The organism is Pantoea sp. sgz302252 (assembly GCF_042610525.1).
Taxonomy (GTDB): Bacteria; Pseudomonadota; Gammaproteobacteria; order Enterobacterales; family Enterobacteriaceae; genus Erwinia.
Map to the genome: position 1 here is coordinate 457618 of NZ_JBHDVM010000001.1, position 57671 is coordinate 515288.

At 50.1% G+C, this 57671-nt stretch carries 54 protein-coding genes (2 of these 54 only partly in view); 42 read left to right on the top strand and 12 right to left on the bottom strand.

Going from position 1 to position 57671, the window contains the following annotated elements; all coding sequences use genetic code 11:
- The 27 genes from ACETPC_RS02115 to ACETPC_RS02245 all read left to right on the top strand — a co-directional run.
- Window positions 1-283, top strand: partial view of a helix-turn-helix domain-containing protein gene (locus ACETPC_RS02115; protein WP_380178177.1) — the 3' end only. The gene continues 467 nt to the left of window position 1, outside the view; 283 of the gene's 750 nt are visible here — the last part of the coding sequence; its start codon lies beyond the left edge, outside the window; the stop codon is at window positions 281-283.
- Window positions 284-1924 (top strand): type III secretion system outer membrane ring subunit SctC, encoded by a 1641-nt coding sequence (gene sctC, locus ACETPC_RS02120; protein ID WP_380178178.1) that lies wholly within the window; start codon window positions 284-286, stop codon window positions 1922-1924. It begins immediately after the preceding gene.
- Window positions 1915-3042: a type III secretion system gatekeeper subunit SctW gene (sctW, locus tag ACETPC_RS02125; protein ID WP_380178180.1), complete on the top strand. Its 1128-nt coding sequence runs from the start codon at window positions 1915-1917 to the stop codon at window positions 3040-3042. The genes sctC and sctW overlap by 10 nt, the downstream gene beginning before the upstream one ends.
- A gap of 25 nt (window positions 3043-3067) precedes the next feature.
- Window positions 3068-5113, top strand: coding sequence for an EscV/YscV/HrcV family type III secretion system export apparatus protein (locus ACETPC_RS02130; protein ID WP_380178841.1), 2046 nt, complete (start codon window positions 3068-3070; stop codon window positions 5111-5113).
- Between the two features lie 14 nt (window positions 5114-5127).
- Window positions 5128-5529, top strand: coding sequence for an SPI-1 type III secretion system chaperone SpaK (gene spaK / locus ACETPC_RS02135; RefSeq protein WP_380178181.1), 402 nt, complete (start codon window positions 5128-5130; stop codon window positions 5527-5529).
- 2 nt (window positions 5530-5531) lie between these two features.
- The gene (sctN, locus tag ACETPC_RS02140) at window positions 5532-6815 is read left to right on the top strand and encodes a type III secretion system ATPase SctN (protein ID WP_380178183.1); all 1284 of its coding nucleotides are present in this window, start codon (window positions 5532-5534) and stop codon (window positions 6813-6815) included.
- Window positions 6805-7248, top strand: a complete 444-nt coding sequence (locus ACETPC_RS02145) for a hypothetical protein (protein ID WP_380178185.1) — start codon at window positions 6805-6807, stop codon at window positions 7246-7248. Before sctN ends, ACETPC_RS02145 begins: the two co-directional genes overlap by 11 nt.
- A gap of 89 nt (window positions 7249-7337) precedes the next feature.
- A complete protein-coding gene (locus ACETPC_RS02150; RefSeq protein ID WP_380178187.1) occupies window positions 7338-8306 on the top strand; it encodes a hypothetical protein in 969 nt (322 codons plus the stop codon).
- A complete protein-coding gene (locus ACETPC_RS02155; RefSeq protein ID WP_380178188.1) occupies window positions 8306-9238 on the top strand; it encodes a FliM/FliN family flagellar motor switch protein in 933 nt (310 codons plus the stop codon). Before ACETPC_RS02150 ends, ACETPC_RS02155 begins: the two co-directional genes overlap by 1 nt.
- Window positions 9225-9887 carry an EscR/YscR/HrcR family type III secretion system export apparatus protein gene (locus tag ACETPC_RS02160; RefSeq protein WP_380178189.1) on the top strand — a complete coding sequence of 221 codons (663 nt, stop codon included), beginning with the start codon at window positions 9225-9227 and terminating at the stop codon, window positions 9885-9887. The genes ACETPC_RS02155 and ACETPC_RS02160 overlap by 14 nt, the downstream gene beginning before the upstream one ends.
- A 15-nt stretch (window positions 9888-9902) precedes the next feature.
- Window positions 9903-10160 carry an EscS/YscS/HrcS family type III secretion system export apparatus protein gene (locus ACETPC_RS02165; RefSeq protein ID WP_380178190.1) on the top strand — a complete coding sequence of 86 codons (258 nt, stop codon included), beginning with the start codon at window positions 9903-9905 and terminating at the stop codon, window positions 10158-10160.
- 1 nt (window position 10161) lies between these two features.
- Window positions 10162-10935: a type III secretion system export apparatus subunit SctT gene (gene sctT / locus ACETPC_RS02170; RefSeq protein WP_380178191.1), complete on the top strand. Its 774-nt coding sequence runs from the start codon at window positions 10162-10164 to the stop codon at window positions 10933-10935.
- A gap of 28 nt (window positions 10936-10963) precedes the next feature.
- Entirely contained in the window at window positions 10964-12010 is a 1047-nt protein-coding gene (locus ACETPC_RS02175; RefSeq protein ID WP_380178192.1) for an EscU/YscU/HrcU family type III secretion system export apparatus switch protein, read from the top strand.
- A 105-nt stretch (window positions 12011-12115) separates the two neighbouring features.
- A complete protein-coding gene (locus ACETPC_RS02180; RefSeq protein WP_380178193.1) occupies window positions 12116-12631 on the top strand; it encodes a SycD/LcrH family type III secretion system chaperone in 516 nt (171 codons plus the stop codon).
- 14 nt (window positions 12632-12645) lie between these two features.
- Window positions 12646-14559 carry a type III secretion system translocon subunit SctE gene (gene sctE, locus ACETPC_RS02185; protein WP_380178194.1) on the top strand — a complete coding sequence of 638 codons (1914 nt, stop codon included), beginning with the start codon at window positions 12646-12648 and terminating at the stop codon, window positions 14557-14559.
- A gap of 13 nt (window positions 14560-14572) precedes the next feature.
- Window positions 14573-15859 (top strand): hypothetical protein, encoded by a 1287-nt coding sequence (locus ACETPC_RS02190; RefSeq protein WP_380178195.1) that lies wholly within the window; start codon window positions 14573-14575, stop codon window positions 15857-15859.
- Window positions 15860-15911: 52 nt separating this feature from the next.
- Entirely contained in the window at window positions 15912-17123 is a 1212-nt protein-coding gene (locus ACETPC_RS02195; RefSeq protein WP_380178196.1) for an IpaD/SipD/SspD family type III secretion system needle tip protein, read from the top strand.
- Window positions 17124-17136: 13 nt separating this feature from the next.
- A complete protein-coding gene (locus ACETPC_RS02200) occupies window positions 17137-20505 on the top strand; it encodes a hypothetical protein (RefSeq protein WP_380178197.1) in 3369 nt (1122 codons plus the stop codon).
- A 222-nt stretch (window positions 20506-20727) separates the two neighbouring features.
- Complete coding sequence (locus ACETPC_RS02205; protein ID WP_380178198.1) at window positions 20728-21012, top strand: acyl carrier protein; 285 nt, start codon at window positions 20728-20730, stop codon at window positions 21010-21012.
- Window positions 21013-21153: 141 nt separating this feature from the next.
- On the top strand, window positions 21154-22365 hold the full coding sequence (locus ACETPC_RS02210; RefSeq protein WP_380178199.1) for a PrgH/EprH family type III secretion apparatus protein: 1212 nt from the start codon (window positions 21154-21156) through the stop codon (window positions 22363-22365).
- Window position 22366: 1 nt separating this feature from the next.
- Window positions 22367-22639, top strand: a complete 273-nt coding sequence (sctF, locus tag ACETPC_RS02215) for a type III secretion system needle filament subunit SctF (RefSeq protein WP_380178200.1) — start codon at window positions 22367-22369, stop codon at window positions 22637-22639.
- 22 nt (window positions 22640-22661) lie between these two features.
- Complete coding sequence (gene sctI, locus ACETPC_RS02220) at window positions 22662-22964, top strand: type III secretion system inner rod subunit SctI (RefSeq protein WP_380178201.1); 303 nt, start codon at window positions 22662-22664, stop codon at window positions 22962-22964.
- A 1-nt stretch (window position 22965) separates the two neighbouring features.
- Window positions 22966-23775: a type III secretion system inner membrane ring lipoprotein SctJ gene (sctJ, locus tag ACETPC_RS02225; protein ID WP_380178203.1), complete on the top strand. Its 810-nt coding sequence runs from the start codon at window positions 22966-22968 to the stop codon at window positions 23773-23775.
- 2 nt (window positions 23776-23777) lie between these two features.
- Window positions 23778-24311, top strand: coding sequence for a hypothetical protein (locus ACETPC_RS02230; protein WP_380178205.1), 534 nt, complete (start codon window positions 23778-23780; stop codon window positions 24309-24311).
- Window positions 24292-25014: a hypothetical protein gene (locus tag ACETPC_RS02235; protein ID WP_380178206.1), complete on the top strand. Its 723-nt coding sequence runs from the start codon at window positions 24292-24294 to the stop codon at window positions 25012-25014. The genes ACETPC_RS02230 and ACETPC_RS02235 overlap by 20 nt, the downstream gene beginning before the upstream one ends.
- Window positions 25001-25201 carry a hypothetical protein gene (locus tag ACETPC_RS02240; RefSeq protein WP_380178207.1) on the top strand — a complete coding sequence of 67 codons (201 nt, stop codon included), beginning with the start codon at window positions 25001-25003 and terminating at the stop codon, window positions 25199-25201. Before ACETPC_RS02235 ends, ACETPC_RS02240 begins: the two co-directional genes overlap by 14 nt.
- The gene (locus tag ACETPC_RS02245; RefSeq protein ID WP_380178209.1) at window positions 25188-25739 is read left to right on the top strand and encodes a hypothetical protein; all 552 of its coding nucleotides are present in this window, start codon (window positions 25188-25190) and stop codon (window positions 25737-25739) included. The genes ACETPC_RS02240 and ACETPC_RS02245 overlap by 14 nt, the downstream gene beginning before the upstream one ends.
- A gap of 87 nt (window positions 25740-25826) precedes the next feature.
- On the opposite strand, the gene ACETPC_RS02250 is transcribed toward ACETPC_RS02245, so the two are convergent.
- Window positions 25827-26006: a DUF2158 domain-containing protein gene (locus ACETPC_RS02250; protein ID WP_380178210.1), complete on the bottom strand. Its 180-nt coding sequence runs from the start codon at window positions 26004-26006 to the stop codon at window positions 25827-25829.
- A gap of 116 nt (window positions 26007-26122) precedes the next feature.
- Here ACETPC_RS02250 and ACETPC_RS02255 point away from each other — a divergent pair, with 116 nt between their 5' ends.
- A complete protein-coding gene (locus tag ACETPC_RS02255) occupies window positions 26123-26551 on the top strand; it encodes an OsmC family protein (RefSeq protein WP_380178212.1) in 429 nt (142 codons plus the stop codon).
- Window positions 26552-26641: 90 nt separating this feature from the next.
- Here ACETPC_RS02255 and ACETPC_RS02260 read toward each other — a convergent pair whose 3' ends face one another.
- On the bottom strand, window positions 26642-27550 hold the full coding sequence (locus ACETPC_RS02260) for a LysR family transcriptional regulator (RefSeq protein WP_380178214.1): 909 nt from the start codon (window positions 27548-27550) through the stop codon (window positions 26642-26644).
- A gap of 154 nt (window positions 27551-27704) precedes the next feature.
- On the opposite strand from ACETPC_RS02260, the gene ACETPC_RS02265 reads away from it, so the two are divergent.
- Complete coding sequence (locus ACETPC_RS02265) at window positions 27705-29132, top strand: M20 family metallopeptidase (RefSeq protein WP_380178215.1); 1428 nt, start codon at window positions 27705-27707, stop codon at window positions 29130-29132.
- Window positions 29129-30403 carry an MFS transporter gene (locus ACETPC_RS02270; protein WP_380178217.1) on the top strand — a complete coding sequence of 425 codons (1275 nt, stop codon included), beginning with the start codon at window positions 29129-29131 and terminating at the stop codon, window positions 30401-30403. The genes ACETPC_RS02265 and ACETPC_RS02270 overlap by 4 nt, the downstream gene beginning before the upstream one ends.
- 40 nt (window positions 30404-30443) lie before the next feature.
- Here ACETPC_RS02270 and aldA read toward each other — a convergent pair whose 3' ends face one another.
- Window positions 30444-31880 carry an aldehyde dehydrogenase gene (aldA, locus tag ACETPC_RS02275; RefSeq protein ID WP_380178218.1) on the bottom strand — a complete coding sequence of 479 codons (1437 nt, stop codon included), beginning with the start codon at window positions 31878-31880 and terminating at the stop codon, window positions 30444-30446.
- 325 nt (window positions 31881-32205) lie between these two features.
- On the opposite strand from aldA, the gene rhaT reads away from it, so the two are divergent.
- Window positions 32206-33240: an L-rhamnose/proton symporter RhaT gene (gene rhaT / locus ACETPC_RS02280; protein ID WP_380178220.1), complete on the top strand. Its 1035-nt coding sequence runs from the start codon at window positions 32206-32208 to the stop codon at window positions 33238-33240.
- A 10-nt stretch (window positions 33241-33250) separates the two neighbouring features.
- On the opposite strand, the gene rhaR is transcribed toward rhaT, so the two are convergent.
- Both rhaR and rhaS read right to left on the bottom strand, forming a co-directional pair.
- The gene (gene rhaR, locus ACETPC_RS02285; RefSeq protein ID WP_380178221.1) at window positions 33251-34102 is read right to left on the bottom strand and encodes an HTH-type transcriptional activator RhaR; all 852 of its coding nucleotides are present in this window, start codon (window positions 34100-34102) and stop codon (window positions 33251-33253) included.
- Between the two features lie 8 nt (window positions 34103-34110).
- Window positions 34111-34938, bottom strand: a complete 828-nt coding sequence (gene rhaS / locus ACETPC_RS02290; RefSeq protein ID WP_380178222.1) for an HTH-type transcriptional activator RhaS — start codon at window positions 34936-34938, stop codon at window positions 34111-34113.
- Between the two features lie 299 nt (window positions 34939-35237).
- Between rhaS and rhaB the strand changes: the two genes are divergently transcribed.
- From rhaB to ACETPC_RS02315, 5 genes are all read left to right on the top strand, one after another.
- The gene (rhaB, locus tag ACETPC_RS02295; RefSeq protein WP_380178223.1) at window positions 35238-36710 is read left to right on the top strand and encodes a rhamnulokinase; all 1473 of its coding nucleotides are present in this window, start codon (window positions 35238-35240) and stop codon (window positions 36708-36710) included.
- Window positions 36707-37963 (top strand): L-rhamnose isomerase, encoded by a 1257-nt coding sequence (locus tag ACETPC_RS02300; protein ID WP_380178224.1) that lies wholly within the window; start codon window positions 36707-36709, stop codon window positions 37961-37963. Before rhaB ends, ACETPC_RS02300 begins: the two co-directional genes overlap by 4 nt.
- A 9-nt stretch (window positions 37964-37972) precedes the next feature.
- Window positions 37973-38815, top strand: coding sequence for a rhamnulose-1-phosphate aldolase (gene rhaD / locus ACETPC_RS02305; RefSeq protein WP_380178225.1), 843 nt, complete (start codon window positions 37973-37975; stop codon window positions 38813-38815).
- Complete coding sequence (gene rhaM, locus ACETPC_RS02310; RefSeq protein WP_380178226.1) at window positions 38805-39119, top strand: L-rhamnose mutarotase; 315 nt, start codon at window positions 38805-38807, stop codon at window positions 39117-39119. The genes rhaD and rhaM overlap by 11 nt, the downstream gene beginning before the upstream one ends.
- A 267-nt stretch (window positions 39120-39386) precedes the next feature.
- Window positions 39387-40196 (top strand): hypothetical protein, encoded by an 810-nt coding sequence (locus tag ACETPC_RS02315; RefSeq protein ID WP_380178227.1) that lies wholly within the window; start codon window positions 39387-39389, stop codon window positions 40194-40196.
- Window positions 40197-40492: 296 nt separating this feature from the next.
- Here ACETPC_RS02315 and ACETPC_RS02320 read toward each other — a convergent pair whose 3' ends face one another.
- Together ACETPC_RS02320 and ACETPC_RS02325 are read right to left on the bottom strand one after the other, a co-directional pair.
- A complete protein-coding gene (locus ACETPC_RS02320; protein ID WP_380178228.1) occupies window positions 40493-41674 on the bottom strand; it encodes a sugar transporter in 1182 nt (393 codons plus the stop codon).
- A gap of 285 nt (window positions 41675-41959) precedes the next feature.
- Entirely contained in the window at window positions 41960-43375 is a 1416-nt protein-coding gene (locus tag ACETPC_RS02325; protein WP_380178229.1) for an MFS transporter, read from the bottom strand.
- Window positions 43376-43490: 115 nt separating this feature from the next.
- On the opposite strand from ACETPC_RS02325, the gene ACETPC_RS02330 reads away from it, so the two are divergent.
- Window positions 43491-44345: a helix-turn-helix transcriptional regulator gene (locus ACETPC_RS02330; RefSeq protein ID WP_380178231.1), complete on the top strand. Its 855-nt coding sequence runs from the start codon at window positions 43491-43493 to the stop codon at window positions 44343-44345.
- On the opposite strand, the gene ACETPC_RS02335 is transcribed toward ACETPC_RS02330, so the two are convergent.
- Entirely contained in the window at window positions 44342-44899 is a 558-nt protein-coding gene (locus tag ACETPC_RS02335; protein WP_380178232.1) for a flavin reductase family protein, read from the bottom strand. The genes ACETPC_RS02330 and ACETPC_RS02335 overlap by 4 nt on opposite strands.
- A gap of 137 nt (window positions 44900-45036) precedes the next feature.
- Here ACETPC_RS02335 and ACETPC_RS02340 point away from each other — a divergent pair, with 137 nt between their 5' ends.
- The 4 genes from ACETPC_RS02340 to ACETPC_RS02355 all read left to right on the top strand — a co-directional run bounded on the left by ACETPC_RS02340 (window position 45037) and on the right by ACETPC_RS02355 (window position 48363).
- Complete coding sequence (locus ACETPC_RS02340; protein ID WP_380178233.1) at window positions 45037-45906, top strand: NAD(P)-dependent oxidoreductase; 870 nt, start codon at window positions 45037-45039, stop codon at window positions 45904-45906.
- 204 nt (window positions 45907-46110) lie between these two features.
- Window positions 46111-46593 (top strand): RrF2 family transcriptional regulator, encoded by a 483-nt coding sequence (locus ACETPC_RS02345; RefSeq protein WP_380178234.1) that lies wholly within the window; start codon window positions 46111-46113, stop codon window positions 46591-46593.
- Window positions 46594-46845: 252 nt separating this feature from the next.
- Window positions 46846-47181, top strand: coding sequence for a helix-turn-helix domain-containing protein (locus ACETPC_RS02350; protein WP_380178236.1), 336 nt, complete (start codon window positions 46846-46848; stop codon window positions 47179-47181).
- A gap of 162 nt (window positions 47182-47343) precedes the next feature.
- On the top strand, window positions 47344-48363 hold the full coding sequence (locus tag ACETPC_RS02355; protein WP_380178237.1) for an AI-2E family transporter: 1020 nt from the start codon (window positions 47344-47346) through the stop codon (window positions 48361-48363).
- A gap of 114 nt (window positions 48364-48477) precedes the next feature.
- On the opposite strand, the gene ACETPC_RS02360 is transcribed toward ACETPC_RS02355, so the two are convergent.
- The 4 genes from ACETPC_RS02360 to ACETPC_RS02375 all read right to left on the bottom strand — a co-directional run bounded on the left by ACETPC_RS02360 (window position 48478) and on the right by ACETPC_RS02375 (window position 56831).
- Entirely contained in the window at window positions 48478-49581 is a 1104-nt protein-coding gene (locus ACETPC_RS02360) for an NleF caspase inhibitor (protein WP_380178239.1), read from the bottom strand.
- A 403-nt stretch (window positions 49582-49984) separates the two neighbouring features.
- Window positions 49985-52363 carry a virulence factor SrfC family protein gene (locus ACETPC_RS02365; protein WP_380178240.1) on the bottom strand — a complete coding sequence of 793 codons (2379 nt, stop codon included), beginning with the start codon at window positions 52361-52363 and terminating at the stop codon, window positions 49985-49987.
- Window positions 52360-55341, bottom strand: a complete 2982-nt coding sequence (locus ACETPC_RS02370) for a virulence factor SrfB (protein WP_380178842.1) — start codon at window positions 55339-55341, stop codon at window positions 52360-52362. Before ACETPC_RS02370 ends, ACETPC_RS02365 begins: the two co-directional genes overlap by 4 nt.
- Window positions 55341-56831 carry an SrfA family protein gene (locus ACETPC_RS02375; protein ID WP_380178241.1) on the bottom strand — a complete coding sequence of 497 codons (1491 nt, stop codon included), beginning with the start codon at window positions 56829-56831 and terminating at the stop codon, window positions 55341-55343. Before ACETPC_RS02375 ends, ACETPC_RS02370 begins: the two co-directional genes overlap by 1 nt.
- 279 nt (window positions 56832-57110) lie before the next feature.
- Between ACETPC_RS02375 and ACETPC_RS02380 the strand changes: the two genes are divergently transcribed.
- Window positions 57111-57671: the beginning of a PAS domain S-box protein gene (locus tag ACETPC_RS02380; protein WP_380178844.1), read on the top strand. 756 nt of this gene lie beyond the right edge of the window; 561 of the gene's 1317 nt are visible here — the first part of the coding sequence; it begins with the start codon at window positions 57111-57113; the stop codon falls past the right edge of the window.

The following is a 57671-nucleotide window of genomic DNA, read 5'->3' on the forward strand; positions in this document are numbered from 1 at the left end:
TAATTCAGGACGGCGTCTACAGGAGTTGTGCCAACAATATGGTCTTTCATCCTCGCATTTCAGGCGTCTGACGCGTAAAGCCCTGGGGAACAGCGCCAAAAAAGAACTGCGTGAATGGCGCCTGGCCAGAGCCTTATTAGAAATGTATAACGAAGAAAACAATCTTACGACCGTGGCAATGAACCATGGTTATTCTTCGTTATCACACTTTTCTAATGAGGTGAAAGAGGTAATAGGTGTGACGCCTAAAAGGCTTAAAAAGCAACAGGAATGGTCAGAGTAGATGAAGAAAAATAATTTGAAAAAGGCGTTCTGGTTAGGGATAAGTCTTTTGGTCTACCTGCCAGCGCCGGCTATTTACGCATTCAATACTGTTAGTGGTTACGTGGCTAATAATGAAGGCGTTAAAGGCGTCTTTGATGCACTTTCCTCCACAATGTCAAAACCTGTCATTTTAAGTAAAGAGGCAGCGCGTAAAAAAATCACTGGCGAGTTTGATCTGTCGGATTCACAGCAAGCATTACAGGCGATAACCCGCCAGCTGGGACTGATTTGGTATATGGATGGACAGGCCTACTATATTTACGATGCCTCCGAGATGCGCAGTTCGATAGTGGTATTGAAAAACACCTCTTTTGAGGTGGTTAAAAACTTTCTGATCAAATCTGGTCTTTATGACGCGCGCTATCCCGTACGGGCAGACAGCAAGAGCGCTACTTTTTATGTATCCGGACCACCGATTTATGTAGAACTGGTTTTAAAAACGGCACATAACCTTGACGTCAAAAGCGATGGCTACGACGGCCGGGAAAATATTGCCGTTATACCGCTGAATAATACTTTTGTGGACGATCGGGTTTATCAGTATCGTAACGAAACTATTACTATCCCCGGTTTATCAACCGTGGTGAATCAGGTCATCAATGGTAAAAGCCGCCGAGGCACCGTACAGCCTGCGCCAGCTGTCGCTCAGGAAGGCACAGCGCCCACTATGCCCGATTTTCCACAAACGCTGGATAGCGCCAAACCAGACAGAGCCCCGCAGACTCAGACAGTAAGCAACGGCATGAGCATCATTGGCGACCCGGGATCGAACAGTCTGCTGGTACGCGGCAGCGCTGAACAAGTCGCTTATGTTCGCGATTTGGTCGCCGCGCTGGACAAACCCAGGCGCCATATTGAGCTTTCCGTCTGGATTGTGGACTTCAGGAAGGAAGCGTTTGACAACCTCGGCGTTCAATGGACGGGAAGCCTCAATGCCGGCAACCTTGGCCTTTCGCTAAACGGCGGCACCAGCACCATTGACGGCGCCAGCTTTATGGTAACGGCGCTGGCGTTAAGCGAAAAAAATCAGGCGAATATTGTCTCTCGCCCGATGATCCTGACCCAGGAAAATATCCCTGCCATTTTTGATAATAATCGTACATTTTATGCCCGGCTTATTGGCGAGCGTACTGCGCAGCTGCAAAACATCACTTATGGCACGTCAATTAGCGTCATTCCGCGTTTTACGGACAATCAGGAAATAGAAATGATGCTGAACGTGGAGGATGGCAATCAGAGCGAGACGACCAGAACAGCGGAGGCCGATTTACCTGAAGTCGGCAGAACTAATATCAGTACTATTGCGCGGGTGCCCAGAGGCAAAAGCCTGCTTATTGGCGGCTACACCCGTGATGAAGAGAGCAAGGTAGAGGGCAAAATTCCGGGCCTTGGCGATTTACCCTGGGTGGGAGGGCTTTTTCGCTACCAGCGCGATCGCACCAATAACCTGGTGCGCGTTTTCCTGATCCAACCGCGAGAGATTGATGCGCCTCTCAATCCTGATGCTAATGAGCTTATCAGTGACATGAAAAAGGATTTATCCAGCGGCGAAGTACAAAACTGGATGCAGAACTATTTGGACAGTCAAAAATGGCAATAAATATTAACTCAGGCAGCAACTTCTTTGCTCACCGTCATACAAAGTCGCTCGGCGAAAAGCAGCGTCGTAACGAAGAATTGCAGCGGCAGGAAAATTACGACAGCAACAGCGGGCAGATAACCGAAGACGAATCTCCGGCGGCCATGCTGCAGCGGTTTGCGCAGGCGACGGATGAGATGTCGGCACTGATGTCACAGTTCAATAATCGCCGGGCTTTTGAACGGAAGAACTCGCAGTCTGCCGAAACAGTTTTCGAGAGAGTGCTTGAAGAAGAGATTGAGCCAAAATTTGATAAACTAGTCACCATCCTGAAAAGCAGCGAAGGTGCTAATATCGAAAACGCATTAAAACAGGCATTTACACTGTTCCCTGATGAGAGCGATTTGGCAATGGTGCTGCGTGAGAAACTCAGGCAACGCAATCTTGAAGGTATCGTGCGTCAGCGGCTGCAGAAACTTTTGGCGCACCTCGAGCAAGAGGCTAACCCTAAGCGGCTAAAAGCAGGCATCAACGTAGCTTTAAAAGCGCGAATGTTTGCCAAAGCCCTGATGCTCAGCCCGGCGCTGATGAGAGAAAGCTATCGGGAATATATTCAAAGCAACGATCACCAAACAGAAATTTATCAAAATTGGGTGAAAACCTATGGGGCGGAAAAGCGCGCTATAGTCATTAATTTTATGGAAGAAGCGTTGATCTGCGATATTGAGGCCAGCGATCCAAGCTGTAGCAATATTGAGTTTGGTTACCTGCTTGGCCGTTTAGGGCAGATTAAACGTATTCGAAGCAGTGATATTGTATTCATCGAGAATTTACAAAAACAAAAAGAATTTAGCCTTTTGAACGCCGATGAAAGAACCTTGCTCATCTTCTTTTTTGGTATATTAATAGATCCTGATTCGCTTGAAGAGTTTATAAGTTCATGCTTTGGTGAGTCGATGACGAACTTGAAAAAAACAGAGCAGGCAAAAATATTGCAGGTTCTTTATATGCATGTAAAAGAGTTGCCGGCAGAAATTTTTTATGAAGAGGAATATCGGGACATTTTAATAGAAAGCTTTCTGACTTTTAACGATAAAGCTCTGCTTGCAGAAAATATCGAAAGACGGTTAGGTGATTAACTGGTTCAGGATACAGCCTTTACAAATGAATAAATTTCTACGGCTTTTAAAACAGCACCCGGAACTCTTTATACTGGTATTGATAGTAGTTATTATTTCAATGCTGGTAATACCTTTGCCAACCTATCTGGTGGATTTCCTGATTGGGTTGAATATCGTACTTTCAATACTGGTTTTTTTATCTACCTTTTACATTGACCGGATACTGAGTTTTTCGACGTTTCCTTCAGTATTGCTGATTACCACATTGTTTCGTTTGGCGCTGTCGGTCAGTACCAGCCGACTAATTCTGAACGAGGCGGATGCTGGCGATATTATTGCCACTTTTGGTCAGTTTGTTATCGGCGATAATCTGGTTGTCGGCTTTGTTATCTTTGCTATCGTGACCATAGTGCAGTTTATGGTCATCACTAAAGGTGCAGAGCGAGTAGCTGAAGTTGCTGCGCGCTTCTCACTTGATGGTATGCCAGGCAAACAAATGAGTATCGATGCGGATCTTCGCGCGGGTACCATTGATGCGGAAGGCGCGAGCGCCCGACGTAGCGTTGTGGAACGGGAAAGCCAGCTTTATGGATCCTTTGATGGTGCAATGAAATTCATCAAGGGTGATGCTATTGCGGGCATCATCGTCATCTTTATTAACTTTATCGGCGGCATAAGCGTTGGCGTTTCCCAACATGGCATGGATATGTCCAGTGCGCTTTCCACCTATACTATGTTAACCATCGGTGATGGTCTGGTCGCTCAGATCCCCGCGTTACTGATCGCTATCGGCGCTGGTTTTATCGTAACGCGTGTGAACGGCGATGGCGATAACATGGGGCTTTCTATAGTCTCACAGTTATTTAATAACTCATCGGTTTTGGTGATAGGCGCCATTATTGCTCTGGGTATTGGTAGTCTGCCTGGTTTTCCTACTTTTGTGTTTATAATATTGGCATTCTGCCTGGCCGGGTTATTTTATCTGAGGATGCGCAAACAAAAGATTGCAGAAAAAAACAATGGATCCACCGGCGCTGCTGATTACAATGCTGATAACGCCGATCCTGCAGAAAGTTCGCTAAGTCTGATCACCGATATGGATAGCGTGATGACTGAAACTATCCCTATCATGCTTTTGGTCAATAAATCGCAACTGGAGATGTTCGAAAGTAACCGGCTAACAGAGCGTTACAGTAGCCAATTTTTTATAGACTACGGCATAAATATCCCTGAGATAAAGTTAAAAGCTTCCGACAATGTGGAGAAAGATTCAATAACTTTATTTATCAATGAAATAAAGGTTGAGCAGTTTCAGGTAAAACTGGGTTGTTTTCGTGTCATCAATAGCGCTGATGAGTTAGAAAAGCTTGACGTAACGCTCTATAACGTGGGCAATACGGTATGGGTAGAGCAGGAACAGGTTAAAAACCTCAGCGAGCTTGGCTATCAGCTAAGAAACGGCATCGATGAGGTTTATCACATACTTGCGGCAATACTGGTAAGATATGTAAATGAGTACTTTGGTATTCAGGAAACAAAAAACATGCTGGATAAGCTGGAAACTAAATACCCTGACTTAATGAAAGAGGTGCTACGCCACGCTACCGTTCAGCGTATATCAGAGGTCTTACAAAGGCTGCTGAGTGAAAGGATTTCAGTAAGAAACATGAAGTTAATTATGGAGTCCCTGGCGCTTTGGGCTCCGCGAGAAAAAGACGTAATTATGTTGGTAGAGCATATTCGCGGCGCTATGGCGCGTTACATTTGTCATAAATTCGCCGTCGGTAATTCACTGCGGGTAATTATGCTATCGGGTGAAGTCGAAGAGTTGATAAGAAGCTCCATCAGGACAACATCTGCAGGCACCTTTATGAATTTGGAACCTGCAAAAGCAGAAGAACTTACTGACAGAATGACATTGGTATTTGAAAAGCTGAATTCACCTTTTCGTGATGTGGTGGTGCTGTCATCAGTAGATATCCGTCGGTTCCTGAAAAAATTTCTGGAAGTTAACTTCAGAGAGCTTGAAGTGATCTCCTTCGCTGAAATTACAGATAATGTATCTGTAAATGTAATTAAAACTATTTAAAAAGGTTGCTACCTATGTATATAGATCTGGTATCGCTTGTTCGCGACGCATTACGTGAAAGTGGTTGTGACGAATCTCTGATCAGCGATATAGATGCGCATTCAACCATCTCACTGGATTTTGAAGATTATCCCAGCATATTTATCAGCAGTATCGACGACGGTATCTGGCTATGGTCTCGCCTGTGTGAAGATAATGGCAATATATTACAGGTATATGCAGCGCCGCTGCTGGAAAAAATTATGCAGGGCTGTGCTTTTTCACTTACCGGCCAGCTTCAGCTGGCGTCTAATGAAAACTACCTGGAGCTAAGAGGGATAGTGCAGCCAGCTTCGCTTGAGAATGGCGCGCGTTTTGCTGAAGCGCTTGATGAGTTTTTTGTTTTGCAAGGATCTTTTCTGGAGGTCATTCGTTAATTATGAACGGCCTGTTACGACAGCTGGCGCACCCGGAATCCCTTTCCGGGCCAATCATAGAAGCGATATTGCCTGAAGTAAAAGTTGGCGAAATCTGTGATATCCAGCAAAGCTGGGATCGGCCGGAAACAGTAGCGCGTGCCCAGGTGTTGGGCTTTAAAGGTGCCAGCACTATTTTGAGCCTTATTGGCTCCGCGCAGGGCCTTTCCAGAGAAGTTGTGATCAAGCCTACCGGCGCAGGCCTTTCCGTTTCGGTTAGCGATGAAATGCTGGGCAGCGTAGTCGATGCCACTGGAAAAATAGTTGAGCGCCTTGTCGAAACCCGGCCGGGCATTTTCCAAAGGCGCGACATTAACGCGCTGCCACCCTCTTATCAGGAGCGAGCCAGCATCAGGCAGCCTTTTTTAACCGGCATACGGGCGATAGACGGCTTGATGACCTGTGGCAGAGGGCAGCGTATTGGTATCTTCGCCGCGGCTGGTTGCGGCAAAACGACCATTATGCACATGCTGATTGAACTGGCGGAGGCGGATGTCTTTGTTATTGCGCTGGTAGGTGAGCGCGGCCGTGAGGTGACTGAATTTACCGATGCGCTAAGGCAGTCGGCACACCGGGATAAATGCGTGCTGGTTTATGCTACTTCCGATTACTCATCGCTGGATCGCTGTAATGCCGCGCTGGTGGCAACCACAATTGCTGAGTATTTTCGCGATAGCGGTAAAAACGTCGTGCTGTTTATGGACTCAATGACACGTTATGCGCGCGCGCTACGCGATGTGGCGCTGGCGGCGGGCGAGCCGCCAGCACGTAGAGGCTATCCTGCTTCGGTTTTTGATTCCCTGCCCAGACTGCTTGAACGTCCAGGGAATACCAGCAGGGGCAGTATTACTGCCTGGTACACGATCCTGCTCGAAAGTGACGATGAGCCCGATCCGATGGCGGATGAAATACGTTCAATTCTGGATGGACATATCTATCTGTCGCGCAAGCTGGCGGCAAGAAACCATTATCCGGCCATTGATATTTTAAACAGCGTAAGTCGTGTAGCCAGTCAGGTTGCGCCTGAATCACATCTGGCGCTGGCAGGAAAAATACGTCAGGTTCTGGCTAAAATCGAAGAGTTACAGCTTTTCGTCGACCTTGGGGAATATCGGAAAGGTGAAAACGCCGAAAACGACAGGGCAATGGCGAAGAAAGAAGCGCTGCTGCGCTGGCTATGCCAGCAGTCATCGGACTATACCTCCTATGAGGAATTGATCGCAGAGATGAAGAAGCTTGCAGCGTAAAATAAAATCCTTAATTGCTAAAACCGAGTTAAATATTGACCTGAACGAGCAGCTATTTTTTAAGAATGAAAAGTCCCGGAAAAAAATCATTAATGAAATAGAAGCTTTCAGGCAGGAAATATCTGCGCTGGCAATGATGATCGAAGGGCTCTATCTTTCTGGCGTAGTTGACAAATCCACTATTCATATTGCACGCAGAAGGCAGGCGGTCTTCAGAAGGAAGATTGCTAATATAGAGGTGCAAATCGGACAGAAAAAATTACTGCTGGAACAAAACGAAAAGGAAAAGGAAGCGTTAGTTCAAAAGAAAAAAGATTTGCGAAAGAAAATAGATAAATATGATTATATCGTAAAATATTTGCGACAAAAAAAACGGTTTAAAGAGTTGTCCATTGAAGAAGCTGATACCGAGGAAAAACTATCGTGGAAATAACAAATAAAAGCGCTAACGGTACTTTGCTGCAGAATAACCGGGAAGAGGTTGCCGATATCGAAAAATTGTTTAAAAACAAAGCCGGCCATTTGAAAAAAGAGCAGGCAGAACAGCCTGAAATGCTTCCTCTCAGCATGCTTCCTTACCAGAAAGAAGAACCTGAAGCAGAGATTACTTCTGGCTCACTATTAGCGGTTTTAATGCCAAACCAGCTTAAGGTCAGGTTTGATCTCAACGGACAGGAAGAGACTAACGTTGAATCAGCCAGCAACAGCGAAAATATTCTGTCGCTTTCCCGCAGTAAAAAGCTGTTAGCAGCTGCGGAAGGTAGCGTGCCGGAGAGTCGAAACAAAGACGGCGTAAAATCGATAAACGATAAAGGCGTTCAGGGTAAAGAAATTTATAGTGTGCTGGAGAGTTGGGGCCAGGACGGCCTGATAGCAGGAAAGGATAAAGGCGCTAAAAATCTTGTCTCTGTTAGTGCCACTGCTAAAAACGCAGCGGATAGTGTCAGCTTACCTGAAGCAAAAGAGTGGGTCGGGTTAACCTCCAGCATTGAAGCTGAGAACCCGGGATCTAATGAGAAGGCAAGTAGTGTGCTGAATCATGCCCAGCACCAGCAAGAAAACGATCGCGCCCGGAAAAGAGCAGAAAATAACCAGCAAAATAAAACCATGGAAACAGCAGCACCTTTAATGGCTTCGGTAACCTCCGCTACTGCTGCCAGCGAAGCAATGACAGGCACGAAAGCGGAAATTAACAGGGTTTCTACACATTATCCGCAGGCGGTTGACAGCCAGCAGAATACGCAGGTCACTAACGAAAATAAGCTGACCTACGCTTTTTCTGATTGGGGCAAAGGATTACAGGTCGAGGTGCAGCTAAGCGATAACAAATTGCCGCACCGGCTGACGCCGTCAGACGGATTGGTTCAGCAACGTTTAGCTGATTATGAGGGCGGAAACAGACAAAAACAGCCTGAATGGGTTTTTTCCGGGCAGGAAGATGAATCGGACAACAAGCGCAGGCCGATGATGCAGGATGAGGAAGAAGCTTAATGCGGCAACACTTGCGCCACTACAGCAAAACAACGGTGGCCTGGCGCCAGCAGACCAGGGTATGGCGGGAACAGGGCTACGCTATTACGGAAGGAAGCTTACCAGAAAAAGAGCTGTTCTTTTTCTGTACAGATTCGGGCTGGCAAGGTGGGATTGAACTTCAGGATTGGATTGACAGAACCTTGCCGCAGTGTGGCGCTCTGGCCAGCGCGGCCTGGAAAGAAGGGGAATTGGAACAATTATTTGTTGCCTGCGCCAGGCCGCTCGACGCTCTGCCGGAGGAGTTGGCCTATACCTCTGTAAGCAAAATTACAACCGGCAGTACGGAAGACAGAACACTTTCGATTGCAATCGCGACGCCGCAGGGACGGGTATGGCTAGTGAGGCCGCCCCAAAAAAATCTTATCCAGCCTGCGGGACAAGTTAATGTTTGTAATTTGCCGCTGATGCTGCGGCTGGTTATTGGTTACAGCACGATATCCTGCAAATTATTAAATAAAGTGGCAACTGGCGATATCTTATTTGTTAATAGACAGATAAATAAGCTCATTTGCGAAAATACCGTTTTAGGCTCGTTTTACAGAACAGAAGAAGGATTTATGTACGAAGACTTTGATGAAGAAGGCTTGATGGACGATGAGTATCCTGTGCAGGAGTTAGAGCCTGAAGAACAAACGCCGCGCCTGATGCACCGTGATAAAATAAAATTAAACCTGGAATTTGTTTTACAGCAGGAACGGCTAACGCTCGAAAAGGTAGAATCACTTTTTGAGGGGCAGATATTACCCTGCAGGCCAGAGGCTGAAAAAAATATGATAATTACTGTAAACGGTGTGGCAATAGCAAGAGGCGAACTGGTATGGATCGAAGATCGTCCCGGCGTAGAAATTATTGAACTCTATCCAGAGGCAAAAAAAGATGCAGGGCAATGACATATCGCTTATAGCTATACTTTCATTTGCATCTTTATTGCCCTTTTTGATTGCGTGCGGTACTTGTTACATTAAGTTTTCTATCGTATTTGTTATGGTACGTAATGCATTAGGCCTGCAGCAGATCCCTTCAAACATGACGCTAAACGGTATTGCCCTGGCGCTTTCATTTTTTGTAATGATGCCAGTCGTCACTCATGGCTATGATGAATATAAAAGGAATGAAGCTACGATCACTGATGCTAAATCTCTGGCTTATTTTATGGAGAACAGTCTTGATAGCTATCGCGGTTACCTGGAAAAATATTCTGATCCAGAGCTTACACAGTTCTTTGAGCGGGTACAGCACCAGCGGGATAATGAACAGGAACAGCAGTTTAATGAGGAAGAGAAAATATCTATTCTGTCTTTGCTGCCTGCCTATGCACTCAGTGAGATAAAAAGCGCCTTTAAAATAGGATTCTTTCTTTATCTGCCCTTTATTGTTGTGGATCTGTTGATTTCTTGTATTCTGCTTTCGCTGGGTATGATGATGATGAGTCCGGTAATTATTTCAGTTCCAGTTAAATTAGTGCTTTTTGTCGTACTGGATGGCTGGACGCTGTTATCCAAAGGGCTGATATTGCAATACATCGATCTGGCATCCTGATCCGCTGAGGACAAAATGGAAAACATCGCCTTTGCTGGAAATAAAGCGCTTTATCTGATTTTAAGCCTGTCTGCGCTGCCCATCATAGTCGCTACAATAGTAGGACTTCTGGTTGGCTTATTCCAGACTATAACGCAGCTTCAGGAGCAAACTTTGCCTTTCGGTCTGAAACTGCTGAGCGTAATTTTATGCCTTTTTATGATTGCAGGCTGGTATGGGGATATCCTGCTGAATTTCTCGCGGGAACTCCTTGCCATGGCGCTGGCACGATAATATGCAGACGGCTCTTTTTTTTGACCTTCATAGCTGGCTTTATGGCATGGCAATGGCCTCAGCACGGCTGATGCCTGCTTTTGTGCTGCTTCCCTTTTTCAATACCAGTACGCTCACTGGCGCCATTCGTTTGCCGGTGGCTATGTTTATTGGCGGGGCGCTCTGGCCCTATGCTAAAGCGCCATTTAGCGAATTCAACGATGGCTTCTTACTGCTGCTATTGGGTAAAGAGTTAGTGCTGGGCCTGATTATTGCCTGTTTTTTATGTCTACCATGCTGGGTACTGCACGCTGCAGGTAGCTTTATCGATAACCAGCGCGGCGCAACGCTCAGCAGTATGCTTGATCCAGTGTCGGGCGTTGACTCGTCCGAGCTGGCCAATTTTTTCAACCTCTTTGCTGCAGTCATCGTGTTGCAAAGCGGCGGGTTGTTGCTGCTGCTACAGGTGTTCGAAAGAAGTTATCAATTGTGGGAACCTTATCAGATGACTTTACCTGCGCTGCCTCAGATCACAGGCTTTCTTTCCATACTGGTAGGGAAAAGCATTGTTCTGGCCAGCCCGCTAATTATTATGTTTTTGCTCAGTGAAGTATTGCTAGGCCTGCTTGCACGCTACTCACCACAGCTAAACGCTTTTTCGCTGGCGATGACGGTTAAAAGCGCGCTTGGCTTTCTACTGCTGCTGCTTTATTTCAACCCGGTGTTTCTGGATAGAGTATTAACGCTGCGCTTGCTGCCGCAGGCCATGATGCAATGGGGCTTAACCACTTTCTAATGAAGATTCTCTAAGAGAGGTTCAATGAATGTCAGGCAGTAAAACGGAAAAGCCTACGCCCAAAAAAAAGCGTGATGCGGCGCAAAAAGGGCAATCTTTTAAAAGTAAAGATTTGATTATATCCTGCCTGATATTGGCCGGAGTTTACTATTTGCTTAACCTGTCCAGTTTGACAGAAATGATGGAAACATGGAAAAAGGTTATTGAATCAGATTTTCAGGTTGATATACATAAATATACATTAGGTATTATATGGCAAGGCCTTAAAATTTTTCTTCCTTTTTTATTGATTTGCGTTTTAGCCTCGGTTCTCCCCACGCTTCTGCAAACAGGTTTTGTTATAGCCAGTAAAGCGCTGAAATTGAATTTTGGTGCGATCAACCCGGCGAACGGCCTAAAAAAGCTGTTTAGTCTACGTACCTTGAAAGAAATCGTTAAGTCGATTTTGCTGCTTGCGAGTTTTTATATGGCGGCAAAGCTATTTTGGGATAAAGAGAAAAACGTTGTGTTTTCACAACTGAACGCCGAACCGGTCCAACTATTTTCGGTATGGGGAGAATTGTTTGGCACGCTAATCTTTATCTGCCTGAGCTGCATGTTAATAGTTATCATTTTAGATGCGCTTGCAGAGTATTTTATCCATATTAAAGACCTGAAAATGGATAAGCAGGAAGTGAAACGTGAATATAAAGAACAGGAAGGCAACCCGGAAATCAAGTCCAAACGTAAAGAATTGCATATGGAATTGCTTTCTGAGCAGGATAAATCTGATATTGAAAAGTCTAAAGCTATTATTGCCAACCCTACCCATATCGCTGTTGGTCTTTTCCTCAATCCTCAGATTGTGCCAATCCCTTTCATCTCTGTCCTTGAGAAAAATCAGCGAGCTTTAGCAGTACGTGCCTATGCGGAGAAAGTTGGCGTGCCGGTTATTCAAAACGTCAAACTGGCCAGAAGGATATATCGTACTCACCAGCGCTATTCGTTTGTCAGCATGGAAGAGCTCGATAATGTTATGGAAATATTAATTTGGCTGGAGCAGGTAGAAAACGCATGGAAAAATGAAATTCATTGACTTTTCATGCGAGTTGCGCTTATGCGCGTTATTTATGAGTATTAAGAAAAAAATCATGTTTGAATACAGTCATCAGAGATACGGTGACGCTACCAGGAGAACAGAATGAACTCAGAATCAGGTGATTTCACTGCAGGTAACATAGAAATGTTAATGATGGCAACCACGGAGCATGGGGCTACTCTTAAAGAAATTCACGGTATTTCTGATATGGCCATGGAAAATATTTACGCTCATGCCTATCAATTTTACAATGAAGGGAGACTGGATGAGGCTGAAAAATTTTTCCGTTTCCTTTGCTTATATGATTTAAAAAATGCTGATTATTTTATTGGTCTGGGCGCTGTACAACAGTTGAAAAAAAATTATGAGAAAGCCTGTGAATTCTATTCATTGGCCTATTTGATAGCTGAGGATAACTTTAATCCGCTCTATTATATTGGCCAATGCCAGTTGCTAATGGGTAACTATGTGAAAGCATTAAAATCTTTCAATATTTTAGCCGAGCGTTGTACGGATGAAAATTTAGTTGCTAAAGCAAAAGTTTATATTGCAAGCATACGAAGTCAGAAGGATAAGAGTGGAAGTGTTCCTGAAGAAAAAATTGCAGATAATGATTAATAGAGGGGAGTTAAATGACTACAATTACACAAGTTCCTGTATCGGCCTCAGCTATTACGCTAACTAAGGAAGAATTCTCTGAAACCGCCAGGAGTAAAACAAAAATATCAGTTTCAGCAGCTCAGGCTATTAATGCTGCCGTCCAGGAAAAAATAGGTGAGGACCTGGCTTTAATAGCCGGGAATAATGATGAGAAAAACAATTTCTCATCTGAGAATGCGCCTGCAATCCGCCAGCCAACAACGTCTTTAACCAGTAAAGCTAACGTTCTGAAGTTAATGGCGCAATATCAATCTCTGACTAATGAGCTTGACTCACATGAGTTGAAAAACAGGCTTTCCGGTTACATTGCTGCCAAACAAGCCAAATCCAATCAAATGGAAAAATTATCGGATGAATATTTAGCACTAAGTGATGAATTAGATGTTCTTGAGAAAGAACTGCAAAAAAGTAGCGGTATGCTCGATGATGCCGCGAAAAAAGTTGACTCTGCAAAAACTAAACTCGAAGCGGCACAGAAAAGTCTTGACAGTTTGTTAAAAAAACTGGGCGTGGACTCAGCAAATGATCCAGCAGTTGTTGATAATCAAGAGGTGCTGTCGGCCGTACAGAAAATTAAAATTGCCGAAGTAGAGTTAAAAAATGCAAATGCGTTCTTTCAGTTAGTTAAAGAAAGTCATACACAGCTGTTGCAAAAAACAGATGTAGTTATGCAGTCTTACTTGAATAAAATCGATGAAATGGAAAAAGCCTCAGACCAAAATACTATTAATAATCTAAAAACAAACTCAGATAACATGAAAGAAGCCCTTACCCGTATGGCAATGATGATCCAGTTAATAACGGAATTCATTAATTTAATTGACGAGGCTTCGGAAGCAAAACTTAAAAAAGATCTGGAAATCAATCGCAAACAGCTGGAAGCGCGCCAGGCTGAGATGAAAAGGAAAGCAGATGAACAAGAAGAAAAAATACGTAAGGCTGAACAGTTACAAAAAATTTTGGGCTGTCTTGGGACTATAGTGGGCTGGACTCTGGTTACTATTGGCGCTGTGACCACAGTTTTTGGTGGCATTGGTACACCATTAGCGGTATTAGGCATTACCCTACTGTCGCTGGACATCATCACTGAAGCCATTACGGGAGAAAGTCTTACCGGCATGGCAGTGAACTGGCTCATGGAGAATGTTATTTTACCTATTGCAAAAATAGTTGATAAAATCCGGGATAAAGTCATGGAGATGCTAGGGATAAACAAGTTGCTTGAAGTGATAGGCAAGGCCGTAGGGTTCGATTTATTAGGTCTTGTGAAAAATGTTATGTCTGCTGTAACAACTATTGCTATTTATGTTGGTATGGCGATAATTGCAAAAAGTTTGATAAAAACTCTGATAAAAAAACTTATAAATAAGTTAATACAGGCTATTGTCAAAACTGTGACTTCAATGGTTAGTAAAATAGCTAATAAAATAGCTAATTCATTTATTAAAGCAATAAGTAAAGGTAGGCGTGCAATATCTAAAGCCGCTAATGAAGTTATAGATAAAATTAAACAACTAGCTGAAAAAATAAATAAATTTATTTTTAATCATAATAATAAAAAAACACCAGAAATGATCAGGCAGCTACAGGAAATTACTACTAAGCGACTGCAGCAGGTAACGGGGGCTCTGGGCTTTTCGAATGCGGTAGTAAGTACTTCATTAAATATTGCTATAGCGGATATAAGATTGCAGGCAAATAAAAGCATGGCGGACTTTTACCTTGCACAAACAGATTATGAGATATTGAAGAAAATGCTTACCTCAATCATTAATAAGTTTCAGAACGATCGCGAAGATATAAATTTAATTAACAAAATGCTAAACAATTCGATTGAAAGTTCTGCACGTGTTTCAAAGTTCATTGCGCATAATATTCGCGCTTAATAAGGAGAGAAAAATGCAAATTAATATTGAATACAATAAGCAGCAACCGGCATACACATTAGAAAACCAGACCGAACTTTTAAAAAATGGCAATATAGCATCAGAAAATATTGATGCAAAAACGTTTTCTTCTTTTAGCGTTATCAGCGATTCCATTAATGGTTTTGCTGAGAAAAATGGATCCTCCCTGGCTTCTTCTGTACCGGCTTTGACGCTGCCCGGCACCGTACCTGATAGCGCTCAGCTAAAAGTACTCTGCAAAGAAATGGATAAATTTAATCAGTCAACGCAGATAAACGAGGTGCAGGCAGCTTTAAATGCATCAGAAAAGGATCAGATAGCCCATTTGATACAGCAGATGCAGTCTCCAAAAAAATCGGACGCGTTCTCTGCTACTGAGATCAGTGTTATTGCAGGCTACAATAGTATTTTAGCGGACAACAGTTCTGCTGTTGCTGGCACTAAGCAGGTTATTGCGTCTGAGGCGTCGGACAACGATAATTTCGCTCGCGAGGCCGCTTACGATGGCGTTGTTTCAGGAACAAATAAAAGTCACGTCTTCAATCCGCAGATTTTGGCTAACTCCAGAATGCAATCAATAAACGATAATTTTGATAAGCTGCTGCAAGCTCAACAGAAAAATAAAGCTGCAAATATACAACTAAAAGCTAAATCAAGTGAAATAGCTTATGAACACGGTAAATCTTCCGCCGCAGCCCAGGTTAAAGCGGGCGTTGATGGCAGGAATCAGGCGATCACTGGGGGCGCAACCAGCATTGGGCTTTCAGCCATGGGCGGAGTCATGCAATACCGTGGTGCCAGTAAAACAATTAAAGCGCAAACTGTGCATAGCACTCAGGCTAACAAACTTACGCAACAAGCCAACAAATTTGAAGCTCAGGCAGCAGCGACCCTCAATAGCGACCCGCTTACCGGTCAGAATGATGCAAAAATCCTGAAACAAACGGCTCTGCTTAAACAAAGCGAGGCGGCGAAACAGTCGCTGGAGGCCAATCGGGTGAGCATGCTGGGAAATCGTCAACAGGCAAATGGCAATCTGGTTGCTAATATCGCAGGCAGCATGGGCCAATTGACTTCTGCTCAGTATCAGGTCAGCCAGGCTGAGCATCAGAGCGAATCACAGTTACGAATGACCGATCAGCAGATCATCAATGCGCGTGCCGAAGCTGAAGAACGCCAGGCACAAAACAACGATCAAATGATCCGGGAGATCATGCAGCAGATGGCGCAGGTTGCGGAAAGATCAAGTTCCAATTTCAATAGTTTAATTCGAGTCTGATGAAGAGTAAAACCCTCTTTACACTGTGAAGAGGGTTTTTAAAGGAAAAAACATGCCTATTATGACCGACATTTCTGCAAGATTAGTAAATCAAATTGGCTCCTGTAATATAGCACAAAATATCGTTGCTACTGATGAGGATAATCATATTCCAGAAGAGACACTATTGAAAACATCGTCAAATTCAGCTGCTGTTTATTTTCAGCGGGTGAATAACGATAATAAATTAAAAGAATATCTCAAAGCTAAGAATTTCGCCGCTTTTAGCGAAGAGGTGCAAAGCACAGGCGCCAGGAGTAAACTGGTTGCGCATAATTGTAAAGTTACTTACGACGAAATTAGCGAGTCGACTGTAATCGACAGCCTGTCTGGTAATGACGCTGATGCGGAAACAACATTTTTTGCTAAACAATCTGAAGCCCTGAGCATCTCTGATACACAAAACGCAGTAACAGATTCTGACGTTTTGCTTTCGCAAAATTTAGCCCTGGTCGACAGCCAGCCCGACACAGAAATCAAGGCACAGTTAGAGTCTGTAGTTGAGCAATACAAAGACCTGAAACTTGAAAATCTGCAGAGTGAGGAGATAGACCAGGTTATTACATTATCGACAGATACGTCAACCGCTTCCAGTAAGGAAATAAGCGAAGCTGTGGCAAAAGCTATTGGCGTTATGTCTGAAGAATATTTGAATGTTTTTCAGGATGCAGTGGAAAAAAACCTTGCTTTTTACAAGGATTTTACTGACTTTATCGCTAAATTAAGCAGTTATGTAGGGGCCGATGAGGATAAAACCACCTTCAATAAATCAGCCTTTCTCAAGGAATTACGGGCTCTTATGCTCGTTTATCCTCTTAACACAGTGGTACCAGCTACTACCTTATACCCACCTGTAGCAGATGATACGGTCAAAGGAACATCGAAAGAAGACTGCGTTGCCTGGGCAAAAATGATGGGTTTAAATCCGGATTCGGATAACATTATCAGAGAGCTTGATGACGGTACTTATGTCGTTACGATAGATGTCTCACCTCTGTGGGCAATAGAAAATTCTGCGAATAGTGCCAGTACGTCGATGAATAGTGCAATGTGGGCTTCATTTCAGGCGGGCCTTGACATTCAAAAAGACACTATTCAAACCGCAATGCAAACACTTACCCAAAGGTATTCAAATGCTAACTCAACTTTCGATAATTTGGTAAAGGTATTGAGTAGCGTTATAAACTCACTACTTGATTGCGATAAGTCTTTTTTTAATATCTGATGGAGGGGTGTAGATGACATGTTCCATTAACAGCGGTAATATTAACAGGCTGGGCGCATTTAATGAAACTAATAATATAATAAAAAATTCTCTTGGGAAAAAACTGAGTGATGCTAAAAATGTAGATAATCTATTAAGGATTCGTGGCAATCAAACACAACACGCAAATTTATTAGTACATAATATTTTATCCAAACTACAGTCAGCACGCTCGGTAAATTGCTCATCTACATTTCCAGAAAACCTAAATACGCCTGTACAAACTTGTTCTGGAGCGGAGTCTGCGGTCAGTACTGAAATAAAGGCAGAAACAGGAGTCAGGACCGAGGCCGGCGCTGAAAAGCCCAGTTCTTCGGCTTTAGCGCAGCTATCTACAGCATTACGGGAGTGTCCGTCTCACATTGAATTCAACGAAAAATTAAGACAAGCAGCGATAGCCGATTTAGCTGCTGATGTTAGCGCAACAAAATCAGTAAACAACCTGGCCTGTTCTGATAAAATGTTAGAAGAATTTATCACGCAGATTGAAAGTTCTGATAACGATGAAATTGCCCAAAAAAACGTTGATGATTTCTTGATTATGCGTTATTTAATAAAAAATGAAGGGCTGGATGGATATCAAATCAAGGAACTAAATAAAGTTACAAAAGAATTTATTGTTTTTATTCGAGAAAACGGACTGGGTGAATATTCAGCCGCTGCGGGTTCTATGGGTAAAGATGGCGATAAGGAAAGTAAGCTCAAAAAATTTAACGGGATCTGCAATAAACTCGCTGCAATAAATGAAGAAAAAAAGGGCTTTACGCTTAATAATAATATTGCGCAGGAAATCGATACGACGCTGACAAAGCACATCCCTTCTAAAAACGATCGGGAAGCTGTTACGAAAAATGAAGATAATTTCTTTCGTGCTTCTTACCGTGATCACTCTAATATGCGGCGAACTATTCTGCGAGACAATTCAACCGGCCTGTTCGATCAAAAACGAACTTTATTTAATCATGAGTCTTTGGTTTTAGACCTGTTAAAAAAACCGATGGATAAAATCGCTGACACCGATAATAAGGATAGGCAGAAACCTGCCGCGGCAGAACAGACGCCCAAAGTTAATGCTGGCGAAGCGCAGCCCGGTATTTATGCACCCTTTGTTTATATTGATAACAGTATTCATTACCATTATGGTGCCCAGCCTGCTATGGCTAACAGCGGAGAAAAGGCGTCAGACCAAAAGGATAAGCTCCTCAATCAGTTTGCTGATGCCCAGACTACAACAAATGTACTCCCCAAAGGAGAAATTAATCAAGATCAGGACTTGATTAGCGGTTTGGATGAAACGGATGATGTCGGTGGTAGCTACGATGAGCAGCCGAAAGTATACGCTTTTGCTGATAATACAGGCGATAAACTAGCCTTAAAACAGGCCGAAGGCGGAACCACAGAAGAACTGCAGGAAACTCTCTCAGAACATCTTAACAACGAGACACCCGTTTCGGATAGCGTTAGTTTTTCTGTCCAGCCTAAGGGAAATCCAACTCAGCCTCTCTCTGTCAGCGAACCACAGGAGGTTCATCAGGCTGTAGAATTGCAAACCGCCAGCGATGAAATAAGACAAGAGGGCGGCGTCCAAAATGACCAACAACCAGAAAAGGTGCCAGATCGCCACATTAACTCACCATTAGCTGACAGCCCACAGAATACCCCGAAACGTAGTAAAGTAATGATGGGGAATAGCGCTGGCACGCAGACTAGTGGTTCGCAAATCGTTCGTGAACGAAATAATAAATCAGGCCAAAATACTGGCGAAGTTCAAACAAATGAAAGCGCGCCATCCGATGAAAATCAGGGCCTGGACCGCTGGGGGCGTCGAACCTATCTCCAGCAGCAAAGCGAGAGCGAAAAGGCAAATGGCCGCTCGGGCTATCAGCGTAGCCGCCAGGCTACCCCAAATGTTGTTAGCACGAATGGTGTGGCAGGCGATATCGCCGGGCGATTTAACAACAGTACTGGCCTGGCGACACAGCGAACCAGCGAGCCTTCCGCAAACGGCGAGACGCCTGTTAATTTGGCACAAAATGTCCGGCAGAGCGATGAGCTGATGAAGAGCAACAGCGTCGCTTTACAGACAGCTGATCCACATGGGAAACAGGGTGACGCTAACACAGTATATAGCCGTTTTATCGATAAAAAGCAGTCTGGTGGAAGCGCTACGCAAAAAACAAAATCAGGTATAGCGCGCCTGGGAAATTCTGATGATAGCTGGCAGCCGGACGAAAAGGCGCCGCAGACGGAACCCCAGTTTTACTTACGTAAAACCCTGGAAGCACAGGTTATGCGAAATCCGGCAGTGGCAGATGGCGATGAATTTGCAGGTCGGGACAGCATTATGCCGGTTCGATCTTCGCAGCTACAAAATTCAGCGTCCGTCTACCAACAGCCTGTGCAAAAACGCGGTGACATGCTGAACGACAGGCGTACTGATGAAGTGCAGACGAATACAAGCGCGGCACCGAAGGACAATCAGGGTCTGGACCGCTGGGGGCGTCGAACCTATCTTCAACAGCAAAGCGAGAGCGAAAAGGCAACTGGCCGCTCGGGCTATCAGCGTAGTCGCCAGGCTACCCCAAATGTTGTTAGCACGAATGGTGTGGCAGGCGATATCGCCGGGCGATTTAACCACAATATTGGCCTGGCGACACAGCGAACCATCGAGCCTTCCGCAAACGGCGAGAGGCCTGTTAATTTGGCACAAAATGTCGGCCATAACAATGAAGTAGCGCCTTCTACAGCGCAGAACAGAATCACGCCGGTTCGATCTCCGCAACTGCAAAATTCAGTATCCGCCGTTCAACAACCTGTGCAAAAACGCGGTGGCATGCTGAACGACAGGCGTATCGGTGAAGTGCAGACGGCTACAGGCGCGGAAAATAAGGGCCTTGACACCAGGGGGCGCCGAACCTATCTCCAGCAGCAAAGCGAAAGCGAAAAGGCAACTGGCCGCTCGGGTTATCGGCGTAATCGCCAGGCTTCTCCAAATGTTGTTAGCGCGAATGGTGTGGCAGGCGATATTACCAGGCGATTCACCAACAGCCGCAGTCTGGCACCTCTTAAAGCCAGTGAAGCTTCTACAAATGGAGAGGCACATACTGACAGCAGTTTGGTCACCAGAAGTTGGACTGGTGAAAGCGCAGAGCTAAAAACAACATCAGAGAAGGAGCGCCCGGAAAATCGTAATGATATCCACCATCCGGAACAAGAAATGCAGCGGTCTGAACCTCAGTTTTACCGGCGTAAAATCTCTAAGGCGCAAGTCATGCAAAACCCGGCCATTGCAGAAAGTGATGACTTTGCAGGCCAGGGTAAACCCATGCTGGTTCAGTCTTAACTGCGGCAAAATTCGGCGTCTGCTGGACAGCGGCATACGTGAAAACGCATTAACCTGTTAAAGGAGATTTCATGGGTAAAGTCCGGCCGGACGAAAATTATTAAAGCCGATATAAGTTCAAACGACTAAGGCGTATGCAGGAACAACGCATGCTATTCCTGCATATTGTAAGTTAACAATATGGTAGCTTAACAGCTACAAATATCATGGGCTCCAGAAAAGATGCTTATAAGAAAAACTAATGAAATAATTGCAGAGGTTTTGGCTTATCCGATAAATGACCTTAATCCTGAACAACACCTTTGCTATGATCTTTTGGCAGACTCACTGGCATTAATGGACTTGATGATTAATCTGGAAGAGTCATTCGGGTTTAAGATGGAACAAGGTCAGTTTGACAACATTCATTATGTGAAAGATATTTATCAGCTTGTTACCCGGTTCGGACATTATCCATTAGGCCCGGACACCAATAATTCGGACTCGGGCTGCATAAGTAAACAGTAGCAACATCAATAAGTTATCATTTATTTTATCTGTTTCAGCTAAGCGATTATATTCCAGTCATGATCCCCTGACGGCAAATCATATATATTGTTTAGTATTAAACCTATCTTCTTCCTGACATTATAATGGTAAAGATACAAAATGAGTGTAGGCCAGGGGCACAACGCTGAACATAAAGAGATTATCGTCAGGTTACTTAATGGCTCGCTAAGAGGCTGTGAGTTTAGACTTCCGGCGGGACGTACGCTTTTTTTAGTTGTGGATGACACGACTATTTGCCAGCAGCAGCAGGGGGATTTATTACCCGACAATACTGTCTATATTCCAGGCGGCGGCGCTTCTTCAAATTTTGAAGTCCTTGTCCCTGAGAACGCAGACGAAACGGTGATACTGCGCCGGCTGGCTGATGGAAAAAGTCAGGATACCGCAATAGCGTCTGATAACGTTATTATGGTTGATAAAGTCAGCTTTGCCTGGCGTGGCATCGAAGAAACCTTTAGCGACCATATTCTTTACGGCACTAACGAGCCGCAAATTGAAGAAAATGAATCCTTGCCTGCTAAAGCCTCATCGTCGGGCGGTAAATGGATTAAGGTACTAGTGGCAGGCTGCTTATTGATCAGCACCGCCTCCATAAGTTATTACTGGCTCACCGACACTCAGCGCCAGGTAAGCGATATCTCTACCTTGTTGAATGCAGATAATTCAAATTATCAAATCATAATGGGTAAGGATCGTCAGCTCTATGTTTATGCCCGTGATTACAGAATGGCTGACTGGGCCGAGCAAACTTTGATAAAGAATTCGGCCTCGCATAAAGCCAAAATCGTTACGCGTCAAAGCGAGCAGCAACGCGTAACCGAATGGCTGCACCGGGAGTGGCCGCAAGTTCGCTTTCATCGTGTCAGGCTGGATCAGCCACAGTATCCGGTAATAGAGCTAAGCGCAGAAAGAAGCCGGCTGCCGGCAGAACAAAAAAAGCGGTTAAAAACGGCGCTCAGTCAAATTTTACCCTGCGCAAGCGATATCTCATTGACGACATTATCTGACCGGGAGGTAAAAGCACTGGCGGAGCAGGGACTCAAAAAGATCGCTATCAGCTATGTTGAAACCGTTAACGCCGACAGCGTGACATTTTCTCTACAGGGGGCGATAGATGATGCGGAGTTGGTGAGAATAAAAGATTTTATAAACTATTATCATCAAATTTGGGGAGGCGATTATATACGCTTTGCACTGAATATCAAAGATGACTGGCTAAAAGGCCGCTCTTATAAATATGGCCCTGACGGTTATATTAAGTCTTCAGGCGGTCATTGGTATTTCCCTGGTAAAATTAATAAGGAGTTATAATATGAGCATTAATAACATTTCTACTCTTGCTGATACAAGTGCATGGGATGGATTTTTAACACATGAATCAGGGCGTTTTGATGCGGGGGTAGTCTCACTGAATGCCGAACTGGAAGAAGCATTAACGGCGCTGGCAAACGATCCCTCTAATCCAGAGCTGCTGGCGAAATATCAGTCACGCCTCTCGGAATATACACTTTACCGTACTGCGCAATCTAACGTAGTGAAAGTTTATAAAGATACTTCTTCTACGATAGCTTCTAACCTGCGTTGATATTAATTAAGCGAGAAGGGCTATGTCGATGTTAATTGATCCACTCGATGCTACGGATTATTCTGGCTCATCTTTATCATTACCAGAGCATTCTGTTGTTTCTCTGGAAGACAGAATGCTGCAGGCCTATGCGGAATCATATATGACGACGCAGGCGGAGCAAATCGATGTGATTGATGCGTTGCAGAAAAGAAGAACCACATCCGATCCGGCTGAGCTTTTCAAACTGCAACAGCGCACGTCTGATTACTCGCTATATGTAACAACGCTTAGTATTCTGGCAAAGAAAGGTGTCAGTACGGTTGAAACTTTGCTGCGTTCATAAAATGAAAAAAATAAATTTAATCATTATCCTGTCAGCATTATTGCTGACAGGATGTAAACAACAGGAGCTGCTTCAGGGCCTGGACCAGGTTCAGGCCAATGAAGTTATAGCCCTTTTACAACGCAACAATATTCATGCGAGCAAACAAAAGCAGGCCAAGGAGGGCTTCAGCATCTCAGTTGCGCCTGAAGATTTCGCGGCTTCGGTAGATTTAATGAATTCTCACGGTCTGCCGCGCAAGCCGGAAATGCAGATCGCGCAAATGTTCCCTGCGGATTCGCTGGTTTCTTCTCCCCGGGCTGAAAAAGCCAGGCTCTATTCCGCGATTGAACAGCGGCTGGGCCAGTCGCTGCTGGCGGTTAATGGCGTCGCGACGGCAAAAGTACATATCAGTTATGATGCGGATGGTGGGGACGGTAAACCGACCAGCCACAAAACACATTTGTCAGCGTTATTAAGTTACGATAGCCGGGTGAAAAACAAAGAGCTGCTGATCGGCGATGTAAAAAAATTCCTGAAAAATAGTTTCAGCAATGTCGAATACGAAAATATTTCCGTAGTACTGACGCCAATGGATAGCGTACAGCGTGCCGGGCCGGTAGCGTTAAAAAAATCGGCGCCTTCATATGAGCTGATCCTCTCTGTCTTTTCTGGCATTGCCTGTCTGCTACTCCTGGTATTTTTGTGCCTGAGGAAAAGTCATCCGCAGCTGGCAGACAGACTAAAAAACTACAGTAAAAGTAAGAAAAGCAGTAACGCCGATGAAATTCTGCCTCATCATTCGCCAGAAAAAGCGGTAAATGGAGAGTAGCTATGCTGAACAGATGTCGACAAATTGTTTTCAATCCTCTGTCATGGATTCATCCCGGGCGTCTGACGTTACCAGAAAATTTTAGATCGCCACGTTGCCAGAGTCTTCTTAATGATTTTTTGCTGCGGCAGTATCAACTGCCTACCGAGGCTATCAATCTCAATAATGCGCAGGAGAAATTTCTGGTAGAAAACTGGGCAGTGCTTGCTCGTGCCGCGTTTATGGTTGCCTGTCAGCGTCAACGGCTGCGGCTAGCGCGCACCGGATTATTTGCCCGGCTGGACAGGGCGACGCGGCAGTTTGCGCTGGCGGAATTAACGCCAGCCCACGACGATTCCGTTCAGCTGGACTTTGCCGAACTTTGGCACAATGCCTGCGGAGAACTAAACGTTTTCGCGGCAGGCTGTTCGGAGACTATCAAAAAAAGAGTGGTTCTTTTATGTCCAGAAGCGGCTACAGGCGCCCTCATGCCTGAATTGGCTGATAATGAATTCCTGTTAAGAATGGCGGTGCAAAATGCAAGACGCGCCGCATGAAAATCTTTTTCCGATTGCGGAGAACGTTTTGTTAAGCCGCAGTCAGCGGGAAAAAAAAGCCGAATTTGATAACCTTATCGCTCAGGCGAAAAAAAAAGCTAAAAACATTATTGCTCAGAGTCAAAAAAAAGCGGAAGAGATAGAGCGACAGGCTTCTATCGCCGGTTATGAAAGAGGGGTACTAATAGCGGCTGAGGCAGTTTGTCAATATATTGCATCAGCCGATCGGCAGGCGAAAGAGCTTAGCGGCGCCCTGAAAGAGAAAATGGAAAACTTCCTTTCTGAATTCTTCGCTGATGAAAATACGCTGTTAACTATTTTGGATAGATGGGTGGCTGAGTCAGTGCAGGATGAAACAGCCACCGTACAAATACTGATGCCTGAATCCTGTCGGCCATTTCATCGAAAAATAGTGGATTTAATCGGTGAAAAACGCGCCAACAACGCCGTGGTCGTTTACCATAGCGAGACGGAATTTGTGTTTAAATGTAAGGACAGGATAGCCTCTTTCGATCCCAAAATGTTAATCGCTAAACAAACAGAGAGGCTGCTCGGCTTCGACAAAATTCTTGATGATTGCAAAGTTCTCTCGGCAGAACTGCTTAACGAACTTAGCGAAATCATTAACGGTTACTCGCAACAAATCGAAAAGGCATTCATTAATAACAAAAAAGTAGAGGCAAATAGCCATGACGGTAATTAATTCCCTGAGCCAGATGCAAAGCGATACGTTGAACAATGAAGATCAGACGGTTGTTTCGCTTGATGATAAAGCCAACTCCGTGGCCGACAGCAATGGCAAACTGGCTTATATGATGATGTATGAACAGTGGAAAACCGATATTTTACTTTCTGACGGACTAAATGAGGATGAAAATGCTGAGTGGTAAGGCACTGCGGCTTTTACTGCCCGGCATCGCCTTATTGCTGCTAAGCGGCTGTCAGTCGGGGCAGGGCACGCAGCCAAAAGAGAATAACAGCCAGGCTATCATATTCGGCAGCTGTGGGTTCACCGTGGCCGATTCTCCGGCAACCGCGCCGCCCGAAGTCTACAGGTTGATGACGCACTGCATTCAAAGCGGCGATCTTAACAGCGCCGCTTATCTCTTTGCTCTTGCAGGTAGCCGTACCACTTATGACGCCAGACGGACAGGTACGCAATACGCTCTGTCGATGCATAATAAAATTTTAAAAGACACGCTGAAGCAATTGGATGGGGCGCAAAAGAATAAATTCTGGCAGCTTGTGCAGCAAAATATGGCGGATAGCAGTAAGAAAAACTACCTTTGTGGCCGTCTGAAAGCGCTGGAACAACCTTCTTACGCACCGAACTATATGCGCGTCGATCCCGCTTTACCCTTGCCGATAAAAGAGTCAGACCGGGCAGACTGGCAGAAAGCGGTAAGCCAATATAATCAGTGTTCCTGACCAGGCGCTCTGTGCCTTAGGCTAAGCGTAACGGGCCTGATAAGGCCCGAGGCTACTTTGCCAGCTTTATGCATTTTGGCATGGCGCTCAGCAGACGCCGAAATCGCCATCCTCATGATAGAGATTTACCGAGCTGGCGGTGATTTCTATCTCTTTTTGCTCTTTATCATCCACGCGTGCGCAGTAGAGCCACTCGCCTTTTACCTGTAATACGACCATCTTTGGCCCGCCGGTTTTACTTTGAACGATATCGTTAACCTTGAACATATTTACCTCCTGAACAGTGATATTGCTTACCGACTGACCGCTTGCCGCCTGATGGGCAGCAGGCTGTTAAATAAAGACTATACTAAGATTTCAAAACGTAAAACAGGAGGGTATAAATGACTATTCATAAGAAAGGTCAGGCACACTGGGAAGGCGATATCAAGAAAGGCAAAGGCACCATCAGCACCGAAAGCGGCGCGTTGAAAGAGCAGCCTTATGGTTTTAATACCCGCTTTGAGGGTAAACCCGGCACTAACCCTGAAGAGTTGATTGGCGCAGCGCATGCCGCCTGTTTCTCCATGGCGCTTTCGCTGATGTTGGGTAATGAAGGCCTGACGCCGGAAAGTATCGATACCACGGCGGATGTCTCGCTGGATAAAGTAGGCGAAGGGTTTAAAATTACGAAAATCGCCTTGCAAAGCCAAATTCAGCTGCCCGGCGCCGACAGCGCTAAATTTGATGAAATCATCAATAAGGCTAAAGCGGGTTGCCCGGTATCTCAGCTGTTGAACGCCGAGATTACCCTGGATTATAAACTTAACTAAGTTTCCCGAAACCCTGCCGTCTGGCGGGGTTTATCCCTTTCCATTTTGCATCTCCCTTGACATTTAATCTCACCGTTTCATAACTTCAGGCTAAGCAGGGCCACTGTCTGCTTTTGCCAACTGCTCGCAGGCGAAGGCCAGAAACAGGTTTAGCGCCGCTGAGCGCTGCCTTCCCATCACCGTTTGAACCTGAAGCGTGCGCTGCGTAAGTTGATCGACGCCCGCTGAGCGAAGCACCAGGCGCGGAGCCGTTTGCTGAAAAAGAACGCTAAAGCGGCTGCATAGCGTAATCGCCTGCGAATTAAGCTGCAGAAAAGCATAGAGCGTGCTGAAGTTGTCACAAGTCATCACTGGCTCGATAAAGGTGCCGCTCATCTGACAGGCAAGATCAAACAGCTGGCGTACCGTAGTTGCGCGATCGGGAAGAGCCATCGGCCAGCCAGAAAGATCTTTCAGCTGAAAGGGCGCTTGCGCCAGCGGATGATCTTCCCGCATCGCTATCAGTACCGGCGCAGGCCAGGAGCCGACAACTTCTACTCCGCGTTCAGGATGAAGACTAAACTGGAAGGCGGCGTCACATTCGCCCTGGCGTAATATATCCGCTACCTGTTCAACGCTGCCTACGGCCAAATTAAAGCTTACCGACGGATTCAGCTGGCGAAACTGCGAACAAAGCGCTGGCAGCAGGCTGAATGCCATGCCATCGGTACAGGCAATACGCAGCGCCGTTCGCCGTACGGCCTTCAATCCTTTGATTTCTGCCCTGGCCTGCTCCATTCCCAGCAGGCTGCGCCTGACGTGGCTCTCAAAAATTCTTCCCGCATCGTTCAGGATCATGCCGCGCGCGTGGCGTTCAAACAGCGGTGCGCCTATCTCCGCCTCCAGCCGTTGAATTTGTCTGCTGATGGCTGAAACTGCCACAAAAAGCTGCTGGCTGGCCGCGCTGAGCGAGCCGGTGCTCGCGACCGCCAGAAAATAGCGCACTTCCGGACTGAGCATAAATTAAGCCTTTTTCTGGTGCATGCTTCTTCGTTGTGCAAACCAGCTTTGCCCTATAAGCAAAGCTGGTTTGACATTTTTATCATTGTGGCAAAGGAGGATTTTAGCTTAGATGGAAGCCATAACAACATAAATCAGCAAACACGAGAAACCTATGACCATTGAGCAACTCTTAGCCCAGGCCGCAGCCTGGTTCGACAGCGGGGAATTTAAGCGGGTGCTGGCACGGCGTGTCGCCATTCGTTCTGAAAGCCAGCGGGAAGATCGCGACGCAGAACTTCGACACTATCTTGATCATGAGATCGCCCCCGCAATGCAGGCGCTGGGCTTCACACTAACCGCAATTGAAAATCCCGTAGCGCCGCAACGCCCTTTTTTACTGGCAGCGCGTATTGAGGATGCCGCTTTGCCTACGCTGCTCTGTTACGGTCACGGCGATGTAGTATTCGGCGATGACGAAAACTGGCGGCAAGGGCTTAATCCCTGGCAGCTTACGGAAGAGGGCGACCGCTGGTATGGACGCGGCAGCGCCGATAATAAAGGCCAGCACTCTGTGAATATCGCAGCGCTGGAACAAATTTACGCGGCTCGCGGCAGGAAACTGGGCTTCAACTGCAAATTTCTTTTCGAAATGGGCGAGGAAATCAGTTCGCCTGGCCTTGCGCAGATTTGCCGTGACCACAGCGAACTGCTGCGCGCAGATATTTTTATTGCTTCAGACGGCCCAAGGTTCAGCGCCGAAAGACCTACGTTGTTTCTGGGCTCGCGTGGAGCAGTGAATGTTCGCCTGAGCATCAAGGCCCGCGATCGCGACTATCATTCCGGCAACTGGGGCGGTCTGCTGACTAATCCCGGCACGCAATTAGCCAATGCCTTCGCTACGCTGGTCAACCAGCATGGACAGTTACAGGTTGACGCACTCAAGCCGCCGCCGCTGACAGCAGAAGTTCGCGCCATTCTTGAGGATATTGCGATCCAGCAGAGCGAAGATGGGCCGCAAATCGATCCGCATTGGGGCCAGGAGGGATTAACGCCCACTGAACGATTATATGGCTGGAACACGCTGGAAATGCTTTCTTTTATTACCGGCAATCCGGCGCGGCCAATGAACGCGATCCCAGGCAGCGCGACGGCAGTTTGCCAGCTACGCTTTGTGGTCGGCACCGACTGGGAAAACATTGAACGCCATCTGCAGGAGCACCTTGCTGCCAGAGGCTTTAATCAGGTTGAAATCAAGCTACTACGCGGTTCGCCAGCGACAAGATTGGATCCGCGAAATCCGCTGGTGGACTGGGCGCTGGAAGCCATGCGCGAAGTCAGCGGTAAGAAACCTGCGCTGTTGCCCAACCTGGGCGGCTCGCTACCTAATGATGTTTTCGCGCATATCCTGGATTTGCCGACGCTTTGGGTTCCGCACTCTTATCCGGCCTGTGGTCAACATGCCGTAGATGAGCATATGCTGCAATCCATCGCGCGCGAGGGCTTGCTGCTGATGACCAGGCTACTGTGGGATCTGGGGAAAAAGGGCGATCGGCTGCTCGCCAGCCATCGCAATTTCCGGCAGCAGGAGGGCACGCAATGAGCGTTTTAGCCGAACGTCAGGCCGTCGTCGCACCTAATCTTTATAAAACACTATTCGCTACCTGCGTAGGTAATGCGCTGGAGTGGTTCGATATTGCCGTTTACGGCTTTTTTGCCAGCTATATAGCACATGCCTTTTTCCCTACGGCGGATCCGGCGGTTTCGCTATTGCTGACGTTCGGCAGCTTTGGCGTCTCTTTTCTTATCAGGCCGCTGGGCGCGGTGGTGCTGGGCGCGTACGCCGACCGCGTTGGCCGCAAACAAGCGCTGCTGGTTTCTATAACGCTGATGATGCTGGGCGGCGCGATTATCGTGCTGATGCCTTCTTATGCTGCTATCGGCCTGGCCGCGCCAATCATGGTGCTGCTGGCGCGGCTGATTCAGGGCTTTTCCGCTGGCGGCGAATTTGGCAGCTCAACGGCTTTCCTGGTGGAACATTTCCCCGACAGACGCGCCTTTATCGCCAGCTGGCAGTTCGCCACCCAGGGTGCCAGCACGCTAATGGCTTCGGCTTTCGGCCTTGGACTAAGCCACTATCTAAGCGAGACGCAGATCCAGGAGTGGGGCTGGCGCATACCTTTTGCTTTCGGCCTGTTAATTGGCCCGGTTGGCCTCTACATCCGTCGCCACCTGCACGAGCCGGAAAGCTTCAGCCAGCGCCAGCAGGTGCGTTCGCCGCTTAAATTACTGGCGGGACAGCAAAAAAGCCTGATGCTGCTGGCGATTGGCCTGATGATTATCTCGACCGGCATCAACTATATGCTCAACTATGTGCCGACTTACGCGACCAAAAGCCTGCATTTATCCGGTACGGCAGCATTCAGCGCCACGCTGCTGGCAGGCGTAGTCCTGACGGTAGTAACGCCGCTGATGGGGCTGTGGGCGGAGAAAATAGGCCGCAGGCCGCTGATGTGGGGCTCGCTGGTGCTGCTGTTGCTGACCATTTACCCGGCGTTCGCGCTGGTGGTCAATCATCCCACGGCGGACAGGCTGCTGATCCTGGTAGGCTGGCTGGCGCTGCTGAAGTCAGTCTACTTTTCCGTCGTACCCTCAATGATGGCAGATCTTTTTCCCGTCACTACGCGTGCCAGCGGCATGGCTATTAGTTACAACGTCGCTGTAACCTTATTCGGCGGTTTTGCGCCGCTGATTTGTACATTGCTAATCAGCGCAACCGGAACCAGTCTTGCGCCGGGCTACTACCTGATGGCGCTGGCGCTAATCAGCAGCTGGGCGCTGCTGAAAAGTCAGGGCCGGTTGCAGCAGGCCTGAAACAGAAAGGGCCGGAGTGTCTCTCCGGCCCTTGTGCCAGTTAGTGCGCCTGCAAATAAACCACATGAGTTTGTAAATACTCTTCCAGACCGTGACGGCCGTCCGCGCCGCCGATGCCGGATTTGCGCCAGCCCGCATGGAAGCCCTGCATGGCTTCAAAATTCTCACGGTTAATATAGGTTTCGCCAAATTTCAGCATTTTTATTGCCCGCATGGCGGTATTCAGATTTTCAGTAAAAACAGAGGAGGTCAGGCCGTATTCGCTGTCGTTGGCCAGTTCAACGGCTTCTTCAAGCGTACGGAAAGAGAGCACCGGCAGCACCGGGCCAAAAGTCTCCTCCTGAACGATAGCCATCTCCTGGCGTACGTTGGTCAGCAGCGTCGGCTCAAAGAAAAAGCCAGGCTCGCCTTTACGCTTGCCGCCGGTTACCAGAGTCGCGCCTTGTTCCTGAGCGAACGCTACTTTCTGTTCAAGCCGCGTTAGCGCATCGGCAGAGATTAACGGCCCCATATCCAGGCTATTATTTTGCGCCGGATCGCCGCTGGTTACGGCTGCAAAAGCTGCTGTCAGGCGGCGAACCACTTCATCATAAACGCCTTCCTGAACATAGAGACGCTCCGTACAGTTGCAGACCTGGCCAGTATTGATCATCCGCGAAGCCACAATAGATTTCACTGCCAAATCTAAATCCGCATCGTTCATCACTATAGCTGGCGCTTTGCCGCCCAGCTCCAGCGCAACTTTTGTCACGTTCGGCGCTGCCGCTGTAAGCGTGGCAACACCAGCGCCAACGCTGCCGGTCAGGCTTATCAGACCCACGTCCTTGTTGGCGGCCAGCGCATGACCAACTTCCGGGCCGTAGCCGGTAACCAGATTGAACACGCCCGGCGGTAAACCGATTTCATCAACAATTTCAGCAAAAATGATGGCGTTGGCGGGCGTCAATTCGCTGGGCTTAATTACAATAGTATTGCCCGTTATCAGTGCCGGAGCAGTTTTGCGGGCGATCAGAAAAAAGGGGAAGTTCCACGGCAAGATGCCAGCGGTTACGCCAATGGCTTTTTTAAACACCATAATCGTCTCGTCCGGGCGGTCGCTTTGCACAATTTCGCCTTCGTAGCGGCGCGCCCACTCAGTTATATAGTCCAGGTAATCAGCAGTAAAAAGCACTTCCGTTTGCGCCAGCTGCTGGGTTTTACCGCCTTCGGCCACGATAATTGCGGTAATCTCCGCCTCGCGGCGGCGGATGCCTGCAGCGATCTGGCGCAGCCAGCGGCCTCGTTCGACGGCAGGCAGTGCTTCCCATGCGGGTTGGGCGGCTTTGGCCGCGTTGACAGCGCGCCCGGCATCTTCCTGAGTTCCCTGCGGGATCTGCCATAGCGGTGCTTCGGTGGACGGATTAATGACTTCAATCCACTTTCCGCTGCGATTTTCAACAAACTGACCATTGATATAACACTGATAGCGACGTGACATAGCGGCTACTCCATAATTAGTTTTTGCTAATTGGTTAATGTAATGTTGCATTTATGCTGTCATTAATGATCGGGGTTACGCCTTTCTGCTACTGCCAGCGGCAGCGCCTGGCTGGCAAAAAACCGGTACTTTTGAGGGTAAAAAAGGGACTGGCGTGCTTTTTAAGAAGTTCGGCAGACAAAACGTATCTGTGATCGCCGACAGGATAAGCCGCTGAATTTTGCCACTTTTAGCGGGCGTCAGGCAGCCAGCCTAAGGTGTGCCTGAAAGCAACCTCCGTAGACTCAGCTGGCGGGAATGTACTCGCCTACGAAGGAAGAGAAAAATGAGTCACCTTATCTTTTCAGGTATCTTCTGGCATCTGGTAGGCGCGGCCAGCGCCGCCTGCTTCTATGCGCCATTTAAAAAAGTACGCTGCTGGTCATGGGAAACCATGTGGTCAGTAGGCGGCATTATGTCCTGGCTCATTCTTCCCTGGGCTGTCAGCGCCGTGCTGCTGCCCAACTTCTGGGCTTTTTACAGCTCATTCTCTTATGCGCAGCTACTGCCGGTCTTTCTGTTCGGCGCTATGTGGGGAATAGGTAATATTAATTACGGCCTGACCATGCGCTATCTGGGCATGTCGATGGGAATAGGTATAGCCATAGGTATTACGCTGGTGGTGGGTACCCTGATGACGCCGCTGCTGCAAGGCCGTTTTGTTGAACTGTTTAGCTCAACCGGAGGCAGGCTCACGCTGCTGGGCGTGCTGGTGGCGCTGGCGGGAGTAGCCATCGTCTCGCGTGCTGGCTTGTTAAAAGAGCGCGCCATGGGAATAACGGCGGAAGAATTTAACCTGAAAAAAGGCCTGGTTCTGGCGATCTTTTGCGGCGTATTTTCTGCCGGGATGTCTTTTGCCATGAACGCCGCTAAACCTATGCACGACGCTGCGCTTGAGTTGGGCATCAATCCGCTGTATGCCGCACTGCCCAGCTACGTCATTATTATGGGCGGCGGCGCGCTGGTGAATCTGGGCTTTTGCTTTATCCGTCTGGCGGTGAAATCCGATCTCTCGGCCAGGCGGGATTTTGCAGTGGCGAAACCGCTGTTGATCAGCAATCTGCTGCTGTCGCTGCTGGGCGGCACCATGTGGTATCTGCAATTCTTCTTTTACGCGTGGGGCCACGCCCGAATCCCTGCCCAGTACGACTTTATCAGCTGGATGCTGCATATGAGCTTCTATGTGCTGTGCGGCGGACTGGTGGGGCTGGTGCTGAAAGAGTGGAAAAACGTTGGCCGCCGCCCGGTCAGCGTGCTGTGCGGCGGCTGCCTGGTGATTATTCTGGCGGCCAATATCGTCGGGCTGGGCATGATCTCCTGAACAGCAGGCCTTAGAGCGCGGCGGCTTTCTTCTGGCTGTGCTGTTCAAAATAGTGGCGAAACGCGCTGGGCGTCATGCCGGTTTCACGGGTAAAGACCACCGAAAAATAGTTGCTGTCCTCGAAGCCGCAGAGGGCAGCAACATCGCCGATCAGCGCAGGCGTGCTGCGCAGTAAAAACTTAGCCTTACAGACGCGCAGCTGCCGCATGTATTGACCCGGCATCATGCCGGTTTGCTGACGGAAAAGCTGTTTCAGCACGCGCTCTGAAAGCTGGTGCTGACGGCAGAACTCGCTGAGATCGAAATGGGCAAGCTGGCCCTGAATAGCGGACATCAGCAGATCCAACTGTTCGCCTTCCGGCAGTTGCCACGCCTCGTCGGCCGCATAGCGGTGACGCTGTAGAATCAGCACCAGCTGCAAAAAAAGTGCCTCCGTTAGCTGGCATGACAGCCGATCGCTTTTGGCGCTCTCCTGCGCCAGCTGCTGGATCACCCCGCGCGCCAGCGCCATGCCGCGCGTGGTCAGTCGCCAGGCTTTTTTCTCCTGCGGCAGAAACTGCGACCAGTCCAGGCCCAGCCTGAAGCGTTCCGGGCAGTAGATAATATTATCCAGCACCAGCTCGTTGGCCGACTCGTAGCTATGGCAATCATCAGGGGCGACGTAAAAAAGATCGCCGCAGGTAACCAGCCAGGGCCGATCGTTCATGACATGCAGGCCATTACCGCGCCAGACGATCACCAGTTCGCTGAACTCATGGACATGCGGCGGGAAAGTTTGCTGGGGAGCGCGGTCGGCGATAGCGACCGGCATCAGCCCGGACGGAAAATAATCGGCTTTCGTCAGACAAAGCGGTTCGCTCACTGTTCACCTCACAAATCATTTTGCCTGATATTACGCGGAGAAAAGCCAAACTCACGCTTAAACAGCGTCGAAAAGTGATTGCTGTCACCAAATCCGCAGTGATAGGCGATATCCGTAATCCGCATTTCACTGTGGCGTAACAAATGCCGCGCCTGCAGCAGGCGCAGGCGGTTAAGATAGCGCTGCGGCGTACTGCCCGTTTGCTGCTTCAGCTGACGATGCAGCGTGCGCAAGGAAAGCGAGAATTTGTCCGCCAGCGCTTCCCAGTCCACTTCTTCGCTGTAATGGTCCGCCAGCCAGTCCAGCAGCCCGCGCATACGCCCGCTCTGATCTTCGCCGGGTTGTTCGCCACAGCCCCTGCGCAGCAGCACCAGCAGCTCCATAAACCGCAGCTCCTGTTCGGCCCGTGTTTCGAGCCGACTGGGATCGGCTGGTGCGGCAAGACGGCTAATCAGCGTTTTTGCCTGCTCCATGATCCGGCTGCTGATGCGCCAGTGGGAAGGATAATTGCCGTCTTTCTCCTGCGGTAAAAGATGCTGGAAATTGGTGATAAAGCGAAAAGCCTCCGGCCCGCGATAAAGCACGTTGGTCAGGATCAGCCGATCCGTTTTTTCATAAAGATGGCGATCGTGATCGCGAACGAAACAGACGCAGCCGCCGCATAGTGTGCGCGGCTCGCCGTTAAAAACATGAACGCCGGTTCCTTGTTCCACCAGTACGATTTCATGAAAATCCTCGTGGTGATGCTCAGGAAAAGCGCTTTGCGGCATGCGAGGTTCGATAGCGACGGGTAGCCCGCCGCCGGGAAAAAAATCCACGCTGTGTAATAGGGTCATGATGCAATCTCCTGGCCGACTCTGCAGCGATTTTACCGCCGCCGTCCGTGCGCCTGCCTTGATTTTTTGACGGGAATAAGGCTTAAAGCCGCTTATTTTTCAAGAGAATGCGCAGCGGTAGCAGGAATTGCGCCCTGCATCACATCGCCAGCTTTCGTTGTCGACGCCTCAATATGTGAGCTACTTCACGTTCATCTTTGCTCTGTTGCCAGCGGGCCAGCGGCGCTGGCACTGGCGGGAAGGTGCCAAAAATAGCGGCTTTTAGACTGTGGGCTCTGAATTGACAGGAAGCCAACGCCATGAGCATGCAAAATTGTGTTGCCATTGACCTGGGCGCATCCAGCGGACGCGTGATGCTGGCCCGTTTTAACCCGCAAAATGGCAAACTGACGCTGGAGGAGATTGCCCGCTGCGTCAACAACCTGGTGGTAAAGCAAGAGCGGCAATGCTGGGATGTGGACGCGCTGGAAGCCTTTATGGTCGCTTCGCTGGAGAAGCTGCTGCAGCAAAATATTGTGCCCGACAGTATCGGTATTGATACCTGGGGCGTTGATTACGTCCTGCTGAACGAACAGGGCGAACGGATTGGCCTGCCGGTTTCCTACCGCGACGATCGTACCTGGGGAATGATGCAAAAAGGCTGCGCGGCTCTGGGGCGTGAAGCGATTTACCAGCGTACCGCGATCCAGTTTCTACCGTTTAACACGCTTTATCAGCTGCGTGCGCTGTGTGAAGAGCAGCCCGAGTGGCTTAAAGATGTTCGCCATGCCTTGTTGATCCCGGACTATTTCCACTATCGCCTGACCGGGCAGCTTAACTGGGAATATACCAATGCCACTACCACGCAACTGCTGAACATCCACAGCGGTGACTGGGATGAGGAGCTGCTGGCATGGACAGGCGCAAATCCGGACTGGTTTGGCAAACCCTCCGCGCCAGGCCGAAAAGTAGGCGAGTGGCAAAGCGGCTCGAGCGTGGCGGTACCGGTTATTGCTGTTGCCACGCACGATACTGCCAGCGCCGTGCTGGCCGCGCCGCTCACCACCGACAACGTCGCCTGGCTCAGTTCAGGCACCTGGTCGCTAATGGGATTTGAAAGCCTGCAACCCTACAACGATGCTGCGGCACTGGCGGCGAATATTACCAACGAAGGCGGCGCGGAGGGGCGCTACCGCGTATTAAAAAACATCATGGGGCTATGGCTGCTGCAGCGCATTTGCCGCGAGCTGGCGATAACCGACCTTTGCGCATTGGTGCAAGAAGCAGAAGCGCAGCCCGCCTGCCGCTCGCTGATCAACCCCAACGACGAGCGCTTTATTAACCCGGTCAATATGGTCCGGGAAATTCAGGATGCCTGCGCCGAACAGGGAATGCCAACGCCCACGACGGCGGCCGCGCTGGCCCGCTGCATCTTTGACAGTCTGGCGTTCTATTATCGCTTCGTACTGGAAGAGCTTTCGGCCGTGCGCGGCGCGCCTTTCAGCCAGCTACATATCGTCGGCGGCGGCTGCCAGAATTCGCTGCTAAACCAGCTTTGCGCCGATGCCTGCGGCATCCCGGTGCTCGCCGGGCCGGTCGAAGCCTCCACGCTCGGCAATATTGGTAGCCAGCTTATCGCGCGCGGCAGCGTCAGGGACGTCACTCACTTCCGGCAGCTGGTGGCGCAGAACTTCCCGTTAACCACTTTTATTCCACAGGCCAGTGACGCTTTCAGCCGCAACTGGACACTTTTTCAGTCACTGACAAATTCGGCTAAGGAGCTATGCATATGACCCGAGCAATTGAGCAGGCGTTTGAACTGGCAAAATCACGCTATGCAGAACAGGGCGTGGATGTCGACGCCGCGCTGACCCAGCTGGACAAGCTGCCCATCTCCATGCACTGCTGGCAGGGCGACGACGTGCGCGGCTTCGAAAATCCGCAGGGCGCGCTAACCGGCGGTATTCAGGCGACCGGCAATTATCCGGGCAGGGCAACCACGCCAGCCGAGCTGCGCGCCGACCTTGAACAGGCGCTGGCGCTGATCCCTGGCCCCAAAAGACTGAACCTGCACGCTATTTATCTGGAAAGCGACAGCCCGGTTGAACGCAGCGAAATCAAACCGCAGCACTTCGCCAACTGGGTAGACTGGGCGAAAGCCAACGGGCTGGGCCTGGATTTTAACCCTTCCTGCTTCTCGCATCCGCTGAGCGAAAACGGTTTTACGCTGGCCAGCGCTAATAAAGAGATCCGCGACTTCTGGATTGAACACTGCAAAGCCAGCCGTAAAATTTCGGCCTGGTTCGGCGAACAGCTGGGCACGGCTTCAATCATGAATATCTGGATCCCGGACGGGATGAAAGACCTGCCGATAGACCGCTTTGCACCGCGCGAACGTATGCTGCAATCGCTGGATGAGATCATTAGCGAAAAACTGAACCCGGCACACCATATCGATGCGGTGGAAAGCAAACTCTTTGGCATAGGCGCAGAAAGCTACACCGTTGGCTCCAACGAGTTCTGCCTGGGCTATGCCGCCAGCCGCCAAACGGCGCTGACGCTGGATGCCGGACACTTCCATCCGACCGAAGTCATCTCCGACAAGATCTCCACCGCCATGCTTTACGTGCCGCGCCTGCTGCTGCACGTCAGCCGTCCGGTACGCTGGGACAGCGATCACGTGGTGCTGCTGGATGACGAAACTCAGGCCATCGCCCATGAAATCGTTCGCCAGCGCCTGTTCGATAAGGTGCATATCGGCCTCGACTTCTTTGATGCCTCAATCAACCGTATCGCCGCCTGGGTGATCGGCACGCGCAACGCTAAAAAAGCATTGCTGCGCGCGCTACTTGAGCCAGTAGACAAACTGAAAAAGCTGGAGCTGGAAGGCGACTACACCGCGCGCCTGGCCCTGCTGGAAGAACAAAAATCACTGCCGTGGCAGGCGGTGTGGGAAGCGTACTGTGCGCGTCACGACGTACCGGCGGGTGCAAGCTGGCTTGACAGCGTCCGTCACTATGAACAACAAACTCTCAGCAAACGTTAAGGATGCAATATGCAACACATTCTGACTTCATGGTTCGTCCAGGGAATGGTTAAAGCCACTACCGACATGTGGCTAAAAGGGTGGGACGAGCGCAACGGCGGCAACGTCAGTTTTCGCCTGCTTGATGAGGAAGTCCAGCCGTTTGCCCAGGATTTTTACCGCGAGCCGCGTACGGTTGAGCTGAGCCAGCCCGTGCCTGAACTGGCAAACTGCTGGTTTATCGTCACCGGTTCCGGCAAGTTTTTCCGTAATGTGCAGCTGGATCCGGCAGACTGCCTGGTATTGCTGCGCGTTAGCGAAGATGGCCGCGCCTACAGTATCTACTGGGGATTAAGCAACGGCGGGCTGCCGACCTCTGAACTGGCCTCCCATTTTCAGTCGCACAGCGTACGCATCAAGGCGACCAACGGCGCAGATCGCGTGATTATGCACTGCCATGCCACCAACTTTATGTCGTTAAGCTATGTGGTTGAGCTGGATTCGGCGAAATTTACTCGCCTGCTGTGGGAAGGCAGCACCGAATGTCTGGTGGTCTTCCCGGATGGCGTGGGTATCGTGCCGTGGATGGTGCCGGGCACGGATGAAATTGGTGATGCCACGGCTAAGCAAATGGCGTCGCACAGCCTGGTGATGTGGCCGTACCACGGCATTTTTGGCGCTGGCCCAACGCTGGATGAAACCTTCGGCCTGATCGACACGGCGGAGAAATCTTCCGAGGTCGTGGTCAAGGTGCTGTCGATGGGCGGCATGCGGCAGAGTATCACCACAGAAGAGCTGGTGGCGCTGGGCAAACGCTTTAACGTCAAGCCGTGGCAGGCTGCGCTGGAAGCAAGGCATTCCCATGTTGCGTAAAGCCTTTGTGATGCAGGTGCATCCGGATAAGCACCAGGAGTATGAGCAGCGCCATAATCCGATCTGGCCGGAGCTGGCGCAAACGTTGAAAGAGCACGGCGCGCATCACTACAGCATCTTTCTGGACGCTTCGCGCAACCTTTTATTCGCCGTAGTAGAGATAGAATCGGAAGAGCGGTGGAGCGCGGTAGCGCAAACAGAAGTCTGCCAGCGCTGGTGGCGCTCAATGAGCGAACTAATGCCGTCAAACGCAGACTTCAGCCCGGTCAGCGAGGAGCTGAAAGAAGTGTTTTATCTCAAATAAACGCTTTATTTCTGTAAACCTGAACCCCGTTTATTAACGGGGTTTTTTAATGTACCAAATAGCTGGATATAACTTCATCAGCGCTTTATAAGTTTAGGGATTTTTAGGTAATCAGAACTATAAAAAAACCTCTCTAATTATTGGGGTGGCGCAGCCAAATTATGCAATTGCCATTGGGGTTCCGGTGGGATATTTTCTTTTTATGCAGAAGTAAAACTTCAGCAAAGAAAATTAATTTATCTTACGTAATATATAAGGAACGAAAAAATGAGCGACTTACCCGTAGTTGTCAACTCGGAAGTTGATGGTTATCTTGATGCTTTCATGGGGCGCGGAAACTTTGCTTTTGTCATAATTGTCACTAATCGCAACACCTACAAAGGCTTTGATAATCTTAATTTTTGTTACAGACTGGAAACGCAGGATAACGAAAGTTTAGGAAGGAATCCTGATTTCACTGAATATTTCGATATCATTTCGGTGCCGCCAACTAATTTTGACCTGGCTCCCGGAGAAGTAAAAAGAATGACCTTTATCATTGATCCGAAAAAAGCCTCAATGTCTGATATAACAGGCGATAATTACTCTTTTAATTTTTATACCTGGGCGGAAGATGAACAAGGCAACACTTCTTATACCGGACGTAACCCCTACGTGAACCTGGCAATCTTCGAGCAAGAGAGCGACGTTAACCTGCACGTTTCCTCTAAGCTCCTGGCGAAATGGCAAAAAGAAGCCGATAAAACGGCTTTCATCTACAGCTATCGTCTTACGCTAACGACCTCAGATTATGCAGTCGATAACTGGGGAATAACTTTAACCCTGCCTGAAGGCGCTTATGCCGCACCCGAGTGGATCCAGACTATCAGCGACTGGGTAAACGTCCATTATATAGAAGAATCGAAAACACTTTATTTGAGCAGTAACCCGGGCCACGTCATTAAACCTGGGGCAGATATCAATCTGGATATGCAGATTGTTTATCCTTATGAAGATGAAGCATACAACGAACTGCAGGATTTATCCGTACAGGCCCATGCTGTGTTAATGCAGGATAATAGCAAGAGATCCCGATAGCCCGGGTGACAGGCATGATATTGTGCCTGTTGCTTAAGCTTAACAGCATGTGCTAAAGAAAATCATCGTAATGGCCGGTGTCAGGCGATACCGGCCATCTCACTATTACAGGTAACACTACTCGGGTAAAAAATGTCAAAAACGGCAGGGGAATTTAATTAAAGCGCGCCGGCGGTAATTAACGATAAGGTGTTTATGCGGCTGCCTTGCAGAACGAATAACTCTGTATTGATGACTTTGACAGCTATCCCGGCCTTTTTAAAACCGGGATAGCTGGCGAAAGACGCGTGGGTGGCTTAGTTAATGCGTAGCTGTGGGTAGCGCTTCATGCTCCAGCCGCACCAGGCCAGGCTAAGCAACCCGATAGCGCCACCGGCGTAGCCAATATGCTCCATGCCAAGATGCAAACTGACCTGATTGCCTAACAGCGCGCCGCCACCGATACCCAGGTTATAGATGCCGGACATCAGCGACATCGCTACGTCGGTCGCATCTGGCGCCAGCGTTAATACCCTGACCTGTACCGCAAGACCGATAATCATCATCGCCATGCCCCAGATAACGCACAGCGTCGAAATAGCCAGAGTATGAGTGGCGGCCAAAAACAGCGCGAGCATGCAGGCGGAAACCAGCGTAATAGCAGCCAGCAGGAACGTAGCCGGAAACTTATTGCCCAGCGCGCTAAACAATACGCTGCCAATAATGCCCGCCGCGCCGAAAATCAGCAGCAGAAAGGTCGTAAAGTTGCCGCCCTGCAGGGCCACTACCTGTATAAAAGGCTCGATATAGCTGTAAGCCGTGTAGTGCGCCGTTACGATCAGCACGATCAGCAGGTAAAGCGAAACCAGCGCGGGTCGGCGAAACAGCATCGGCACGCTTTTTAACGATCCGCTATGCTCGCTGGGCAGTTTCGGCAAAAGTTTAGCCAGCGTCAGCATTGTTACCAGCGCCACTATGCCAATTACGCCAAAAGTGATACGCCAGCCCAGATATTGGCCGATCACGCGGCCAATCGGCAGACCCAGCACCATTGCCAGCGCCGTTCCGGTCGCCAGCATGCTCAGCGCCTGGGTTTTCTTGCCCGCCGGGGCTACGCGGATCGCCAGCGAGGCGGTAATAGACCAGAAAATAGCGTGCGACAGCGCAATGCCGATACGGGAAACCACCAGCACGTTAAAGCTCCAGGCGAAAGAAGAGAGCGCATGGCTGGCGATAAACAGCAGGAAAATAGCTATCAGAAGAAAACGCCGCTCGACCTGGCGCGTCAGCAGCATCATTGGTAGCGACATCAGCGCTACCACCCAGGCGTAGATGGTCAGCATGAGTCCTACCTGCGCCGTCTTCATTGAGAAGCTGGCGGCAATATCGGAAAGCAGGCCCACCGGTGCAAACTCGGTAGTATTAAAAATAAACGCAGCGATGGCTAACATAATGACGCGTAGCCATGCGGTCTTACGAGAAACGATAATTGGTTGCATCTGGTTCAACGACTTGTTGGTAAGTGAATTTCGCGTCAGGCGAAGACAGGATCCTTATTGTGTTTTATTTGTCCGGCAGATGACATCAAAAAAAGCCATTTCAGTGTAAATCAGCATAATCGGCTAAGGAAAAGCTGCTCTCGCCGTCTGTTAGCCTTCATTATTGATTTAACAGCAAAAATACTGCCGGCTGATGAGTATAGCCGGGATTGAAGGATGTGCCAGCCCGGCAGTGCGCAGGCGAAAAAAAGCGGCTGGCAACAGCCGCGAAGAAAATTACAGTGGCTATTCAGGCTGAAGAGGAGCAGCACGACGCGTAGCGTACGCGCTGAGCGCCAGCAGAGACATCAACAGTAGCTCCATAATCAATGAGGCTACAATTGCCTCCTTGTAACTTCCGTGACGGTGTAACTTCTCACTGAATAGCGTCCCCATCAGCATAGGCCCAAGGCCAAGAGCGGTCTGCTGGACGGTTGAAAGCATTGCGCTTCCGGCTCCCGCATATTCAGCCGTCACTTCGGCCAGACCGATACGATAAAAACAGTTCACGATAAATGATTGGCCAAGGCCAATTAGTGAAGTGGCGGGAATCAACAACGCAATACCTGTCGCAGGCCAGGCGTAACTGAAAGTCGCTATCAGCGCCAGCAGGCCGCTCATCTGGATCACGCAGCCAAGGAACAGTGTTACCTTCTTACCCAGCTTTACCACCACGCTTGCGGCAACCATCGCGCCGAAAAAATAGGCAGCGCCAAGGGCGATAAAAGCGTTGCCCGACTGGAAAGGAGTCATACCCAGACCCGACTGCAAAGTCAGGGCAACGGTAAACATAAAGCCGCTCCAGCAGGCGAAGAAAATCACCGCCATGCCCAGGCCGAATTGCATAGATGCCAGCCGCAGTAAGGCCGGCGGCAGCAGCGGCGCACCCTGACGCTGCTCCAGTTTTCGCTCTGCCAGCCACAGTTGACGCAGGAGTAGCGGGAAGACGGCCAGCAGTAAAATGCAGGGCCAGGACCAGCGCAGTAGCGGCCCAAATGCCAGCGCCATCATCAGGCACCCCGTAGCACCTGCCAGCAACAGCGTGCCGGGCCAGTCCACCGGAACCGGCTGTGCATTTCTGGTTTCCGGCACGCTGCGAACACAGAGCAGTACAGCGAGACAGAATGGAATATTAATCAGAAAAACACTGCGCCAGCCGTAGCCGCCCAGATCTGCCGCTATCAGGAGTCCGCCCAAAACCTGGCCAATGATAAAAGCCAGACCGCCGATTGCGCCATAAAGCCCGATTGCGCGTGCATGCTCTTTGCCTTTCAGGCAAACATGAAGAGTAGCGAGAATTTGCGGCACGATAAGCGCAGCACCGATGCCTTGCAGCGCACGCGCGACAAGCAATAGCCATACTGAATCCGCAAGGCCGCACAGTAGCGAGGCCAGACCGAACAACAGCACGCCAGCGGTAAACACGCGGCGACGCCCAAAATTATCGCCCCAGCGGCTGCCCATCGCCAGGCTGATGGCGAAAGCGATGCCGTAGGCGGCTACAATGAGCTCCAGCTCTACGGGCGAAGCTTTAAGGCTGATTGAGATAGCATCAAGCGCGACATTCACTATAGAAAAATCAATAAGCGGCAGTAGTTGGCCAACCAGTAATACCGTCAGGCCGCTGCGGCTTAGCCCGGGAAATGCTGAATGCGTATTCATAAATATCCTTGTTAAAGACCACCTTCAGCCGTAGCATCCCCGATTGCCAAAACGGGTACCAGTTTTTGATTATCATGGTATAAAAGCTACCAGCCTTAATAAGGAGCACAATCTGATGGAAGCGAAAAATCATGCCACAGGCGAGGGTAACCGGCTGTTGCTGGGTGCTTTTTTAAGGAAGCGGCGGGAGAGTCTTGATCCACAGGCGCTGGGCCTGCCGCGTACCCGTAATCGCCGTACGCCAGGTCTACGGCGGGAAGAAGTGGCACAGTTAGCTGACGTTGGCGTAACCTGGTACACCTGGCTGGAGCAGGGAAGAGAAATCAAGGCCTCGCTCAAAACCCTGGCGGCTATCGCCTCGGCGTTACAGTGTAACGAAGCGGAAGCCGGGCATCTTTTCTCGCTGGCGGGTCATCCGGCGGCTTACCAGACGGCAGTTCGCGTCTGCGAGCGGCTTTCTTCACATAGCCAGGTCGTGCTTGATCAACTTAATCCGTTGCCAGCGGTTATTCAGACCACGCGTTTTGATATCCTGGGATGCAATCAGGCCTGGCGTCAGCTAATGCGTTTCGATCCGCTAAGCGTACCGCAGGAAGATCGCAATTATATCTGGTTGGCGTTTACCCATCCCACACTGCGCCAGGCCATAGTGGACTGGTCAACGCTGATGCCAAATATGGTAGCAAGATTCCGGGCGCAAATGGGCGATAACCACGACGATCCCTGGTGGAAATCCTTGTTAGACCGGCTGCTGGCGGCTTCGGCAGAATTCCGCGAAACCTGGTCGCGCTACGAAATTCTCGCTATTGATAACCAGGTTAAACGCTTTCAGCACCCTGATTCGGGTATTTTATCGCTGCGGCAAAGCAACTGGTGGACGGCTCCCGGCGGCGGCGGAAGAATGGTGGTGTATATTCCCGATGATGAAAACAGCACCGCTGCCCTGCAAAAAATAACGGCGGGTTGCTAAAGCATTTCCGGCCGAAACTGCGAGCGGCGGCTGACGCGCTTGCCGGAAAGCATAAATTCGCCATCGCCGCAGTAGTGCACAGTTTGCGGATATTTTGGCGAGGACGCGACCTGTGCCTTAACCACTTCAAAAATAAAAAAGTTAAAGTTGTCCACCAGCGTATCGTCATACAGACGACATTCAAAACAGGCGTGACATTCGGCAATCAGCGGCGCTTTAACCTCGCTGGCGGGTTGAGGCGTTAAAGAAAATTCCGCGAACTTATCAACATCCGCGCCGCTACAGTTGCCGATCGCTACCAGCGTATCCAGAAGGGCGAAAGCAGGTAAATTAAGCACGCATTCGCTGCTCTTTTTAATTAGCCGATGGCTGTTATTACCCGCAGAAATCATACAGCCAACCAGCGATGGCGAAAACTCCATTACCGTATGCCAGCCCAGCGTCATAATATCGCGTTCGTTGCCCAGCGCCGAGGTGACCAGTAACACCGGACCAGGCTCAAGATATTGGCGGACGTCGGCAACGGGGAAATCATTTTTTTGGGCAGGCTTCATCTTTTACTCCTTTGAAAAGGTAACACCTTCTTACGTAATCTTAAGTGTAACGCCTGCAGGAAAATCAGCATTTCGCAAGACATTACGCTACCCTGGTTAGATAACATTTTCTTTGGGTTAACGATAAGGAGTCCGTAATGAATCAACGTCCCGCAGTAGCCGTATTGGGATTGGGCGCAATGGGCCATGCTTTTGCCGCCAACCTGTTAAAAAAGGACTTGGTCGTCAGCGGCTGGAACCGAACCAAATCGCGTGGCGAGGATCTGCAACAGGCTGGTCTACGGTTAGCCGATACTCCACAGCAGGCAGTTGAACAGGCAGATGTCGTAATCAGTATGCTTGCCAATGCCGAAATCACTCAGGAGGTGCTAAGCAAAGCGCTTTCCAGCTTTAAACAGGGCGCTATCCTGGTACAGATGGGAACGATTGGCGTAGAGGCCACCGAGAAATTGTTGACGACCATGGCTAAAGAGCGCCCGGACGTTATAGTGCTGGACGCTCCCGTATCCGGCACCAAAGCCCCAGCGGAGAATGCGCAAATCCTGGTGCTGGCAAGCGGCGATCGTGAAAAAGCGCAGGCGGCAGAGCCGGTCTTCGCGGCGATATCTAAGGGCGTAAAATGGCTGGGTGAGGCGGGCGCGGCGTCACGTATGAAGCTGGTGGTCAACGCCTGGCTGATTTCAATGGTGCAGGGACTGGCCGAGAGCACCCAGATGGCAGAAGAATTCGGTTTTACCCCCGATCAATTTTGGGATGTGCTGGATGGCGGGCCGCTGGCTGCGCCTTATGCTAAAGCGAAGCTGGGCATGATTGAAGAGGGCAGTTATGAGCCGCAGATGCAGCTGACCTGGGCATTGAAAGATGCCCGTCTGGCGCTGGCGGCGGCAAAAGAGAGTCGCCTGCCGGGATTAAACGTCACGGCGAAACTGTGGCAGGAAGCGGTTGACGCAGGCTATGGCGATAAAGATTTGTCGGTTATCTATCGCTATCTACAGGAAAACAAGTAGGTTTTAAACAAAAACAGAGGGAATAATCCCTCTGTTATTCAGGGTTATAGCGGTAAATAGCAGGAACTGCTTAACGGCTTTCTTCTAAAATGCAACACTATTTGGTATATTAATTCACTGTCAGTTTTTTTATTTGATTGATTTTAATGCTTTTTAAGATCGCCGCCAACACGGTGAGCTACAGCTAAAAGCAAGGATCTGAACATGCTTGATATTCGTTTTCCTACAGCGTTACAAATGGTGCTCTGCATAGCCCAGGCGGAGCGGGAAGGTAAACGCAGCACCAGCAAAATTCTGGCGATGGGCCTTGAGGCCAATCCCAGCTTTGTCCGCAAAATGATGGTGCCGCTGACGCGCGACGGCATTATCGTCTCTACGCTGGGGCGCACCGGTACCATTCGTCTGGGGCGGCCGGCAGAAGAAATCACCCTTTGCGATATTTATACTTCCGTACTGGAAGATAAACCGCTGCTGGCGGGGCGTCCGGAAGTCCCGGCGCGCTGCCTGGTCAGCGCCAACACCTGCTGGTTCTTTAAAGAACTGGCGCACGAGGCCGAACAGGCTTCGCTTAGCGTGCTGGCAAAGCGCACGGTCGCAGATGCGCTGCGGGAAATCTATGAGCGCGACCGCCGCTATCCTGAAGGCAGCTGCGAAGCCATGAAAAACCGCGAAAGCGCCGAATCCTGATCCGCTGACTCGCCCATGGCCGGATGCACGTCCGGCTTTTCCTGGAGCTATCGCTGCTAGCTTCCTGAGGTAAAGCATTACTGCTTGCCTCCATCTCCCTGATCCTACGCAATCGCATTTAATGCAACAATTAAACTTGCATTAATCCCGCTGCTGTTTTACCGTTAATAAATGCACTAATTAAAGTTACCTTTTACCCGTGCGGTGGCAAAGGTCAACACAAAAACAGGTTAAAATTTTAAGGGGAAGACAATGAGCCATGACGATTTTATCAGCGATCTGGTGAAGTGGATTGATACGCATATCGAAGGCAAGATGGATTTAGACACCGTAGCCCGCCGCGCAGGCTATTCCAAGTGGCATCTGCAGCGTATGTTCAAACAACACACCGGTCACGCGCTGGGCGAATACATCCGCGCGCGCCGTCTGAAAAAATCCGCTGAGCGTCTGGCCACCGGCGGCGAGCCAATTCTGGACGTGGCAATTTCATTTGGTTTTGATTCCCAGCAATCTTTTAACCGCAGCTTCAAGCGCCAGTTTGGCCAGTCGCCGGGCGCATGGCGTCGTCAGGTGCAGGTCAGCGCCTGAGTCAATTGCAATGGCGGGCGTCGCGGCCCGCAATGATCCTCTCCGCGCAATTGCTTTTCCTGCCGTCCGATCCTGACCACGCAAAAGAAGCTTAAAAAGCCCTGCGGGCTGTATACTGTCTGAATTATAATGCTTTTTGACCTATGACAGACAGGAACCCTTATGGAGATACGGACCCTCACCAAACTGCAGCTTTGCGAAGCCGCCAGCTATCTGCTGGTTTTCACTGCGCTAATGCTGATCTTTCCGCTACGCCTGCTGCCGTGTTTTCTGGCCGGCTTTATCGTTTATGAAACTATTCTGGCGCTAACGCCGTGGATAGAGCGGCTGGTAAAAGGCCCGCTGGCGCGCTGGATCACTATCTTTTTTCTTACCGTGCTGATCCTGCTGGCGCTGGTAGGCGGTATCACCAAGCTTATCGGTTTCTTGCTGCACGATTTTCACGACACGGCGGCTTTTCATGCGGCGGCCAGCAAGCTGCTGGAAGATGCGCAGGGCACGCTGTCGCCGGTATTAGCACGCTACTTACCGGCGGATATTGACGAGTTACAGCATCAGGTCATGGCCTGGCTACGTGAGCATCTGGTCGTGGTGCAAACGCTGGGACGTACTGCGGCGCATACTTTTGCTACTATGCTAATCGGCATGCTGCTCGGCGCGATCATTTCATTGCGTGTTAGTGGCGAAAGCAATGCGGAAGCGCCGTTAACCCAGGCGCTGTTTCGTCGTTTGACGCTGCTGACCGCCTCGTTTCACGACGTTGTTTTCGCCCAAATCAAGGTTTCGCTGGTCAATACGCTGCTGACCTGCGGCTTTTTGTTCGGCGTGCTGCCGCTGTTCGGGCTGCATTTCCCGTTTGCGAAAACCGTTATCGTGCTGACCTTTATCGCCGGCTTGCTGCCCGTTATCGGCAACCTAATCTCTAATACGGTGATAGTACTGATCGGGCTTTCTATTTCGCTACAGGCGGCGTTAATTGCGCTGGTTTTTCTGATCCTGGTGCACAAGCTGGAATACTTTATCAATGCCCGCATTTTCGGTACCCGCATCAATGCCAAAACCTGGGAAATCCTGCTGGCAATGCTGATATTCGAATCCGCTTTCGGGCTGGCGGGCGTAGTCGCCGCGCCGGTTTTTTATGCCTATCTGAAAAGCGAACTGCGAGCGGCCCGGCTGATTTAATCGCCCGGACATCATAAAAAAACCGGAAATTCATTCCGGTTTTTTTGTTTTATACTCAACCTGGCAGAAAAATTTAGCTAATCGGCCAGTGGCTCAGCGTAAACCCCAGGGATTCTAGCCAAACTGACGGCTCCCTCTATTATAAGTCAGATCCGGAAGCGTAAACTCTTTGCCTTCTTTAGCCAGCCGTAGCTGCTTTAGATCGCCATACAGGGCAGTTGAATGGTGCTCGTCGAATACCGAATTAACTTCGTTAGCCCGGAGTTCGTGTTCATCCTGCATTTTTTCAATATTCGTCCTGAGCAACTCATAACACTGCAACTTCTGGATATAGTCATTACGATCGGCGCGGGTTCGGCCCTCTCTTAACTTACCGAAAACATCATCGGTATCTTCATTGAGAACCTCAAAGATCTCATTTCTGAGATGAGATAGCGCTTCCTTACTTCTTATAATTTCGTCTCTAACTGGCTTACGCGCTTCTTCTCCTCGTAAATTACGAAGTAGCTCAACCGTTTCATCTATTCTTGTGAGCTGCGCTTCAGTGGGTAAAGGGATATCGTCGAGTCGCGTTACGGTAGCATCAATTTTCAAGTTTTCAATTTTTCTTGGTTGGTCATTGAGGGATTCCGTGTGACTGGTAGTTATCTCTTTATTTAAGAAAGGTAATTCAATGTTATTCTTATTGATGAGATTGCCGATTTGGTTAATATCTTTATTAATGTTATCAACCAGAGCTTCATCGTGACTAACGCTAAATGCACCATGATAGGGTAAATCTTCGCTACCGCAGGCATCTTGACTCTGTATACGTCCTACGTCAAGTTCCTTGCATATAGTATAAACGTGAGTGACATTTCGGATATAATTATCGTTATCTACGCTGCTGTAACCAGTCTTTGATTGACATAATGCCGAACTCTCTTTTCCTTTTTTATCAAGATTTATTCTCTCCTGACAAAGATTGCTTATTAGATTATTTATTTCTGCGAGGAAGGGCTGGCGTGCGGCTTTATCAGGTGCGTTGAATATCCCTTTAACTATTCTCTCCCCTTGTTCTTGCTGCTCCAGAGTCGGATAGTGATTAACATTGAATTCATTTATGGAACAGAATTTATCTCCTTCAGGAATTGCTTCTTTCGTGGCTGCTGCCTGTGACTGAGTAAGCTGAGAGTATGAGTTTCTTAAGGGGGAAAGACTATATCCAATAGGCATCATTGACTCCTGATTTAAAATCAGGGAAGTTACAATTACGTCCGAACGCTGTCTATAATTTTCGTCTTAATCCCAACGGGGATTATAGCTAATCGTATTGTTATAGAAAATAGCTATGCGCTGGCAAGAACGGTCAGCTTCAATGCGGCTAGCCTGAATAAGATCGTCAATCACGGTCGCCGACGCCCTGCGTTATTTTATCAACCGGCCAGTCGATTAAAATTTGCCAGGCTAATTTTAACGGCAATATGCTTTCGGCTCGTCTGTTAAATAGCTATGACAACATGGAAGCATCGGCTGATGTCGGCGCTGGCTGGGTAACGCTTACTGCCAGTGCACCCTCCGTACTTTTATCTGGGGCCTGAACTGCCGGGCGGTAAAGACCGGCAGTTTTTTTAGGATAAACTTAAATTTGCTTCAGGATCGCTGCCAGCTGCTCGCGGTGTTCGCCGTCAATCTCGCGCGCCGCTGAATAGCCAGCGTTCAAGAGAATGGTTTCATTCAGCGCGATCAGCCAGTCATAAATATACCAGGCGGCATAGTTGTTCGGTTTTAGCGACAGCCGGGTTAAACGTTGCGTTGGCCCAAGGCTGGCCGCCTGCGTTTCCGGCCGGGCGAAAATTTTCTGGCCACGATTGATTTTACTCTCCGGGCGCTGTGCCTCAGGCACTCGCTGAAAGCCCAGCCAGGCAACAAAATCACCCAACACGCTTAGCGCGCGCGAAACCTGACGGTCGGCCAACATTTCCGCTGGCGTATTCGCCGCATCCCGATCTGTCAGGATCTTCACCAGCTCGTCTTCAATGCCCAGACGAATGCTGGCCGTAGTCAGTTCTTCGGTCAACATCTCCAGCGTGGGTCGCGTAATCCCCAGCAGCTCCAGCAGCGTATCCTGCTCCGGTAACCGCCCCAGTAAATTAATCCAGTAGCGATAGACCTGCTGCGCAAAGCTGCTTTCCGCGTCCTCCTCTACGCTATCCTGCTGCGAGGTTGACGGTAAGGGTAACGGCTCATCGCTCAACAAATCTATGCTCATACCAATGCCGAAAGGATCTTCTTCCGTCAGCGCATACTCTTCGCTTCCGCTGCGCTCGGCAGGATGCTGCTGTTGCATAAACAAATGGCGCAGCGTTTCACGCGTGGGCAGCAGCCGCTCAAGCAGTTCGCCATGTACGCCGGTTCTGGCCTGCAAAGCCTTCAGCAAACTCTCCGCAATGCGCAGGCGGGCCTGAGGCTCTTCCTTTTCAGCCGCCAGATACCAGCGGCCCAGCAAATTATCGCGCAGCTCGCGACGAATTTCGGCCAGCTGCTCCTGAAGACGCGCGATTTTGTTTTCCTTGCCGATCTCGCTGGTTAACCAGCCGGCCATACGCTTGACGCCTTTATCGTCCATTGCCAGCATAGTGCCCCAGGCTTCGCCAGGATTACCAACATAGCGCTGCACGGCGGCATCATGATTTTGGCCCTGAGTAATGCGCTGGTCAAAAGGCGTCAGCGCCCAGATCAGGCCTGGCTTGCGGCCGCTGCGCGGCTGGCCCTGGGTTTGCTTCACCCAGTTATCCAGCACGCGTCCCACCATGCGAGTGTCGGCGCGCTGGCTGGCAGCATTGCACACCATCAGCAGATCGACATCCTGCCGCTCAGCGGCGCGGTTGAGTAGAAAAGGGCGCTTGGCGACGGTAAAGCCCAGCGCCAGTTCATGCGCGGGATCGTCGGGCAGAACCGAAGGCTCCTCGAAACCCGGATAATCGAGTAAATCGACCTGCTCAAACAGAGGCTCGCGCGGCGCGCTATATAAGGGCAGTAAAATCTCGCGGCTTAGCAGATTCAGCTCACCCAGCGCCAGGTTGACCGGCCTTAGGTTACGGCCGTTGTGCTGCGGCACTACCTGAATAACTCGATCGGCGGAGGTATTAAAATAGCGCAGGCTGCTGCTGTTCAGGACGCTGAGATCGGGATCGTCAATGGTAGTCACAGGCGCCAGCACCCGACGCGCGCCGGAAAGATGATGCAGCACATGCGCCAGCTGGCGATAAAGAGCGGAAAGCTCGCGGTCTTCATTCCACAGCAAAGAAAAAAGTCTTGCGCGCTCGTCAACGCCAAGCAGCGGCGCCAGCTCGACCGCCTGCGGCCAAAAGTGACTTTCCAGCGCTTTGCTACGGCAAATCTGCGCGGCATTAAGACGCTGCCACAGTGCCACAACCTCATTGCTATTAAGGCCGTCTACAGGCTGTGCCTGCCGGAAAGCGGCGACGCTCTTGACCCGCTCGGCGATCTGCTGCTCATCCAGCGTAAGGATCTCGCTGCCGCTGCGTTTGGCCCAAAGCTGAGCCAGCACGCCAGCAATCTCTTCTTCGCTTATCAGCGACAGCTGCACCGGCCACTCGTTTTCGGTGCTGGTCTGCTGGCCACTAAAGCGTAGCGTCAACGTTGCGCTCTGCTGCTGGGGATTGAGCTGCGCGTAGTCAAGGGTTGTATTGCCCAACGCAATTTCCATGCGGCCTTTTTCGCTGGCGGCCAGCGCGGCGATGAGCCAGGCCTTGCCCGCCTGCGCCAGGCCGAAAAAGCCGACCGCGCACTCTTTTTCTGCCGCTTCGTTCAGCCTGCTGGCTTTATTATGCTGATGGCGAAGCCGGACGGCGAGACGATCTGCTTCCATCTCCAGACGCGGCGCAGTCTGGCGCGCGCTATCCAGCCAGAGCAGCGCCCGATCTATGGCTTTAGTGACGTTTTCCCTTTTTTTGCCAAACTGTCCTGATAACTGCTTAGGCGTCAACGCTTTCATTTCTTGTATACGCTCCCACTGTCAATCCAGTAATGGGTTAATCCCGAGCCGTTGCTGGCTAACGTATTGAGCTTTAACCGCAAATGTTCCAGCGGCACGCGGCTGCCGTCGTCCAGCGTGGCTTCGGCGATGGCAAATCTTTCCGGGCCGAAATCGCCTTTGGTTTTGGCAACGGCCAGCTTGATTTTTAGCACCTTATCGCCTGCCACACTGCGGGCCAGCTGCGGATCGGCTATCGACAGCGTGTAAAGCGGCGAGGCGGGCCAGCGGTCGTTATCCAACTGGCGGAAGCCCAGCGTCAGCGCGCCGCGAACCTGAAAGCGTTCGCGCGGGTCGAGCCTGAAATCTTCGTCGTCCAGATCGATATCCGCGTACCAGACATTGCCAGCGCTCAGGCTGCCGTTGCCGTCCAGCATGCCGAGATAGCGGATGGTAGAGTAAGGCTGAAAATCGCCCGCCTTAAACCAGAAGTTCGCCAGCCTGAGGTCCAGCGAGAGCAGGCACAGCATGGCGCCCACCGCCGCTGTGGATTTAGGATTTTCAATCCGGCCCTGTTTATTGAACGGATACCAGTCGTTGGTGTGATAACCGTCCAGCGACAGAATGCGGCTAACCGGCAGCGGCTGAAGATGACGAAACAGCGCCTGCACGCCAGGAAAACGCGAAGGGCGGCCTGTCAGCAGCAGCACATCACAGTCATACACCGCCACTACTTCCGCCATAGATCGCAGGCTTTGCGTGATGTTCATTCGCGGCGAAAGAAATTCCGCATGCAGCTTGCTCAGTTTCACTACCAGCGGTACGCGCAGCATATCGAATGCCTCGGCATCGTTAGGCAGCTCGCGCTGAATTTCGCTGTTGATATACTCCAGCAGCTTTTGCGTCGGCGCCTGGGCCAGCAGCTCGCCGAAGCGCGCCTCAAGCTCGGCATTAAGTTCCAGCGGATCGAACCGCTCATAGGCTTCCAGAATAGCCTGGCCGACAGGAATAAAAATTTGCAGCGTAATCTGCTGGCGCAGCGTGGAATGGCCGTCCAGACGACCTTCGTGGCCAAACAGCCGCGTCATTACGCCTTCCGGATTAGCCATACCGGCGGATTTAAAAGCTTGTTGCAGAGCAGGCAGCACATAAAGCTGGATAACATCCAGCAGGATGTCGTCTCCGGCCAGCTTAAAGCCTTCGCGGAACAGCAGGCGCGGCATAATCTTGACATTGTTACCAACGCCATCGTCCAGACGATACTGGGTGATAGCTAAATCCGTGGTGCCGCCGCCGATATCAATCGAGGCGATACGTAACGTTTTGCCTACGGGCTCATCCGGGGCGCGAGGGCGGTCGGGACGCGCCATGCTGGCAAAAAAAGCTTCTGCGCGGCCACCGAAATTCACCTGAGTTTCGTTATAGAGATAAACCATCTGGCCGCAGGTCGCCTCGTCCCACTCCATCTGCACTTCTGGTACCGGCACGCTGCTTTTCGCCTTGTCTTTGGCGCTGGTAAAGTCATCGTCCGCCGGATGCCAGTTCATGGCTTTCCAAATCAGAGCAATCGCTTCCAGCATCCGGCGACGGAAAATTTCCCGTTCGGGTTTAGGCATAGCGGAAGGCAGCGTCAGGATAATGTTACGCAACTGACGCGGCGCGCTGCTGTGCAGCATCTTCTGCCGTTGTGCCGGGCTGTTCATCTGCATCAGCGCCTGTGCCAGCAGCTCGCTCAGCATAAAGGTCATGACGGAACTGCGGCTGTACTGCGGCGAAAACACCGGCAGACGCTCTTCCAGCGGCTGGCTATAAAGCGGTTCGCCTTCATCATTAACCAGATTAGTCAGCGGCGCTGCGGTTGCCAACGGCTCCAGAGCGGCATTGCCGGGCGTGCGGCTAAAGCGCCAGCCTGGCGTATAGGCTTCCTCATCCCACAGATAGCGGCGCGGGCTGGAAATACCGGTGGCGCCTTCCGTTCCCAGGCGTTGCAGCGCCAGATTACTCGCCTCGCGCCCAACGCGGGTAATCGAAGGCCAGATAAAAGCGTCGTTGCGGCCGCTTTCAACGGAAAAATTCTGTTTGCCAAAGCTGGCCTGAGCGAACTCTACGCGGCTTTCGAATAGTTCATTGTAAACCCGGTGCGGCGCGCCCAAATCACGCAAATGCAGTTCATAGGTGTGCTTAAGCCCATGATGATCGTCGACATGATCTTCCACCATAATGCCGCAAGTATGCGAATTGCCTACGTCAAGAATAAGATCGACAGGGATGGCCGGTTCCTGCAGCGTGGCGGCGCTGATTTTGAGCTCGGGCAGCGCCAGCTGGTTACCCAGCATATGCAAAACGTTCAGATAGTGCGCCTGATACTCAAACTCGCGCAGCGCAGTACGAATATTTACCTGCGGGCGCTGCTCAACAGCGGCGGCCTGCTGACTAAAGACTTCACGCAGCCAGCCATCAATCCAGGTGTGATCGAGAAACTCACCGATTTCGTTGCTGCGGTGAGCCAGCGCGAAGCTGACGCCGTTTTTCACATCGCTCTCAACCAGCGCCAGCGATTCATCTTCGCCTTCCGGCCAGGTACGCGTCTCGAAAGCCAGGCAGATACGGTGCGTCTTGCCGTTCTGGTCAGGTTTATCCAGCGCAATAATTTGCACGCGCGCCCAGTTGTCGGGGCCGCCGATAAAAGTGCGGGGCGGATTAAAGCGGAAAAAAGGCAGCGGCAGCCAGACGCCGTTAAGCAGCGCCAGCGATTGCTCAAGCGGGAAGCTGAACTCCGGCTTAACCACTTCCGGCATGCCGCCCGGTGAAACCGGCAGCAGATATTTACCGCTTTGCGCATTGAAATTCAGGCGTAGCAGCGGGCCGTTAGCCGTCTGACGAACGAATTTGCCCGGCAGATCGTTTTCCGGATCCGGAGTCAGGGCAAAATCCAGGAACTGAATACCGCTGTTCTGGATCAGCGTTATTGTTGGTTTAAAATCTGCGGTCGCCAGCATCATGGTTTACTCTCGCGCTTCATGGTCATCGGTAATACGGTCTCGGCATCGTACTGGCCACTACAGGCGGCGGCGGTGCCCTCAGCGCCCTGAACGCAGGTCAGTTCCGGCATGCGGTAGCGCGAGCCGTCGCTGCACCTTGCTTTAGTACGGCTATTGATTACCAGGTTGCCGGATTTCATCAGGCCAGCGTAAACGTCGACGCGGCAAACGGTGCCATCGCCCTGGGTCATCTGCGCCTGGCCTTTGCCATTGCGCAACTGATAGCGCAGTACCGGCGGCTTGCCGGTCAGCGGCGTCTTAATACCGACGATGACATGCCAGTTGCCGTTAAGGAAACGGGTAGAGCCTTGCTTCACCGCATCCGCTGGCAGGACAAGGTCGTCTTTGCCCGCTGGCGTGGCCGGAGGTTGAGGAGCCGATGCCACTTCAGACTCCGGGGCGCTCTGAGCTGGTGGCGGCGCTACGCTGGCAGACGCGACCGGCAGTGTGGCTACTGAATTTTCGGCCAGAGACGCTGCTGGCTTAGCGGACTCCGCCGGAGCAGTGGCAACTTTAGCTGGCAAAGACCCGGAAATTGGGCTGCCGCTGGCTGTTTCTTGCGACGGCGGAACGGTAGGTTTTTCAGCTGTGCCGCTGGTATCAGTTTGTGACGTTGTCACTTCAGGCGGTGTCGGACTGAGCGAATTTTTTAGCTGCACGCCCAGCACAGCCAGCAGCGCAGCGGCTGGTACGATCCAGCCATAGCGCAGCAGATTGCGCTTAGCGACACCTTTAGCTGGTGCCGCAGCCTGCGGACGGACAGCCTCAGCCTGCGGCTGCTCTTCCGGCCCCGCATGCTCGGCCTGATAAGCGGCAATAGCTGGGGAAGGCGTTACGGGCTCAGCGGCAGGCGCGGCGGTAACAGGTGGCGTAACGGCTATGGCTGGCGCTGCGGTAACAAGGGGCACGGCGGCAGCAACCGGCGCAGTAGCGGTCATTTTCGACAGCGTCAGCGGCATCTCTTCTTCAACGGCTCGCAGGCAGTCCAGCGGATCCAACTGACCCTTTTTATCCAGGCTGACAAAGCCCCAGAAGGTCAGTACAGGCTTGCCGCCCACCAGATAAACAAAGTTTTGATCGGGAAACTGGATAGCCTTGGCAAGCAGTGCGCCGAAGAGTTTTTGACTGTTTTTCTCTGACTGCAGCGCGCGCTGGCAGATCTCGGCTACCGTCTGTTGGCAGGCAACGAGCTGGTTCAGCGCGTGCGCGCGTGCGCTGTCGCTGGCCGCAGCCCAGGAAATAACTTTGCCGGAAACGGGGGAATACCAGTCCAGCCGGTCGCCGGCGTCGTTGGGTTGGGGAATAGCCAGACAGTCGGCGATCTGCTGCTGTTTCCGCAGGCGCAGCGCCTCGCGCAGCTGCAGGGCTGAGAGATAAACGGGCTGACCGTTTTCGCCAAGAGGCAGAACCGCATCCAGGCTTCCGCTGCGTAAAAATAGTTTAGCCACGCAAAAAGACCTTTTTAGTCAGGATTCAATAAGTTTTAATCCAAATTTCTATTTACTGTAGTCCAGTGGACTTAAATCAAATGCGGAAATAGAGGGAAAAAGCATAGCCTGATTGACTTATGAACGCTGAAAAACTCTGGAACAGGTTAATTTCCAAAGGAAAATGGCGAAAAAACCGCCGACGATTGCAGCGATAGTTTATCTTATCGTTAATTTTTGACGCCCGCTGCCGATAACGCTTTTGTGACGAATACCATAAATATGACAAAAGGTTACAACATGATCGGCACCATTAAATCAGGGTTACTCTCCCGGCTGAATGCTTCGGCAGGCCGGCCGCGCGCCACGCTTAGTTCGCTGAGCGACGCTATCGCCATGGTCGAGTTCACGCCCGATGGCCGCATCCTCACGGCTAACGCGCTTTTTCTGGAAAAAATGGGCTACAGCCTTAGCGAGGTGGTGGGACAGCATCATCGGATATTCTGCCCTGATGACCTGATCCGCTCGCCGGAGTACGGGCAGTTCTGGCAACGCCTTGCGCGCGGCGAAAGCTTTAGCGATAAGTTTTTACGCCTGGCGAAGCACAGCCGGCCCGTCTGGCTGGAAGCCAACTATGTGCCGGTACAGGATCGTCACGGGCGTGTGATTAAAATCGTCAAGCTCGCTTCCGATATTACCGATCGCGTGCAGGATGCGCAGGAGCTGCGGGCAATGACTAATGCCATCAGCCGTTCTATGGCGGTAATCGCTTTTAACCTGAAGGGCGAAATCCTGCGCGCCAACCGTAATTTTTTAAAAACCACTGGCTACAGCCAGGAGCAGGTAGTCGGGCGCCACCAC

Bases quoted from the DNA above. Each gene is read 5' to 3' on its own strand.
- ACETPC_RS02270 (WP_380178217.1), top strand. From the start codon at position 29,129: ATGAGCGTTTTAGCCGAACGTCAGGCCGTCGTCGCACCTAATCTTTAT.
- ACETPC_RS02230 (WP_380178205.1), top strand. From the start codon at position 23,778: ATGCTGAACAGATGTCGACAAATTGTTTTCAATCCTCTGTCATGGATT.
- ACETPC_RS02250 (WP_380178210.1), bottom strand. From the start codon at position 26,006: ATGTTCAAGGTTAACGATATCGTTCAAAGTAAAACCGGCGGGCCAAAG.
- ACETPC_RS02240 (WP_380178207.1), top strand. From the start codon at position 25,001: ATGACGGTAATTAATTCCCTGAGCCAGATGCAAAGCGATACGTTGAAC.
- sctT (WP_380178191.1), top strand. From the start codon at position 10,162: ATGCAGACGGCTCTTTTTTTTGACCTTCATAGCTGGCTTTATGGCATG.
- ACETPC_RS02320 (WP_380178228.1), bottom strand. From the start codon at position 41,674: ATGCAACCAATTATCGTTTCTCGTAAGACCGCATGGCTACGCGTCATT.
- ACETPC_RS02205 (WP_380178198.1), top strand. From the start codon at position 20,728: ATGCTTATAAGAAAAACTAATGAAATAATTGCAGAGGTTTTGGCTTAT.
- ACETPC_RS02330 (WP_380178231.1), top strand. From the start codon at position 43,491: ATGGAAGCGAAAAATCATGCCACAGGCGAGGGTAACCGGCTGTTGCTG.
- ACETPC_RS02300 (WP_380178224.1), top strand. From the start codon at position 36,707: ATGACCCGAGCAATTGAGCAGGCGTTTGAACTGGCAAAATCACGCTAT.
- ACETPC_RS02130 (WP_380178841.1), top strand. From the start codon at position 3,068: ATGAATAAATTTCTACGGCTTTTAAAACAGCACCCGGAACTCTTTATA.
- aldA (WP_380178218.1), bottom strand. From the start codon at position 31,880: ATGTCACGTCGCTATCAGTGTTATATCAATGGTCAGTTTGTTGAAAAT.
- sctN (WP_380178183.1), top strand. From the start codon at position 5,532: ATGAACGGCCTGTTACGACAGCTGGCGCACCCGGAATCCCTTTCCGGG.
- ACETPC_RS02370 (WP_380178842.1), bottom strand. From the start codon at position 55,341: ATGCTGGCGACCGCAGATTTTAAACCAACAATAACGCTGATCCAGAAC.
- sctW (WP_380178180.1), top strand. From the start codon at position 1,915: ATGGCAATAAATATTAACTCAGGCAGCAACTTCTTTGCTCACCGTCAT.
- rhaM (WP_380178226.1), top strand. From the start codon at position 38,805: ATGTTGCGTAAAGCCTTTGTGATGCAGGTGCATCCGGATAAGCACCAG.
- ACETPC_RS02245 (WP_380178209.1), top strand. From the start codon at position 25,188: ATGCTGAGTGGTAAGGCACTGCGGCTTTTACTGCCCGGCATCGCCTTA.
- ACETPC_RS02350 (WP_380178236.1), top strand. From the start codon at position 46,846: ATGAGCCATGACGATTTTATCAGCGATCTGGTGAAGTGGATTGATACG.
- sctE (WP_380178194.1), top strand. From the start codon at position 12,646: ATGACTACAATTACACAAGTTCCTGTATCGGCCTCAGCTATTACGCTA.
- ACETPC_RS02325 (WP_380178229.1), bottom strand. From the start codon at position 43,375: ATGAATACGCATTCAGCATTTCCCGGGCTAAGCCGCAGCGGCCTGACG.
- ACETPC_RS02200 (WP_380178197.1), top strand. From the start codon at position 17,137: ATGACATGTTCCATTAACAGCGGTAATATTAACAGGCTGGGCGCATTT.
- rhaB (WP_380178223.1), top strand. From the start codon at position 35,238: ATGAGCATGCAAAATTGTGTTGCCATTGACCTGGGCGCATCCAGCGGA.
- ACETPC_RS02165 (WP_380178190.1), top strand. From the start codon at position 9,903: ATGGAAAACATCGCCTTTGCTGGAAATAAAGCGCTTTATCTGATTTTA.
- ACETPC_RS02260 (WP_380178214.1), bottom strand. From the start codon at position 27,550: ATGCTCAGTCCGGAAGTGCGCTATTTTCTGGCGGTCGCGAGCACCGGC.
- ACETPC_RS02355 (WP_380178237.1), top strand. From the start codon at position 47,344: ATGGAGATACGGACCCTCACCAAACTGCAGCTTTGCGAAGCCGCCAGC.
- sctI (WP_380178201.1), top strand. From the start codon at position 22,662: ATGTCGATGTTAATTGATCCACTCGATGCTACGGATTATTCTGGCTCA.
- rhaD (WP_380178225.1), top strand. From the start codon at position 37,973: ATGCAACACATTCTGACTTCATGGTTCGTCCAGGGAATGGTTAAAGCC.
- ACETPC_RS02345 (WP_380178234.1), top strand. From the start codon at position 46,111: ATGCTTGATATTCGTTTTCCTACAGCGTTACAAATGGTGCTCTGCATA.
- ACETPC_RS02365 (WP_380178240.1), bottom strand. From the start codon at position 52,363: ATGAAAGCGTTGACGCCTAAGCAGTTATCAGGACAGTTTGGCAAAAAA.
- rhaT (WP_380178220.1), top strand. From the start codon at position 32,206: ATGAGTCACCTTATCTTTTCAGGTATCTTCTGGCATCTGGTAGGCGCG.
- sctF (WP_380178200.1), top strand. From the start codon at position 22,367: ATGAGCATTAATAACATTTCTACTCTTGCTGATACAAGTGCATGGGAT.
- ACETPC_RS02340 (WP_380178233.1), top strand. From the start codon at position 45,037: ATGAATCAACGTCCCGCAGTAGCCGTATTGGGATTGGGCGCAATGGGC.
- ACETPC_RS02265 (WP_380178215.1), top strand. From the start codon at position 27,705: ATGACCATTGAGCAACTCTTAGCCCAGGCCGCAGCCTGGTTCGACAGC.
- ACETPC_RS02235 (WP_380178206.1), top strand. From the start codon at position 24,292: ATGCAAGACGCGCCGCATGAAAATCTTTTTCCGATTGCGGAGAACGTT.
- ACETPC_RS02335 (WP_380178232.1), bottom strand. From the start codon at position 44,899: ATGAAGCCTGCCCAAAAAAATGATTTCCCCGTTGCCGACGTCCGCCAA.
- ACETPC_RS02255 (WP_380178212.1), top strand. From the start codon at position 26,123: ATGACTATTCATAAGAAAGGTCAGGCACACTGGGAAGGCGATATCAAG.
- ACETPC_RS02210 (WP_380178199.1), top strand. From the start codon at position 21,154: ATGAGTGTAGGCCAGGGGCACAACGCTGAACATAAAGAGATTATCGTC.
- ACETPC_RS02155 (WP_380178188.1), top strand. From the start codon at position 8,306: ATGCGGCAACACTTGCGCCACTACAGCAAAACAACGGTGGCCTGGCGC.
- ACETPC_RS02195 (WP_380178196.1), top strand. From the start codon at position 15,912: ATGCCTATTATGACCGACATTTCTGCAAGATTAGTAAATCAAATTGGC.
- ACETPC_RS02360 (WP_380178239.1), bottom strand. From the start codon at position 49,581: ATGATGCCTATTGGATATAGTCTTTCCCCCTTAAGAAACTCATACTCT.
- sctJ (WP_380178203.1), top strand. From the start codon at position 22,966: ATGAAAAAAATAAATTTAATCATTATCCTGTCAGCATTATTGCTGACA.
- ACETPC_RS02180 (WP_380178193.1), top strand. From the start codon at position 12,116: ATGAACTCAGAATCAGGTGATTTCACTGCAGGTAACATAGAAATGTTA.
- sctC (WP_380178178.1), top strand. From the start codon at position 284: ATGAAGAAAAATAATTTGAAAAAGGCGTTCTGGTTAGGGATAAGTCTT.
- ACETPC_RS02315 (WP_380178227.1), top strand. From the start codon at position 39,387: ATGAGCGACTTACCCGTAGTTGTCAACTCGGAAGTTGATGGTTATCTT.
- ACETPC_RS02160 (WP_380178189.1), top strand. From the start codon at position 9,225: ATGCAGGGCAATGACATATCGCTTATAGCTATACTTTCATTTGCATCT.
- ACETPC_RS02175 (WP_380178192.1), top strand. From the start codon at position 10,964: ATGTCAGGCAGTAAAACGGAAAAGCCTACGCCCAAAAAAAAGCGTGAT.
- spaK (WP_380178181.1), top strand. From the start codon at position 5,128: ATGTATATAGATCTGGTATCGCTTGTTCGCGACGCATTACGTGAAAGT.
- rhaS (WP_380178222.1), bottom strand. From the start codon at position 34,938: ATGACCCTATTACACAGCGTGGATTTTTTTCCCGGCGGCGGGCTACCC.
- ACETPC_RS02190 (WP_380178195.1), top strand. From the start codon at position 14,573: ATGCAAATTAATATTGAATACAATAAGCAGCAACCGGCATACACATTA.